General features: G+C 72.3%; 49 protein-coding genes and 3 pseudogenes. 22 read left to right on the top strand and 30 right to left on the bottom strand.

Going from position 1 to position 49,437, the window contains the following annotated elements:
- Both IEZ00_RS25845 and IEZ00_RS25840 read right to left on the bottom strand, forming a co-directional pair.
- On the bottom strand, nt 1-620 hold a 620-nt coding region (locus tag IEZ00_RS25845), incomplete at its 3' end, for a LapA family protein (protein ID WP_506347072.1).
- An 18-nt stretch (nt 621-638) separates the two neighbouring features.
- Nucleotides 639-1,286 carry a hypothetical protein gene (locus IEZ00_RS25840; protein WP_189225921.1) on the bottom strand — a complete coding sequence of 216 codons (648 nt, stop codon included), beginning with the start codon at nt 1,284-1,286 and terminating at the stop codon, nt 639-641.
- A gap of 249 nt (nt 1,287-1,535) precedes the next feature.
- Between IEZ00_RS25840 and IEZ00_RS25835 the strand changes: the two genes are divergently transcribed.
- Nucleotides 1,536-1,856, top strand: coding sequence for a DUF3140 domain-containing protein (locus IEZ00_RS25835; RefSeq protein WP_189225920.1), 321 nt, complete (start codon nt 1,536-1,538; stop codon nt 1,854-1,856).
- Between the two features lie 58 nt (nt 1,857-1,914).
- Here IEZ00_RS25835 and IEZ00_RS25830 read toward each other — a convergent pair whose 3' ends face one another.
- Nucleotides 1,915-3,222: an NAD(P)/FAD-dependent oxidoreductase gene (locus IEZ00_RS25830; RefSeq protein ID WP_189225919.1), complete on the bottom strand. Its 1,308-nt coding sequence runs from the start codon at nt 3,220-3,222 to the stop codon at nt 1,915-1,917.
- Between the two features lie 70 nt (nt 3,223-3,292).
- Here IEZ00_RS25830 and IEZ00_RS25825 point away from each other — a divergent pair, with 70 nt between their 5' ends.
- Both IEZ00_RS25825 and IEZ00_RS25820 read left to right on the top strand, forming a co-directional pair.
- On the top strand, nt 3,293-4,009 hold the full coding sequence (locus tag IEZ00_RS25825; protein ID WP_189225918.1) for a beta-phosphoglucomutase family hydrolase: 717 nt from the start codon (nt 3,293-3,295) through the stop codon (nt 4,007-4,009).
- Complete coding sequence (locus IEZ00_RS25820; protein ID WP_189225917.1) at nt 4,006-6,357, top strand: glycoside hydrolase family 65 protein; 2,352 nt, start codon at nt 4,006-4,008, stop codon at nt 6,355-6,357. The genes IEZ00_RS25825 and IEZ00_RS25820 overlap by 4 nt, the downstream gene beginning before the upstream one ends.
- A 34-nt stretch (nt 6,358-6,391) precedes the next feature.
- On the opposite strand, the gene IEZ00_RS25815 is transcribed toward IEZ00_RS25820, so the two are convergent.
- Nucleotides 6,392-7,690, bottom strand: a complete 1,299-nt coding sequence (locus IEZ00_RS25815) for an MFS transporter (protein ID WP_189225916.1) — start codon at nt 7,688-7,690, stop codon at nt 6,392-6,394.
- A gap of 367 nt (nt 7,691-8,057) precedes the next feature.
- Between IEZ00_RS25815 and IEZ00_RS25810 the strand changes: the two genes are divergently transcribed.
- Nucleotides 8,058-8,876, top strand: a complete 819-nt coding sequence (locus IEZ00_RS25810; RefSeq protein ID WP_189225915.1) for an SDR family oxidoreductase — start codon at nt 8,058-8,060, stop codon at nt 8,874-8,876.
- Nucleotides 8,877-8,888: 12 nt separating this feature from the next.
- Here the strand turns inward: IEZ00_RS25810 and IEZ00_RS25805 are convergent, their stop codons facing one another.
- The gene (locus tag IEZ00_RS25805; protein ID WP_189225914.1) at nt 8,889-9,563 is read right to left on the bottom strand and encodes a TetR/AcrR family transcriptional regulator; all 675 of its coding nucleotides are present in this window, start codon (nt 9,561-9,563) and stop codon (nt 8,889-8,891) included.
- 438 nt (nt 9,564-10,001) lie between these two features.
- On the opposite strand from IEZ00_RS25805, the gene IEZ00_RS25800 reads away from it, so the two are divergent.
- Together IEZ00_RS25800 and IEZ00_RS38385 are read left to right on the top strand one after the other, a co-directional pair.
- On the top strand, nt 10,002-11,219 hold the full coding sequence (locus tag IEZ00_RS25800) for an ABC transporter substrate-binding protein (RefSeq protein WP_189225913.1): 1,218 nt from the start codon (nt 10,002-10,004) through the stop codon (nt 11,217-11,219).
- 81 nt (nt 11,220-11,300) lie between these two features.
- Nucleotides 11,301-11,588, top strand: a pseudogene (locus tag IEZ00_RS38385) (hypothetical protein); the annotation flags it as partial.
- On the opposite strand, the gene IEZ00_RS25795 reads toward IEZ00_RS38385, so the two are convergent.
- Nucleotides 11,531-12,304: a hypothetical protein gene (locus tag IEZ00_RS25795; RefSeq protein ID WP_229796081.1), complete on the bottom strand. Its 774-nt coding sequence runs from the start codon at nt 12,302-12,304 to the stop codon at nt 11,531-11,533. The pseudogene IEZ00_RS38385 and the gene IEZ00_RS25795 overlap by 58 nt on opposite strands.
- Nucleotides 12,305-12,312: 8 nt before the next feature.
- Between IEZ00_RS25795 and IEZ00_RS38155 the strand changes: the two are divergent.
- Nucleotides 12,313-12,672: pseudogene (locus IEZ00_RS38155) on the top strand (hypothetical protein); the annotation flags it as partial.
- A gap of 71 nt (nt 12,673-12,743) precedes the next feature.
- Here IEZ00_RS38155 and IEZ00_RS25785 read toward each other — a convergent pair.
- A complete protein-coding gene (locus IEZ00_RS25785) occupies nt 12,744-13,568 on the bottom strand; it encodes an aldo/keto reductase (protein WP_189225912.1) in 825 nt (274 codons plus the stop codon).
- On the opposite strand from IEZ00_RS25785, the gene IEZ00_RS25780 reads away from it, so the two are divergent.
- From IEZ00_RS25780 to IEZ00_RS25755, 6 genes are all read left to right on the top strand, one after another.
- Nucleotides 13,567-14,151: a winged helix-turn-helix domain-containing protein gene (locus tag IEZ00_RS25780; RefSeq protein ID WP_189225911.1), complete on the top strand. Its 585-nt coding sequence runs from the start codon at nt 13,567-13,569 to the stop codon at nt 14,149-14,151. The two genes, IEZ00_RS25785 and IEZ00_RS25780, sit on opposite strands and share 2 nt — an antisense overlap.
- Before the next feature lie 61 nt (nt 14,152-14,212).
- The gene (locus IEZ00_RS25775) at nt 14,213-15,148 is read left to right on the top strand and encodes a UDP-glucuronic acid decarboxylase family protein (RefSeq protein ID WP_189225910.1); all 936 of its coding nucleotides are present in this window, start codon (nt 14,213-14,215) and stop codon (nt 15,146-15,148) included.
- Nucleotides 15,149-15,177: 29 nt separating this feature from the next.
- Nucleotides 15,178-16,788, top strand: coding sequence for a carbamoyltransferase family protein (locus IEZ00_RS25770; protein WP_189225909.1), 1,611 nt, complete (start codon nt 15,178-15,180; stop codon nt 16,786-16,788).
- On the top strand, nt 16,785-17,744 hold the full coding sequence (locus IEZ00_RS25765) for a glycosyltransferase family 2 protein (protein WP_189225908.1): 960 nt from the start codon (nt 16,785-16,787) through the stop codon (nt 17,742-17,744). The genes IEZ00_RS25770 and IEZ00_RS25765 overlap by 4 nt, the downstream gene beginning before the upstream one ends.
- A 2-nt stretch (nt 17,745-17,746) precedes the next feature.
- A complete protein-coding gene (locus IEZ00_RS25760; protein WP_189225943.1) occupies nt 17,747-18,637 on the top strand; it encodes a glycosyltransferase family 9 protein in 891 nt (296 codons plus the stop codon).
- Complete coding sequence (locus IEZ00_RS25755; protein ID WP_189225907.1) at nt 18,595-19,884, top strand: UDP-glucose dehydrogenase family protein; 1,290 nt, start codon at nt 18,595-18,597, stop codon at nt 19,882-19,884. The genes IEZ00_RS25760 and IEZ00_RS25755 overlap by 43 nt, the downstream gene beginning before the upstream one ends.
- 283 nt (nt 19,885-20,167) lie before the next feature.
- Here the strand turns inward: IEZ00_RS25755 and IEZ00_RS25750 are convergent, their stop codons facing one another.
- Both IEZ00_RS25750 and IEZ00_RS25745 read right to left on the bottom strand, forming a co-directional pair.
- Nucleotides 20,168-20,638, bottom strand: coding sequence for a methyltransferase family protein (locus IEZ00_RS25750; protein ID WP_189225906.1), 471 nt, complete (start codon nt 20,636-20,638; stop codon nt 20,168-20,170).
- A gap of 391 nt (nt 20,639-21,029) precedes the next feature.
- Nucleotides 21,030-21,887: a hypothetical protein gene (locus IEZ00_RS25745; protein WP_189225905.1), complete on the bottom strand. Its 858-nt coding sequence runs from the start codon at nt 21,885-21,887 to the stop codon at nt 21,030-21,032.
- Between the two features lie 120 nt (nt 21,888-22,007).
- On the opposite strand from IEZ00_RS25745, the gene IEZ00_RS25740 reads away from it, so the two are divergent.
- A complete protein-coding gene (locus tag IEZ00_RS25740; RefSeq protein ID WP_189225904.1) occupies nt 22,008-24,254 on the top strand; it encodes a helix-turn-helix domain-containing protein in 2,247 nt (748 codons plus the stop codon).
- Between the two features lie 118 nt (nt 24,255-24,372).
- Here IEZ00_RS25740 and IEZ00_RS25735 read toward each other — a convergent pair whose 3' ends face one another.
- On the bottom strand, nt 24,373-24,612 hold the full coding sequence (locus IEZ00_RS25735; protein ID WP_268248843.1) for an integrase core domain-containing protein: 240 nt from the start codon (nt 24,610-24,612) through the stop codon (nt 24,373-24,375).
- 62 nt (nt 24,613-24,674) lie between these two features.
- Here IEZ00_RS25735 and IEZ00_RS25730 point away from each other — a divergent pair.
- Nucleotides 24,675-26,200, top strand: a pseudogene (locus IEZ00_RS25730) (ISL3 family transposase).
- A gap of 223 nt (nt 26,201-26,423) precedes the next feature.
- Here the strand turns inward: IEZ00_RS25730 and IEZ00_RS25725 are convergent.
- Complete coding sequence (locus IEZ00_RS25725; RefSeq protein WP_189225942.1) at nt 26,424-27,779, bottom strand: aldehyde dehydrogenase family protein; 1,356 nt, start codon at nt 27,777-27,779, stop codon at nt 26,424-26,426.
- A 54-nt stretch (nt 27,780-27,833) separates the two neighbouring features.
- On the opposite strand from IEZ00_RS25725, the gene IEZ00_RS25720 reads away from it, so the two are divergent.
- Nucleotides 27,834-28,247: a ChaB family protein gene (locus tag IEZ00_RS25720; protein WP_189225902.1), complete on the top strand. Its 414-nt coding sequence runs from the start codon at nt 27,834-27,836 to the stop codon at nt 28,245-28,247.
- On the opposite strand, the gene IEZ00_RS25715 is transcribed toward IEZ00_RS25720, so the two are convergent.
- Entirely contained in the window at nt 28,219-29,046 is an 828-nt protein-coding gene (locus tag IEZ00_RS25715) for an SDR family oxidoreductase (protein WP_189225901.1), read from the bottom strand. The two genes, IEZ00_RS25720 and IEZ00_RS25715, sit on opposite strands and share 29 nt — an antisense overlap.
- Before the next feature lie 79 nt (nt 29,047-29,125).
- Between IEZ00_RS25715 and IEZ00_RS25710 the strand changes: the two genes are divergently transcribed.
- The 3 genes from IEZ00_RS25710 (at nt 29,126) to IEZ00_RS25700 (ending at nt 31,444) form a co-directional block, all read left to right on the top strand.
- Nucleotides 29,126-30,304 carry a zinc-dependent alcohol dehydrogenase gene (locus tag IEZ00_RS25710; protein WP_189225900.1) on the top strand — a complete coding sequence of 393 codons (1,179 nt, stop codon included), beginning with the start codon at nt 29,126-29,128 and terminating at the stop codon, nt 30,302-30,304.
- 17 nt (nt 30,305-30,321) lie between these two features.
- The gene (locus IEZ00_RS25705; protein WP_189225899.1) at nt 30,322-30,687 is read left to right on the top strand and encodes a hypothetical protein; all 366 of its coding nucleotides are present in this window, start codon (nt 30,322-30,324) and stop codon (nt 30,685-30,687) included.
- 82 nt (nt 30,688-30,769) lie between these two features.
- Complete coding sequence (locus IEZ00_RS25700; protein WP_189225898.1) at nt 30,770-31,444, top strand: DUF6766 family protein; 675 nt, start codon at nt 30,770-30,772, stop codon at nt 31,442-31,444.
- A gap of 430 nt (nt 31,445-31,874) precedes the next feature.
- Here IEZ00_RS25700 and IEZ00_RS25695 read toward each other — a convergent pair whose 3' ends face one another.
- From IEZ00_RS25695 to IEZ00_RS25655, 9 genes are read right to left on the bottom strand one after another with little or no spacing between them, the layout of a single operon-like run.
- A complete protein-coding gene (locus tag IEZ00_RS25695) occupies nt 31,875-32,372 on the bottom strand; it encodes a DUF6328 family protein (RefSeq protein ID WP_189225897.1) in 498 nt (165 codons plus the stop codon).
- 30 nt (nt 32,373-32,402) lie between these two features.
- Complete coding sequence (locus IEZ00_RS25690) at nt 32,403-33,569, bottom strand: cytochrome P450 (RefSeq protein ID WP_189225896.1); 1,167 nt, start codon at nt 33,567-33,569, stop codon at nt 32,403-32,405.
- Entirely contained in the window at nt 33,560-34,249 is a 690-nt protein-coding gene (locus tag IEZ00_RS25685; RefSeq protein ID WP_189225895.1) for an SDR family oxidoreductase, read from the bottom strand. Before IEZ00_RS25685 ends, IEZ00_RS25690 begins: the two co-directional genes overlap by 10 nt.
- Nucleotide 34,250: 1 nt before the next feature.
- The gene (gene rfaE2, locus IEZ00_RS25680; protein WP_189225894.1) at nt 34,251-35,558 is read right to left on the bottom strand and encodes a D-glycero-beta-D-manno-heptose 1-phosphate adenylyltransferase; all 1,308 of its coding nucleotides are present in this window, start codon (nt 35,556-35,558) and stop codon (nt 34,251-34,253) included.
- On the bottom strand, nt 35,555-36,136 hold the full coding sequence (locus tag IEZ00_RS25675; RefSeq protein WP_189225893.1) for a D-sedoheptulose-7-phosphate isomerase: 582 nt from the start codon (nt 36,134-36,136) through the stop codon (nt 35,555-35,557). Before IEZ00_RS25675 ends, rfaE2 begins: the two co-directional genes overlap by 4 nt.
- The gene (locus IEZ00_RS25670) at nt 36,133-37,356 is read right to left on the bottom strand and encodes a glycosyltransferase (protein WP_189225892.1); all 1,224 of its coding nucleotides are present in this window, start codon (nt 37,354-37,356) and stop codon (nt 36,133-36,135) included. Before IEZ00_RS25670 ends, IEZ00_RS25675 begins: the two co-directional genes overlap by 4 nt.
- Nucleotides 37,353-38,249: a glycosyltransferase gene (locus IEZ00_RS25665; protein WP_189225891.1), complete on the bottom strand. Its 897-nt coding sequence runs from the start codon at nt 38,247-38,249 to the stop codon at nt 37,353-37,355. The genes IEZ00_RS25670 and IEZ00_RS25665 overlap by 4 nt, the downstream gene beginning before the upstream one ends.
- On the bottom strand, nt 38,246-39,238 hold the full coding sequence (locus IEZ00_RS25660) for a glycosyltransferase family 9 protein (RefSeq protein ID WP_189225890.1): 993 nt from the start codon (nt 39,236-39,238) through the stop codon (nt 38,246-38,248). The genes IEZ00_RS25665 and IEZ00_RS25660 overlap by 4 nt, the downstream gene beginning before the upstream one ends.
- On the bottom strand, nt 39,235-39,759 hold the full coding sequence (locus tag IEZ00_RS25655) for a D-glycero-alpha-D-manno-heptose-1,7-bisphosphate 7-phosphatase (protein WP_209617265.1): 525 nt from the start codon (nt 39,757-39,759) through the stop codon (nt 39,235-39,237). The genes IEZ00_RS25660 and IEZ00_RS25655 overlap by 4 nt, the downstream gene beginning before the upstream one ends.
- 166 nt (nt 39,760-39,925) lie before the next feature.
- Between IEZ00_RS25655 and IEZ00_RS25650 the strand changes: the two genes are divergently transcribed.
- Nucleotides 39,926-40,444: an SRPBCC family protein gene (locus tag IEZ00_RS25650; protein WP_189225889.1), complete on the top strand. Its 519-nt coding sequence runs from the start codon at nt 39,926-39,928 to the stop codon at nt 40,442-40,444.
- A 145-nt stretch (nt 40,445-40,589) separates the two neighbouring features.
- Here IEZ00_RS25650 and IEZ00_RS25645 read toward each other — a convergent pair whose 3' ends face one another.
- The 4 genes from IEZ00_RS25645 to IEZ00_RS25630 are packed head-to-tail and all read right to left on the bottom strand — an operon-like array spanning nt 40,590 to nt 42,688.
- Nucleotides 40,590-41,120, bottom strand: a complete 531-nt coding sequence (locus IEZ00_RS25645) for a hypothetical protein (RefSeq protein ID WP_189225888.1) — start codon at nt 41,118-41,120, stop codon at nt 40,590-40,592.
- Nucleotide 41,121: 1 nt separating this feature from the next.
- Nucleotides 41,122-41,853 carry a metallophosphoesterase family protein gene (locus IEZ00_RS25640; protein ID WP_189225887.1) on the bottom strand — a complete coding sequence of 244 codons (732 nt, stop codon included), beginning with the start codon at nt 41,851-41,853 and terminating at the stop codon, nt 41,122-41,124.
- Nucleotides 41,850-42,104, bottom strand: coding sequence for a BON domain-containing protein (locus IEZ00_RS25635; protein WP_189225886.1), 255 nt, complete (start codon nt 42,102-42,104; stop codon nt 41,850-41,852). The genes IEZ00_RS25640 and IEZ00_RS25635 overlap by 4 nt, the downstream gene beginning before the upstream one ends.
- Nucleotides 42,101-42,688: a nucleotidyltransferase family protein gene (locus tag IEZ00_RS25630; protein WP_189225885.1), complete on the bottom strand. Its 588-nt coding sequence runs from the start codon at nt 42,686-42,688 to the stop codon at nt 42,101-42,103. Before IEZ00_RS25630 ends, IEZ00_RS25635 begins: the two co-directional genes overlap by 4 nt.
- A 61-nt stretch (nt 42,689-42,749) precedes the next feature.
- Here IEZ00_RS25630 and IEZ00_RS25625 point away from each other — a divergent pair, with 61 nt between their 5' ends.
- Nucleotides 42,750-42,986: a DUF6480 family protein gene (locus IEZ00_RS25625; protein ID WP_189225884.1), complete on the top strand. Its 237-nt coding sequence runs from the start codon at nt 42,750-42,752 to the stop codon at nt 42,984-42,986.
- Between the two features lie 42 nt (nt 42,987-43,028).
- On the opposite strand, the gene IEZ00_RS25620 is transcribed toward IEZ00_RS25625, so the two are convergent.
- From IEZ00_RS25620 to xylA, 5 genes are all read right to left on the bottom strand, one after another.
- The gene (locus IEZ00_RS25620; RefSeq protein ID WP_189225883.1) at nt 43,029-44,024 is read right to left on the bottom strand and encodes an NAD-dependent epimerase/dehydratase family protein; all 996 of its coding nucleotides are present in this window, start codon (nt 44,022-44,024) and stop codon (nt 43,029-43,031) included.
- A 68-nt stretch (nt 44,025-44,092) separates the two neighbouring features.
- Nucleotides 44,093-44,800 carry a DUF6333 family protein gene (locus tag IEZ00_RS25615; protein WP_189225882.1) on the bottom strand — a complete coding sequence of 236 codons (708 nt, stop codon included), beginning with the start codon at nt 44,798-44,800 and terminating at the stop codon, nt 44,093-44,095.
- Nucleotides 44,801-44,883: 83 nt separating this feature from the next.
- Entirely contained in the window at nt 44,884-45,432 is a 549-nt protein-coding gene (locus IEZ00_RS25610) for a hemerythrin domain-containing protein (protein WP_189225881.1), read from the bottom strand.
- Nucleotides 45,433-45,510: 78 nt separating this feature from the next.
- Entirely contained in the window at nt 45,511-46,893 is a 1,383-nt protein-coding gene (gene xylB, locus IEZ00_RS25605) for a xylulokinase (RefSeq protein ID WP_189225880.1), read from the bottom strand.
- The gene (xylA, locus tag IEZ00_RS25600; protein ID WP_189225879.1) at nt 46,893-48,032 is read right to left on the bottom strand and encodes a xylose isomerase; all 1,140 of its coding nucleotides are present in this window, start codon (nt 48,030-48,032) and stop codon (nt 46,893-46,895) included. The genes xylB and xylA overlap by 1 nt, the downstream gene beginning before the upstream one ends.
- 62 nt (nt 48,033-48,094) lie before the next feature.
- On the opposite strand from xylA, the gene IEZ00_RS25595 reads away from it, so the two are divergent.
- Entirely contained in the window at nt 48,095-49,267 is a 1,173-nt protein-coding gene (locus tag IEZ00_RS25595; RefSeq protein WP_189225878.1) for an ROK family transcriptional regulator, read from the top strand.
- Nucleotides 49,268-49,437: the final 170 nt, after the last annotated feature.

Here is a 49,437-nt window from a genome sequence, read left to right as displayed (position 1 = left end):
TCGGCAACAGGCTCTGCGGCGGGCTCGGGAGCGGATTCCGCCACCACGGACTCGGCGACAGCAGGCTCGGCGACAGCGGCAGGAGCGGGAGCGGACTCCACCACAGGGGTCGCCACGGCAGCGGGCTCCGACTCAGCGGGCTCCGACTCAGCGGACGCCGCCACAGGCTCGGGAGCAGGCTCGGCAACAGTGGTCTTGGCATCCCCGCCAACCACGGGTTCAGGGTCCACCGCAGGCGCGGGCACGGGTTCCGCCACCGCGGCGATCGCCGGCGCCGCGACGGGGACATCGGTTCGGGGTTCCGCATCCTCGACGGGCGCGGGGTCGATCTTCGTGGCAGGCTCGACCTCCGAACCGGCCGGAGCGCTCCGGCGCTCCAACTCGGCGCGCAGCCCGCGAATGGTGCTCCGCAGGCGGAGCCAGGTCAGCAACGCACCGACGCCGAACGCGGCGGCGCACAAGACGAACACTTGGGCGAACAACCAGAACACCCCTACTCGTTGGCTCCGCTTACCGGCGGCGAGCACGTCGGTCAGCAGCTTGGCACCGGCCGTTGCCACCGGGGCCGACGACCCCGCTTCCACCGCTCCGGGCTGGGCCCGCAGGGTGGAAAGATACATTTCACCGGAGCAGGTGAATCATGCCGCCCTGCGCACCGCCTCCACCCGGCACCCGCACCGGCTGCACACCGGGTGCTCGTTGATCGGGATCTCCGCCAGCAGCCTGCGGGAATCGTCGAAGGTCGGCACCCGCAGCCCCGGCACGAGCAGGCTGTCGAGCACCTCCTGGTAGCGCCTGCCCCGTTCGCGTGAGCGCTGCACCGGGTCGCGCAGCCGCGCCCGCACCCGCTCCTTGGACGCCTCGCGGGCCCGGTTGCCCTCCTCGCCCAGCGGGACGGCGGGGCGGGGCTGGTTGAGCCGGGCGTTGCGGCGGTTGATCCGCCACCACCGCCCTAAAGTCATGCCCTCCACAGGGGGGCGCGCTCGCCGCGCGCCCCCCTCCCACCACGACCGCAGCCGCGCGCGGAGGAAGTCGTGCGCAACCTGGTCGCGATGCCTGGGAGCCCCCTGCCTGGCTCCGTCGGGCCTGCGGTCCACGGCCATGAGCAGGGCGTCGACGCTCCACCCCTCGGCGAACCACGGCGCCGCCACCTCGCGCAGCGCACCGCGGTGGGCGTCGGCCCAGCCCGCCCGGAGGCAGAACGCCTCCACGGCCGTGTCGATCTCGTGGTCGGTTTCGGGGATGACACGGCCGGGCCACTGCCGCGGATCTAGTCGCACGCGCATCGCTTGGCTCCTTCCGAACACGTACCGAACACCCGTTCGAGATAGTGCCACTGACCACCGACAATTTCGGGATGCCAAGTTCTGCTTATATAAACCATCCCTTAAACGCGCTGGTCACAGCGATGTCGCGAAAACGCTGTTGTCACCCTGATGGCGGGTTCGCGCGCTCCGGCTGCCCACCCGGCGAGCCCTGCGGGTTCGACTCGCGGAAGGGGTGATGTCGGCGGGGCCGCGGGTACCCGTGGCCACATGACGGACACCTTGTGGGACGAGTTCCACCGAGTCGTGAACATGACCTCGCTCGAACTGGAGGAGTGGCTGCGCACCCGGTCGGCCGATGAGGACGCCGAGCAACTGCCCGACCAGGCGGGCACGCCGACCGGCCAAGAGGTGCTGCGGGTGCTGCGCAAGCGGCGCACCGACCTGACCGAGCAGGACGTCCTGGTGATGCGGAAGGTCGTCGACCGGGTGCGCGCCGAGCGGCGCGAGGACCTGGAGCCGACCGCCGGACAGGCACCGTGGCGGCACCGGCTCATGTCGATCGGGCACGACCCCCTCAAGCCCGCCTGACGCCCGTGGCGGGTTCGCGAGCGCCACCACCCGGTGGTGCTCGCGAACCCCCGGCCGCTCAGACGCGGGTCGCGGGCACCTTGTCGGCGTCGCCCAGGCGCACGCCCGCTTCCGGGATCAGGCCGAACTGCACGACCTGGCGGCGTGCCAGCAGGTCGGTCAACCAGTCCACGGCCACCCGCAGCCGGTTGCCCGGCATCGCCAGCAGGTGGTAGCCGCGGGCCACCACCTTGGCCGGGAAGCCGGTCAGCGGCACGCGCAGCGGGTCGGCGACCGCCTGCGCGCCCGCCAGGTCCACCACGAACCCCAGGTCGCGATGCCGGTAGCGGCCCACCCGCCCGTGCCCGAGCGACGCGGCGACGTTGCGGCCCGCGAGCTTGCCCTGCCGCTGGGCGTGCTGCGCGGTCATCGGGGTCGGCTTGCCACCGTTGTGCACGTCCGGGACCGCCGCCACGTCACCGGCCGCGTACACGCCCGCGCGGCCCCGCACGGCGAGCGTGTCGTCGACGACGACACGGCCCTTCTGGTCCGGCAGGCCGGACGCCTCTACCAGCGGGTCGGGCCGCACTCCCACGCACCACACCACGGTGCGGCTGGGGACCTCCGAGCCGTCGGTCAGCTTCACGCACCGCTCGGTGACCTCCTCCACGCTGGTCTCCAGCCGCACCTCCACGCCGCGCCGCTCCAGCACCCGCCGCGCCGGGGCGGACAGCCGCTCGTCCAGGCCGGGCAGCACGCGCGGGGCCAGGTCCACCAGCACCCACCGCACGTCGGCCTCGGTCAGGCCGTCGCGGTGGCGCAGCGCCTCCCTGGTCAGCCGCTGTCCCTGGGCCACCAGCTCGGTGCCCGTGTAGCCCGCGCCGACCACCACGAACGTGGCGCGGCAGGCGCGCTCGGCCGGGTCGTCGGCCTGCTCGGCCAGCTCGATCTGGCGCACGACGTGGTCGCGCAGGAACACGCTCTCCGCGATGGACTTGAACCCGAACGCGTGCTCGGCCACGCCGGGGACGGACATCAGCCGGGTGACGCTGCCCGCGGTCAGCACCAGCCGGTCCCACTCGACGGTCCGCTCGCGGCCCTCCACGTCCACCACCGCGCAGGTGCGCGCCTCGGGGTCGACCGCGGTGGCGTTGCCCAGGACCAGCCGGGTGCGGGGCAGCTTGGGGCGCAGCGGCACGGCCACCCGGCGCGGGTCCAGCGACCCACCCGCGACCTCCGGCAGCAGCGGCACGTACAGCATGTAGTCGGTGGGGTTGACCGCCACCAGCTCGGCGGCGTCCGGTGGCAGCGCCTTCTCCAGCTCGCGCAGGGCGTGGTAGCCCGCGAACCCCGTCCCGACCACGAGCACCCTCGGTTTCCGGTCCATGCCACGTCCCTTCGCGCACCGCGATCGGAGAAGCTGGGTACCCCTGGTCCGGATTGGGTAGACATGCACCATGACGCTGGGTCTGCCCAACGGGGTATCCGCCTGCTTGTTCGACTTGGACGGCGTGCTCACCAGCACCGCCGTGCTGCACCGCCAGGCGTGGCGGCGCACGTTCGACGACTTCCTGCTGCCACGCGGGGAAACGGGGTTCACCGAAGCCGATTACGTGCAGCACGTGGATGGACGGCCGCGCTACGACGGGGTGCGCACCTTCCTCGCCTCCAGGGGCATCACGCTGTCCGAGGGCTCCCCCGACGACCCGCCCGACCTGGACACCGTGCACGGTGTCGGCAACCGCAAGAACGCGCTGCTGGACGAGATCATCCGCACCGAGGGCATCTCCCCCTACCCCGGTTCGGTGCGCTACGTGCAGGCCGCGCAGCGGGAGGGGCTGGCCATCGCCGTGGTGACCTCGTCTGCCAACGCCGAGAAGGTGCTCGACGCGGCCGACTTGAGCAGGTACGTGCAGGCTCGCGTCGACGGGCTGGTGATCGTGCGGGACGGTCTGCGGGGCAAGCCCGCGCCGGACTCGTTCCTGGCGGGGGCGCGGGCGCTGGGCGTGGCCCCGGCGCGGGCGGCGGTGTTCGAGGACGCGCTGGCCGGTGTCGCGGCCGGGCGCGCGGGTGGTTTCGGGTACGTGGTGGGCGTGGACCGGGCTGGTCAGGCCGACGCGCTCAAGGCGAACGGTGCGGACGTGGTGGTCGAGGACTTGGCGGAGCTGCTGTGACGGGAACGGGGTACGACGTCGAGCCGTGGGTGCTGCGCTGGCGGGGGCTCTCGGTGGTGGACCTGCGCCGGACGGAGTCGACCTTCGCGCTGGCCAACGGGCACATCGGGATGCGCGGCACGCTGGACGAGGGCGAGCCGCGCGGTCTGCCCGGCACCTACCTCAACGGCTTCTACGAGGAGCACGAGCTGCCCTACGGCGAGGGCGGCTACGGCTACCCCGAGGAGGGCCAGACGGTCGTCAACGTCACCGACGGCAAGGTGTTCCGGCTGCTGGTGGAGGACGAGCCGCTGGACATGCGCTACGGCCGTGCGCTGGCCCACCACCGGGAGCTGGACTTCCGCTCCGGCACGCTGCGCAGGTACACCGACTGGGAGTCGCCCACCGGCAAGCGCGTGATCGTGCGCTCGGAGCGACTGGTGTCGCTGACCCAGCGGGCGGTCGCGGCGATCCGCTACGAGGTCGAGCCGCAGCAGGACGTGCAGCTGGTGGTGCAGTCGGACCTGCTGGCCAACGAACCGGTGGACAGCGAGTCCGGTGACCCCAGGGTGGCCGCGGCGCTGGACTCGCCGCTGGTGGCCGACTTCGCGCACGCGGAAGGGGCCCGCGCGGTGCTGGCTCACCACGCGCGCCGGTCCGGTCTGCGGATGGCCGCGGGCATGGACCACGAGGTGCACCTGGCCAAGGACGGCGTGCGCACCTCGATCCACGCCGAGGAGGACCTGGCCCGGTTCACCGTGGCCGCGGACGTGCCCGCCGGGCAGCGGTTGACGGTGGTCAAGTACCTGGGCTACGGCTGGTCCGGGCAGCGGTCGGTGCCCGCGTTGCGCGCGCAGGTGGAGGCCGCGCTGGAGGGCGCGCTGCAGACCGGCTGGGCGGGCCTGCTGGCCGAGCAGCGGCGGTTCCTGGACGACTACTGGGAGGTCGCCGACATCGAGGTCGACGGCGATCCCCAGCTCCAGCAGGCGGTGCGGTTCGCGCTGTTCCACATCCTGCAGGCGGCGGCCCGCGGCGAGACCCGCGCCATCCCCGGCAAGGGGCTGACCGGTCCCGGCTACGACGGCCACGCGTTCTGGGACACCGAGACCTTCGTGCTGCCGGTGCTGACCTACACCGTGCCCGACGCCACCCGCGACGCGCTGCGCTGGCGGCACTCCACGCTGGACAAGGCCAGGGAGCGCGCCGAGGTGCTCGGCCAGCGCGGCGCGGCGTTCCCGTGGCGGTCGATCAGCGGCGCGGAGTGCTCGGCGTACTGGCCTGCGGGCACCGCGGCGTTCCACGTCTCGGGCGACGTCGCGTACGCGGTGGCGCAGTACATCGACGCCACCGGCGACGAGGAGTTCGAGCAGCACTGGGGCGGCGAGATCCTGGTGGAGACCGCCCGGCTGTGGGCGTCGCTGGGCCACCACGACAAGGGCGACGTGTTCCGCATCGACGGGGTCACCGGGCCGGACGAGTACACCGCCGTGGTGGACAACAACACTTACACCAACCTGATCGCGCAGCAGAACTTCCGGTCCGCCGCGCGGGTGTGCCGCCGCCACCCGTCGGTGGCCTGCAAGCTCGGCGTGTCCGAGGAGGAGATCCAGTCCTGGGAGCGGGCCGCCGACGCGATGCTGCTGCCGTTCGACGAGGTGCTGGGGGTGCACCAGCAGTCCGAGGGGTTCACCTCGCACGCGGAGTGGGACTTCGAGGGCACCGACCCCGACGCCTACCCGTTGCTGCTGTCGCACCCGTACTTCGACCTGTACCGCAAGCAGGTGATCAAGCAGGCCGACCTGGTGCTGGCCATGCACCTGCGCGGTGACGCGTTCACCCCGGAGCAGAAGGCCCGCAACTTCGCCTACTACGAGGCCAGGACGGTGCGCGACTCGTCGCTGTCGGCGGCCACGCAGGCGGTGCTGGCCGCCGAGGTGGGGGCGTTGCAGCTGGCTTACGACTACCTGGCCGAGGCGGCTTTCACCGACCTGCACGACCTGCACCGCAACGTCCACAACGGACTGCACATGGCGTCGCTGGCGGGCGCGTGGTCGGCGCTGGTGGCGGGCTTCGGCGGGATGCGCGACCACGGCGGCGAGCTGTCGTTCGCGCCGAGGCTGCCACCGCACCTGACGCGGTTCGCGTTCCGGATGTGCTACCGGGGCACCCGGTTCGCGGTCTCCGTGGAGGACGGCTCTGCCACCTACCGGATCATCTCCGGCGGCCCGCTGCGCACTTCCCACCACGGCAAGGAGATCGTGGTGGAGCCGGGCGTCGAGCTGACCCTGGAGGTGCCCGAGCCGCCGACGCCGCCGAAGATCCGCCAGCCCGCGCACCGGATGCCGCGGCGGCGGTTGGCGGGCGGCTAGCGAGGTAGCGCCCCGCCCCCGTCGGGGCGGGGCGCTACCTGATCACCCCTGCGGCAGCCCGCGCCATGTCGCCGAGCAGGTGGCGCCTGCTGCGCAGCAGGAGCAGGCCCGCGACGACCGAGGTGGTCGGCGCGATCACCGCGATGGCGGCCTGGACGCCCCAGATCCCCTCGGCGATGCCGACGAGCACCGCCCCGCCGAGCCCGCCGACGACCGCCAGGTACAGGCTGACCACCGCGAAGGCCGTGCTGCGGAACGCCGCGGGGATCACCGCGGCGACGACGAGGCTCAACGTGACTATGCCCGCGAAGACCATGCCCTGGGTGATCATCCCGACGACGATGAACGTGGCGACGTTGGGCGAGTAGACCTGGACGGCCAGGCCGATGCCGAGCGTGGCCAGCGCCGCGCAGGCCACGTACAGCGATGCCTTGGGGCTGCGGCTGAACAAGCGGTCGCCGTAGGCGCCACCGAGCCCCGCGCCCACCAGCCCGCCCAGGGCGCTGACGGTGATGATCACGCCGCGCGCCGTGACGCCCTGGTGGAGGTGGTCTTCGAGGATGAAGCTCAGGTAGTTCGGCACCGTGATCGCGGACAGGCCGAACGCGCCGAGCGAGAGCATCGCCAAGTAGAAGGTGCGGATCTTCTTCAGCTGCCCGAAGGTGGCCAGCAGCGGCAGGGGCTTGGTCGTCGGCTCCCGGAGCGGCCCGCCCCCGTGCGCCGCCCGCCGCTCGAAGCCACCACGGGGCGGTTCGGGCAGTCGCAGCGCGGCCAGGCCCAGCAGCAGGGCGGGCAGGGCGAGGAAGCCGAACGCCCACCGCCACGGCTCGTGCTCCTCGGGGATGAGCGCCGCGAAGACCGTGGCCACGAGGGGCCCGGCGACGATGCCCACCGGCTGACCGCTGCGGTGGATGCCGAGCACACGCCCGCGTCCGGTCGCCGGGTAGGTGTCGGTCAGCAGCGCGGTCTGGATGGGGCCCTCGTTGGCCTTGCCGATGCCCGCGAGGATGCGGACGACGGTCAGCTGCCAGAGGTTCTGGGACAGGCTGAAGAAGGCCGTCGACGCGGCCCACACGAGGGTGGAGACGCCCGCGATGGTGGTGCGGCGGCGGCGGTCCGCGAGCACGCCGAGCGGCACCGCGCCGAAAGCGACCATGACACCGGCGAGCGCCGCGATGGTGGCGATGGCCGAGGAGCTGACGCCCAGCGAGTTGCGGATCTCGGGCGCGAAGACGCTGAACACCGAGCCGTCCACGCTGTCGAGCACCTGGAGGCCGAAGATCACGCCGAGCGTCATCGGTCCGCCCGCGGCCATGACCTGCTTGAACGTCATCTTCGGCGGGGGCCCGGCGTCGAGCGGGACCGCTGCTTGACGCGGGGCACCACCGCTGTCCGGCGCGGGAGGTGCGAGGGGGCGTCGACCTGCGGTCATGGCCCGGTCTTGTTCGGTCATCGATGCCCTTTCACGGCATTGCCTGGCGAAAGCCCTTGACGTGGCCTGGTTCGGCGCGCACGGGCAGCGAGCGCCCCCGAGAGCCGGTTCCGACGGTGACCCGCTGTGTTAGCCAGCATAGCGATAACAGCGCAACACAGGTGGAGCGCCCAGCGTACACACTTCTATGCTGATTGACACAGAGTTGGTCGGCCCGTACGTTCGCCGCATCGGCCCGTGTTGGGTTCCATCGAGGAAAGGCATTCCCGTGCAGGAGTGGGAGGGGTCCGTCGCCTTCGTCACCGGCGGCGGACAGGGCATCGGTCTGGGCATCGCGCGCGCACTGGCCAAGCGCGGTGTCGGTCTCGCGGTGGTCGACATCGACGAGGCGGCGCTGGCTCGCGCCAAGGACGAGCTGTCACAGGTGACCGCGGTGGAGACCTTCCGGCTGGACGTGCGGGACCGCGCGGGGTTCGCCGCGGTCGCCGACGAGGCCGAGGCGAAGCTGGGGCACGTCAACCTGCTGTTCAACAACGCGGGCATCGCGCCGTACTCGCCCGCGGCGGAGCTGCGGTACGAGAAGTGGGACCTGGCCATCGACGTCAACCTCAAGGGCGTGGTCAACGGCGTCCAGACCTTCCTGCCCCGCATGATCGAGCGCGGGCAAGGGGGCTACGTGGTGAACACCGCGTCCGGGGCGGGCCTGGTGGCCGACGGGAACGTGCTGTACGCGACCACCAAGTTCGCCGTGGTCGGGCTCTCCGAGTCGCTGCGGCAGGCGACGGCCAGGCACGGCATCGACGTCAGCGTGCTGTGCCCCGGCCCCGTCGACACCGACATCGTCCGCAACACCCGGTCGGCGAACGAGAACGCTTCCGTGGGTCTGCCGGAGAACCTCGTCGCCGACGTCGAGGCGTTCCTCAAGTCGGGCGCCGACATCGACTCCGTCGGCGAGATGGTCATCGCGGGCATGCGGGCCCGGTCGACGTGGATCCACACCGGTCAGGAGGTGCGGCCCTACCTGGAGAAGCGGATGAAGGAGTTGCTCGACTCCGTGCCCGCCCCGGCCGCCAGCGGGGCCCGCTGACCGGGAACCGGATCAGCCGGCGCTCCCCCCGGAATCCCGTCCGCCCCCACCCGCGCCGCCGCGGGTGGGGGCGGACGGGATTTCCCAGATGTCGGCGAGGTGCTCGTCGACCAGGGCTGCCAGCGACTGCAGGGCCTGGTCGAGGTCGAAGCTGTCGGGATCGATGAGCGCCTGGAGGTGGATGCCGATGAGCGCCCCGTTGAGCGCCACCGCGAAAGCGCGCTCCCGCTTGGCCGCGGCTTCGGGATCGACCCCCTTCGGGCGCTTCAGGCGCAGCACCGTCTCCAGGCCCTCGCGGCGCTGGGCGAGGAACTGCTGGTACTGGGCGTGGACCGCGCCCGTGCTGTTCATCGCTTCGGTCAGGATCATGAACAGCAGCGCCGAGTTGTCGCTGCGCACCCATGCGGCGTAGTCGTCGAACACCTCGGCGAGCGGGGGCACGACCCGGTACCGCTCGGGCCGCATCACGCGGTCGACCGCGCGTTCGACGACGGCCATCACGAGGCCAGCCTTGTTCTTGAAGTGCCACGGGATGGAGCCCCGGCTGATGCCGGAGAGCTCGGAGATGTCGACGAAGGAAGTGCGGTCGAACCCGCTCTTGGCGAGCAGCTCCTCGGCCGCGTCGAGGATGCGACGACGGCTCTCCTCGCCGATCTCGTCGATCCGACGCCGCCCTCGGGAACTCACGGTCGCCATAGTAGTGCCCGTTTCACAGCTGCTGCGGCTGGGTGAACGCGGGCATCGCACCGTCGGCGTCGCAGGAGTCCGAACGGCGGAGCGCACCGCCCACATAGGACGTTTCGGCGCGCTTCGGCGGTGGGCGGCCGACTCGGCGGCGCAAACGGGCCACCAGGACGCGAGAGCGCCCGGTCGGGGTGCCGAGGGGGGAGTAGCACCCCGACCGGGTCTCGTCAGACGGCCAGGGGGGAGGGCCGTCCAAGCTCTCGTCGCACAGTCGGATACCCCGCCGCGGCGGTTCCAACCGCTCCGGCGGATCAATTCCTGTGAAGCACGTCACTGCGCCAACACCCATGGGCGGGCCGCGACGATCCGCGATCTTGACACCGCCGCGCGCGGCGGAGTAGGACGGCGGGCGTCCGTCCACCGTCGATCTGCGGGGCGATCTTGCGACTGCGAGCACTGCTCACCACGGCGGCGTTGCTCGCCGCCTCCGCCTGCGGCGCCACCCCCGACGCGCCCGCCAAGACCACGCTGACCTGGTGGGACCACTACGACTCCGGCGCGGCCGACCAGGCGGTCACCGCGCTGATCGCGCGCTACCAGGGCGCGCACCCCGACGTCGAGGTCAAGCGCACCGCCATCCCGCCCGCCGAGTTCCGCGCCAAGCTGGACCAGGCGGCGGCCTCGGGCGCGTTCCCCGACGTGGTCGCCGTCGACTCCCCCGACCTGCCCCGGCTGGTGGCGCAGAACGCCGTCGCCGACCTCACCGACCGGTTCCAGGGCTGGGCGGTCGGTGAGGCGCTGCTGGAACCGGTGCGCGAGAGCGCGCGGCACGGTGGCCGGTTCTACGGCGTCCCGCTGCGCAGCGAGACCCTGGCCCTGGTCTACGACCGCGAGGTGCTCGCCGGGGCGGCACCGCCCCGCACGTGGGACGACCTGCGGGCCACCGCCAAGGCGCTGACCAGGGACGGTCGTGCGGGCCTGTGCTTCGCCGGACTGCCCGAGGAGGACCTGACCAGCACCTTCCTGGCCTTTCTGTGGCAGGCGGGCGGTGACCTGGACACCGTGGACGACGAGGCGGGCGTGGAGGCGCTGGCGTTCGTCGACGAGTTGGTCAACGTCGACCGCAGCGTGCCCGCCGCGGCGCTGGGCTGGGACAACGCCCAGGTCGCGCGCGAGTTCGCGGCAGGCCGGTGCGCCATGATGGTCAACGGCCCGCGCGTGGTGCAGGTGCTCAACCAGGCCGGGATGAACTGGTCGGTCACCGCGCTGCCCTCCGGCGCGGGCGGGTCCGCCTCGCCCCTGGGTGGGGAGACCTGGGTCATCGGCAAGGGCAGCAGGCACGCCGACGCCGCGTGGGAGCTGCTCAAGTCGTTGGCGGAGAACCGGGACAACATCACCGAGTTCGGCGCGGGGTTGGGCGCGCTGCCCAATCGCGGCGACACGGTGCAGGACCTGGCCTGGCAGTGGGACCCCAACGTCGCCGCGTTCGCCGCGCAGATGCCGGAAGCCAGGCCGCGCAACGGCTACGGCACGAAGTACCCGCAGGTCTCCGAAGCGGTGTGGACCATGGTGCAGCAGGTGCTCAAGGGTGATCGCGAGCCGGAGGAGGCGGCGGCGGAGGCGCGGGCGAAGATCGAACCGCTGCTGCGCGAGCGCTGAATTCGCGGGACGCGGGCGTTCGACTCGCGAGAGGTAGCCCGATCGAGGGGTGATCTAGTGCTGCCGGGTTACCCCGCACCCATGCGGAAAGGCACACCGGCGAGCCGGGGCGCCCCTCGGACCCGGCGCTACAGCCGGGCACAGGCGCTGGCGCTCGCGGTCGGTCTGCTCCAGGTCTTCTTCGCCGTGGTGCGCGTGCTGCCGCTCAGCCCCGCCAACCAGGTGCTGCACCTGTGCACGGGGGCCGCCGGGATCGCGCTGTCCTGGCGGCACGGGCACGCGCGGCTGTACGGCGTGGGACTGCTGCTGCTCTACGGCCACCTGTTCCTGGAGGACATGGACACCTCGACCGCGCTGCTCCAACTGCCGGACCTGGAGGCGCTGTCCCACGGGCGCACCGCGCTGGCGGGCGCGGTGATCGCGGTGGTGCCCGCGTTCGCCCGGCGGTAGTCCCCCGCCGTCATCACGCCGTCCGGGTGGAAGCGCAGCTTGGGCCCCGTGTCGCGGGCGATCGCCTCGAACACGGCCAGGTCGGCCATGTTCTCGGGCTGCCAGTACATGTGCGCGCCGTGCGTGACGCCCATGTCCATGCCGATCATCGCGTCCACGACCCGGTGATAGCGCCGCTCGGGCAGCGGCACCCCGGCGGAGGAGTGGATGTCGAACACGTCGTGGTCGCCGGTCAGCGGCCGCAGCGCCCCGGCTCGGTCGTAGCCGTGCACCACGCCGTCGCGGACCACGAACTGGCCGCCGCGCTCCAGCGCGTCCATCTTGTCGCGCAACGAGTCGTACTCCGCGCGGCGCTCGGTGAAGCGGCGCAGCAGGTGCTCGCCGCAGCGGCCACCGGGCAGCACGGGCCGGAAGTAGCCCACCAGGCCGCGCTGCCCGCGCCGCGCGCCCAGCCGCACGTCCAGGTCGGTGATGGTCTTGGCCTTCACCGGCTGCGGCTTGGGCAGCGCTCCCCGGCGCAGCCACGCCACCGAGTGCGGGTTGGTCGCCCGCACGTCGATCACGACGTCCTGCTGGGCGGCCACCTGCTGGAACTTGCGGGCGTTCTCGACGGGCATCCCGAAATCGGGCTCCACGGACGCCAGTGGGACGAGGCGATCAGTGCGCACGGGTACCACCGTCCGCCGGAGAGCGACGTGCACCACACCCGGCTTTCGGGTTGGCCGGCCTCGCGGCACCGGGTGCGCTCTGCGGGCTGCTCGCCGGGCCGGAACGGCCGCGGGTGGTGTTTGCGCTGGTCCTGGGTGCGCGCACGGAGGCAGAGGCCGCCGATGCGGCGGGGTTGCCCAGGCGGGAGGTCGCGCGCGAACCGCGCTCGGTCGGACTGGTGGTGGGCGAGGGCCCGCTGCTGGTGCTGCGCCAGTGGTGCGAGGGCGGCGAGGTCGACCACGTGATCTCGCGCCGCTACCCGGTCGACGAGGGCCTGCTCGACCGCGAGGGCGGCCAGTACCGGCGCGCGGGTGGGCCGGTGGGGGTCCCGGCCGGTGGAGGTCTGGCCGCCCCCGCAGCGGCCCGTCAGGCGGCGTTGAAGGTGTCCGGGTCGGGCCCGAGGCGCGTACCGGTGTCCATGGTCGCGATCCGGTCCATGTCGTCCGTGTCGAGCTCGAAGTCGAACACCGCGAAGTTCTCCGCGATCCGGCTCGGCGTGGCCGACTTGGGGATCACCACGTTGCCCAGCTGCAGGTGCCAGCGCAGCACCACCTGGGCGGGCGTGCGGCCGTGCTTGTCGGCGATCGAGGTGATCACCGGGTCGCGCAGCGGCTCGCCGCCCTGCGCCAGCGGGCTCCACGCCTCGGTGACGATGCCGTGCTCGTCGTGGAACCGGCGCAGCTCGGCCTGCTGGAGCCGGGGGTGCAGCTCGACCTGGTTGACCGCCGGGACCACGCCCGTCTCGTCGATCACCCGCCGCAGGTGGGCGGGCTGGAAGTTGGACACCCCGATCGCACGCACCCGACCGTCGGCGTGCAGCTCGCCCAACGCCCGCCAGGTGTCGACGTAGAAGCCGCGGTCCGGGGTCGGCCAGTGGATCAGGTACAGGTCCAGCCGCTCCAGACCCAGCTCGGCCATGCTCGCGTCGAACGCCCGCAACGCCTGGTCGTAGCCCTGGTCGGCGTTCCACAGCTTGGTGGTGACGAACAACTCCTGCCTCGGCAGCCCCGACGCCACCAGCGCCCTGCCCACGGCGGCCTCGTTGCGGTAGGCCGCGGCCGTGTCGACGCTGCGGTAGCCGACCCGCAGCGCTTCGGCGACCGCGCGCTCGGTGTCCCCGGCGGGCACCTGGAACACGCCGAAGCCCAGTCGCGGCATGGTGACCCCGTTGTTCAGGGTGACGTCGATCATGCTGATCCTCCTCGTCGTGCCGCTCCATGATGCTGTCAACGCCTTCCACCTGCTGGACGGCGTTGACCCCGCCGCGCGCCGCTGGTGCGATCGGCACGTGGCCGTGACGAGTGCGTTCCCCGATGTGACGAGCGTCGACGTGACGGTCGTCATCCGCCTCACGGCGCGGTCGGCCCGAGCCTCCGATGCCGCGAGCAGGCTGGCCGACGCGCTGAAGTCCGCGCTGGACCTGCCGGGCGCGGAAGTGCTGGTCGACACCGCCGATGAGCCCGCCGTGCGGGTGCTGGCCGACTCCCGGCAGGTGTTGCACCGAGGGCGGTCGGTGGAGCTGACCCGCCTGGAGTTCGACCTGCTGCTGCACCTGTGCCGCTACCCCCGCCAGGTCCACCGGCGCTCCGCGCTGATGAACGTGGTCTGGGGCACCACCAGCTTCGTGGACACCCGAACGGTGGACGTGCACGTGCGCCGCATCCGCCAGAAGCTGGGTGACGCGGCGTCGCTCATCAGCACCGTGCGCGGCGTCGGCTACCGGGTGGACGACCCGCGGCGGGTGCTGGTCGTGCACGACGGGCAAGCGCCATGAGGGTTCGACTCCGGTAGAACCGCTGCGGTTACACCCCGAATCCGGGGGTAGCTGTACTGGTATGGGCTTCCAACGAGCGGTCGTGACCGGCGGCGCGGGCTTCCTCGGCTCGCACGTCTGCGAAGCGCTGCTGCGGCGCGGCACGCGCGTGGTGTGCGTGGACGACTTCCGGACCGGATCGCCCGACAACCTGCGCGTGCTGCGCGAGGATTCCCGCTTCGGCCTGGTCAGAGCCGATGTCGCGGTGCCGCTGGACGTGCTGGGCGAGGTCGACCTGGTGCTGCACCTGGCGTGTCCGGCCTCCCCCGTGGACTACCTGCGGATGCCGGTGGAGACCCTCCGCTCGGGTGGTTTCGGCACCTACCACGCCCTGGAGCTGGCCCGCCGCAAGGGCGCGCGGGTGGTGGTGGCCTCCACCAGCGAGGTCTACGGCGACCCGCTCGAGCACCCGCAGACCGAGTCGTACTGGGGCAACGTCAACCCGATCGGCCCGCGCAGCGTCTACGACGAGGCCAAGCGCTTCGGTGAGGCGATGACCATGGCCTTCCGCCGCGAGCACGGCGTGGACGCGGCGCTGGTGCGGATCTTCAACACCTACGGACCGCGGATGCGGACCGACGACGGCAGGCTCGTGCCCACCTTCCTGCGCCAGGCCCTGGCGGGGGAACCGCTGACCGTGCACGGCGACGGGAGCCAGACCCGTTCCCTGTGCTACGTGGACGACCTGGTCCGGGGCCTGCTGGCGATGGCGCACAGCGAGCACCCCGGTCCGGTGAACCTCGGCAACCCCGAGGAGGTCACCGTGCTGGAGGTGGCCCGCAAGGTCATCGAGGTCACCGGCAGCTCCTCCGCGATCCGGCACGTCGAGGCCATGGAGGACGACCCGAAGCGCCGCAGGCCCGACATCTCCCGCGCCCGTGAGCTGCTGGGGTGGGAACCCGAGGTGCCGCTGGCCGAAGGGCTGCGCCGCTCGCTGGACCGCCGCCTCGTCGGGTAGGCGCTCACCACGGACGAAAGGGGCCGCACATGCGCGTGCTCGGCATCAACGCGATCTTCCACGACCCCGCCGCCGCCCTGGTGGTGGACGGCGAGGTGGTGGCCGCCGCGGAGGAGGAGCGCTTCTCCCGGCGCAAGCACGGCAAGCGACCGGTGCCGTTCTCGGCCTGGGAGCTGCCCGAGCAGGCCGCCCGCTGGTGCCTGGCGCACGCGGGCCTGGAACCGGGCGACCTCGACGCGGTGGCGTACTCCTACGACCCCGGCCTGGTCGAGCCGATGGACGAGCCGTGGGAGGACCTGCGCACCACCTACGCCCAGCGCGCGCCCTACTTCCTGGCCACCGCCCTGCCGGGACTGGACCCCGACATCGTGCGGTTCGTGCCGCACCACGTGGCGCACGCCGGTTCCACCGGCCTGGCCGCCCCCTACGGCGGCGATTGCGCGGTGCTGGTCTCCGACGGTCGGGGCGAGTGCGGCTCCCACCTGGCGGGCAGCTACCGGGACCACCGGCTGACCACGCACGCGGCGCAGAAGCTGCCGCACTCGCTGGGCCTGATGTACGAGGAGCTGACCGAGCACCTGGGTTTCCTGCGCTCCAGCGACGAGTACAAGGTGATGGCGCTGGCCTCCTACGCCAAGCCCAAGCACCTGGACCTGATGCGGGAGCACGTCTACGCCACCGGCGACGGCGGTTTCGTCGTCGAGCCGATCGACTGGAGCACGCTGGCCAAGCGGCTGTCCAAGGGCGACGAGATCACCCACGAGCACGCGGAGCTGGCGGCCAGCGTGCAGGTGCGGGTGGAGGAGGTGCTGCTGGACCTGGTGCGCTGGCTGCACGAGCGCACCGGCCAGAAGCGGCTGACCATGGCGGGCGGCGTGGCGCTGAACTGCGTGGCCAACACCCGGATCTTCGCCGAGGGGCCGTTCGAGCAGGTGTGGGTGCAGCCCGCCGCCGGTGACGCCGGCACCGCGCTGGGCGCGGCGCTGCACGTGGCCGCCGAAGCCGGTGAGCCCGCCGCGCCCATGCCCGGCGCGGACCTGGGCCGGTCGTGGACCGACGACGAGATCGAGGACTTCCTGCGCAAGGCCAAGATCCGCTACGAGACGCCGGAGGACGTGGCCGTCGAAGTCGCGCGGGCGTTGGCCGACAACCAGGTCGTGGCGTGGTTCCAGGGCCGCAGCGAGTACGGGCCGCGCGCGCTGGGGCGGCGCTCGCTGCTGGCCAACCCGTGCTACGCGGACAACCTGGAGCGGCTGAACAACGTCAAGGGGCGCGAGCAGTTCCGGCCGGTGGCGCCGATGGTGCTGACCGAGCGCGCGGCGGAGCTGTTCACCCGAGGCCCGATCCCCAGTCCCTACATGCTGTTCGTGCACGACGTCCGTCCGGAGTGGAAGGACCGGATTCCGGCCGTGGTGCACGTGGACGGCACCGCGCGGGTGCAGACCGTCGGACCGGACGAGCCGCTGATGTCGCGGGTGCTCCGGGAGTTCGAGTCGCTGACCGGCGTGCCGGTGGTGGTGAACACCAGCCTCAACACCGCCGGGCGGCCGATGGTGGACGACCCGCGCGACGCGCTGGAGTGCTTCGGCTCCGCGCCGGTGGACCTGCTGGCGATCGGTCGCTTCGTGGTGCGGCGATGAGCGTGGACTACGCGGTCGTCATCCCCACGATGGGGCGCGCGAGCCTGACGGTGGTGCTGGACGCGCTGCACGAGGGCTCCGGCCCGCCGCCGCGCGAGATCATCGTGGTCGACGACCGGCCCGACCCGGACGCGGCTCCGCTGCCCGCGACGCACGACGCGCGCGTGCTGCGCAGCGGCGGGCGCGGTCCGGCGGCGGCGCGCAACGCGGGCTGGCGCGCGTCGTGCTGCGAGTGGGTGGCGTTCCTGGACGACGACGTGGTGCCGCCACCGGACTGGAAGGCCCGCTTCGCCAAGGACGTGGCGGACCTCGACTTGGACGTGGGCGCCAGCCAGGGCCGGATCACGGTGCCGCTGCCCGAGGACCGCAGGCCCACCGACTGGGAGCGCGGCACCGCCGGGCTGGCCGACGCCAAGTGGATCACCGCGGACATGGCCTACCGGCGGGCGGCGCTGTGCCACGTCGGCGGGTTCGACGAGCGCTTCCCCAGGGCCTACCGCGAGGACGCCGAGCTGGCGCTGCGCGTGCGGGACGCCGGGTACCGGATCGTCGTCGGCGAGCGGGAGACCACGCACCCGGTGCGGGAAGCGGACTTCTTCGCCAGCCTGCGCCAGCAGCGCGGCAACGCCGACGACGCGCTGATGCGGCGGCTGCTGGGACCGGGCTGGCGGCAGCGCATCGGCGGGCACCCCGGCAGGCTGCGGTGGCACGTCGCCACCACGGCGGCGGGAGCCGCGTCTGTCCTGTGTGGACTGGCGGGCCGCCGTGGTGCGGCCGTGGTGGCGGGCGCGGCGTGGGCCGGGCTGACCGGGTGGTTCGCCGCGCAGCGGATCGCGCCGGGTCCGCGCACCTCCGACGAGGTCTGGCGGATGCTGGTGACCAGCGCGGCCATCCCGCCCGCCGCCTGCTTCCACCGGTTGCGCGGCGAGTGGCGGCACCGGGCGGTGCGGCCGTGAGGGTGCTGGCGCTGCGCGCGCTCGGGCTGGGTGACCTGCTGACCGGGGTGCCCGCGCTGCGGGCGCTGCGCCGGGCGTTCCCGGACGCGGAGATCACCCTGGCCGCGCCCGCCTGGCTGGCCGACGCGGTGCGCCGGATCGACGCGGTGGACCGGCACCTGCCCACCGAGGGGCTGGTGCCGGTCCGGTGCGACGAGCCCGACCTCGCGGTGAACCTGCACGGTCGCGGGCCGCAGAGCACCGAACTGCTGCGGGCCACGCGCCCGCGCGAGCTGATCGCGTTCGGGCCGCGCGTGCCGTGGCCCGACGACGTGCACGAGGTCGTGCGGTGGTGCGGTTTGCTCGAAGCGCACGGCATCGCCGCCGACCCGGACGACCTGCGGTTGCCGCCGCCCGGTGACCGGACCAGCGCCATCGTGGTGCACCCCGGCGCGAGCCACGCCGCGCGGCACTGGCCCGCGCGGCGGTTCGCCGAGGTGGCCCGCGCGCTCGGCCCCGACGTGGTGGTCACCGGCAGCGCCGCCGAGGCCGACCTGGTGCGCGCCGTCGCCGACGGGAAACCGACCGCGATCGGCCCGCTGGCCTCGCTGCTCGACCTGGTCGCCACCGCCCGGCTGGTGGTCTGCGGCGACACCGGGGTGGCGCACGTGGCCACCGCCTACGGCACGCCGTCGGTGGTGCTGTTCGGCCCGGTCTCCCCCGCGCTGTGGGGGCCCCGGTCCGGGCCGCACCGGGCGCTGTGGCACGGCACGACCGGCGACACGTTCGCCGACCGGCCCGACCCCGGCCTGCTGCGCATCTCCGCGGCCGAGGTGCTGGCCGCGTCCTACGAGGCTCTGGGAGGTGGACCGTGCGACGGATCGGCGTCATCGGCGCGGGCTATGTCGGGCTGACCACCGCGGCGTGCTTCGCCCACCTCGGGCACCGCGTGGTGTGCGCGGACGTGGACCGGCGGCGGGTGGCCCGGCTGTGCCGGGCGGAAGTCGACCTGCACGAGCCCGGACTGGCCCGCCTGGTCGCGGAGGGCTTGCGGGAAGGGCGGTTGCGCTTCGTCGTCGGCAACCGCGAAGCACTGTCCGATGTGGACTTCGTCTTCGTGTGCGTGCCGACGCCCACCGGGGAGGACGGTTCGGCGGACCTGAGCGCCGTGCGCGCCGTGCTGCGGGAAGCGCGCGAGCTGATGGCCCCGGACGCCGTGCTGGTCATCAAGTCGACGGTGCCCGCCGGGACCACCGACCGTGCGGCCGCCGAGATGGAGGGCCACCAGGTGGTGTCCAACCCGGAGTTCCTGCGGGAGGGCCACGCGGTGCAGGACTTCCTCCAGCCCCAGCGGGTCGTCGTCGGCGCGAGCGTGGAGAGCGCGGCGCTGCGGGTGCTGGACCTGTACTCCGGCACCGGCGCGCCGGTCATGGTGACCACCCCGACCAGCGCCGAGCTGGTCAAGTACGCCAGCAACTGCTTCCTGGCCATGAAGCTGTCCTACGTCAACGCGCTGGCCGAGCTGTGCGAGCAGATCGGCGCCGACATCGGCGACGTGACCGAGGGGATGAGCCTGGACGACCGGATCGGCGCCTCCTTCCTGACCCCCGGTCCCGGCTGGGGCGGGTCCTGCTTCCCCAAGGACACCAAGGCGCTGCTGTCCACCGCCGAGTCGGTGGACGTCGACTTCTCCCTGCTGCGCGCCACCATCGACACCAACGAGCACCAGCCGCAGCGGGTCGTGGAGAAGGTGCGGGAGCTGCTCGGACCGGTCGAGGGCAGGCGGATCGGCCTGCTGGGGCTGGCGTTCAAGGCGGGCACCAACGACCTGCGCGACTCCCCCGCCCTGGCGGTGGCCGAGCTGCTGGCCGAGCAGGGCGCGCGGCTGGCCGGTTACGACCCGTGCGTGGACCACGGTCCGGTGCCGGTGGTCTCCTCGGTCGAGGAGGCCGCGACGGGCGCTTCCGCGCTGCTGGTGCTGACCGAGTGGCCCGAGTTCGCCGAACTGGACTGGCCCGACCTGGCCTCGCGGATGGCGCGGCCGGTCATCGTCGACACCCGCAACCTGCTGCCGCGCGACAAGGTCACCGAAGCCGGCTTCACCCTGCTCTCCCTGGGCACGCCTGCAAGTACCACCCGCCCCACCACAGCGGGCCTGTGACTACTACCCGGCCACGGGGTCGGGTAGTAGTCACAGGCCGGGGAACGGTGGTCAGGTAGTATCGGTGGTTCGTTGACAGCGGAGTGTGTATGCGGTAGTCCGTGGCCATCCGGAGTGCCCGCTCACGCAGCTCGTCCGGGTAGTTCTTCGGTGGGGCCATCGATCCTCATCATCCAGGCTTGATGGTCTCCATCAAACCCGGTACGGAACAGAACATCGGAAACGTGCCGGTGTCGGGTTGAGCGCGCTGGCTCGTCCGGAGTCTGCGGCACACACGTCTGGTTCAAGGAACCGGTCGAAGCCCCATTAACCCGCCCAGCGGCAGCAGTCGCGGTACGCGGGCCCGGTAGGATTCGTATGCCTGGCCGAACACCTCGCACAAGAGCCGTTCCTCCCTGTGGATCTTGGCTCTCAGCGTCACCGCCGCCAACCCGAACGCGGCGAGCGCCCAGCCGTGCTGGATGATCAGCGCGGTGCACAGGAGCATGCCGAGCACCCCTGTGTAGATCGGGTGTCGGGTGATGGCGTACGGCCCGTCGGTCCGCAGTACGTGGTCGCTGCGCACCGACGGCAAGGGGGTCCACATGGCGCCCAGCGCGATCCGCGCCCAGACGGTGAACGTTGTGCAGACCGGTAGGGTGGCCGCCGCTGTGGTGGCAAGCCACTGGTGGCCAGTGAGTGGTGGCCACTGGATGGAGGGGGACAGTTCGTTGACACCCCACGCAAGCGGGATCACAACCAGGAGCAGGGGCACCAGACCGGATCGTGGCCGCACTCGTGGCCGTGATGCGTGCCGAGTGGTATGCACGGCACCGATGATCCAGGTCAGTGTCACCACTGCCCAGCATATCGCGACAATCCACCACCGCCAGGTTTCTGCCATCTTCAAGCCTTCCCCATGATTAGTGGCCGGTGCTTCCGGCGGCCTGTTCGGGCCGCCGGAAGCACCGGCAGGTCAGATCACGTCCACAAGAGCACGGCCAGACCGATCGCGAGCGCAACCAGGAACATGGCAATACCTCCCCTCAATACATTCCCGCGCGGCACGGGTCAGGAAATCGCGGCGCCGACAATCGCAGCGAAAAAGAAGGCGGCGAGCACGAACACGCCAAACCAGTCCATTTCATTCCTCCTTTCAGAATTCGTCAGAACGAGTCGATGACGGTCGGCAGCGATGCGAGCTCGCCGTTGCCGAATGTCACCATGCCGCTGCTGCGGACCGAGCGGGCGTTCAAGTTCACGCCGGAAATTGGCGTGCCGTTGGCGTAGTCACGGCAATCGATGCTGCTGGCATTCTCCACGCGACAGTCGCGGGGTGGCGGAGGTGTCCAGCAGCGGCCGGTCATGGAACCGAACGTGGGGCAGTCAGTGTTGCCAGCTTCCCCCGCCCGGCGAGGGCTGTAGTCGTTGTGCGCGGTGATCACTCGCGCGGGCCGCTCCACCCAGCGGTCGTCCTCGAAGTGCTCAACTTTGATCGACGAGCCCGCGTCGGAGCCGAAGATCCAGTAGTCGTGGACGAACGCGGTGATCGTGACCCGCCAGTAGCCGTTGGCGGAACAGCGCACGGCCTGCTTCGAGGTGTGGGTGTCGGACGGCAATGCGCCCGATGACTGGCAGGGCGGCGGGATGTTCGGTGCCACCCGAGCCGCAGCCCGCCCGTTGTCATCGAGCGCCTGCCACCGGGTCTGCGGGGTGACGCAGACGTGGTCGCCGGGCACGGCCTCTCGCCAAACCCACCCCTGACGACAGGTGTCCGGACCGAACGGGCCACCGCCGGGTTCTCGCCGTGCGGCCGCCTGGGCGTTGTCGTCCCAGCTCTGCTGCCGGGTTTGTGGGGTGACGCAGACGTGGTCGCCGGGTACGGCCTCTCGCCAGACCCACCCTTGACGACAGGTGTCCGGACCGTACTCGCCCGCCGATGCTGCGAGGGATCCCATCCACAGCATGGTTGACGTCGCGACGGCCGTGAACGCGACGAGGTGATTGACTCCGCGTGTCATCACGCCTCAACTCCTTCCTCTTCGGATCAGCACGGGCATAACCGTTGATAGCCGGGGACGCGTTCATCGGCTACCGTTCGTGAACACTCATGAACGACATGAACACGTTTCCGAGGGAGTCTCATGTCCGAGTCACCGCCGGACCCCTTCCAGGAGGCATGGGCAGATTTCGGCCGAAGACTGCGGAGACTGCGCGAAAAACGTAAAATGTCGATGGACGACGTGGTCCGCAAGTGGGGTCACCCTAAAGCGTCGCTGCACAACATCGAGAAGGGCAAAGCTTTCCCGCGAATTAGAGATTCTGTCGAAAACCTGCTGATCGTCTACTACGGGAGGGAGCCGGACGGAGAACTCAAGGAGGAATTTGAAGAGCTGCGGTCACAGTGGGAGGAAATCGTCCGCCTGTTACCCGAGCGGCGTGGCCGGGTCGCCCTGAAATCGAATGGCTATCCGGTGTTCCCCTGGCTGGCAGCGCCTCCCGCGAGTGACCTCTCCGCATTCCTGGACGCGCTGGCCGTAGATGTGGAGCGACAATGGAGGAACGAGCGCCTGATCAAAGCGATACCGATGCGCTGGACTTTCAGCTGGGATGTCGCAGATCACCGCGACGTGGTGCTGGCCGACGGCGATATCGCGTTCGAGGGCGACTTGGACGCAACGGCGGAGGTCCTGGACTGGCTGCCGCACCATCGGCTCGTGCTTCTGGGAGAGTCCGGCATGGGCAAGACCGTGGCACTGGCGCACTTGGTACTCGGTCGGATCAGGCGCCGCGAACCAGGAGGGCCGGTGCCGGTCATGCTGACGATCAGCGAATGGAATCCGTCGGCGGTGGGACTGGTCGAGTGGCTCGTCGAGCAACTGGTCGCGAGGTACCCGTCCGTACGCAGCAGCGAGCGAGCCTCCGAAATCGTCGGCTCCGGACTGGTGATTCCGGTGCTGGACGGTTTCGACGAGATACCGCAACACCTGCGTCCGGTGGCGCTGACACGGATTAACAATGCACTCCCAGGTGTCGGCGCGCTCGTGCTGTCATCACGTGGAAAGGAGTTCCGCGCGGCAGTGCGGCATCCCCGAGGCCGGGTGCTTGAGGCGACCGCCGTCGCCGAGGCCGAACGTCCTCCTGTCAATGTCGTCGCCGAATACCTACGACTGGTTGTCGACCCCCATCGCCTCGAGGGGTGGGAACCGGTCCTCGCCCGGCTCACTGAGGAGCCGGACGGGCCGCTGGCCGCGACGTTGACCACTCCATTGATGGCGTGGCTTGCCCTGGCCGACTACGGGGAAGGCACTGCCCATCCCACCGACCTGCTGGGCTTCACCGACCAACGCAAGATCGAGGACCACTTGCTCTCGCGGCTCGTGCCGACGCGCTATCACCCATTCTGGGCCAAGGACTCGGGACCAGAGCCCACAGCCGATCGGAAACCTCTCGACCGCGTACCCACCCTTGCGAATGCCCAGCGGTGGCTTGCCTTCCTCGACGACCACATGCGTCACGTCCGGTCTTCCGAACTGGCCTGGTGGCGGGTCGAATTGGCTGTGCCGAGACCCGCGATCGGGACGCTGGGCGGGCTTGTGTTCGCGCTGGTCGTCGCGGTTGCGGTGGGCCTGCCGTCCGGGTTGTTGCACGGCACGGCGATTGGACTCTGGTGGGGGTGCGTGGGCGGGGCGGTCGCGGGCCTGCTCGGCGGAACGGCGCTGTGCCTGCTGGCGGCATCACAACAGCCGCACCCTTCGGTCGTACGCCTGCGCCCGTGGCGTGCGCGTCGTCACCTGACTGACTCTCCGGGAGAACCGCTCTGGCGGCATGTGACAGAAGGTTTTGGCACCGGTGCACTCAGTGGAGCCTGTGTGGCACTGGTGGTGGCGCTCGCGATGTCAGGTGTCGGCCTCAAACAGGCCGCGATCGCCAGCGCGTCGAGCGCGGGCGTCGCGGTCATGCTCGCGATCGGAATCGCCCGCACCCTCGACTTCTGGGTCAGCGCGCCCACCGACGACACGATGTCGATCAGCCCGGTCGTCGTGTTCCGGAACGACCGCGCGGTCGCCTTGATGCAAGGACTAGTTGGTGGCCTGGCATTCGGTCTCGCGTTCGGATTGAGCAGAGGCATCATCGCAGGTGGCGCCGCAGGCGCGGCAGCGGCGGTGACGCGCTGTTTCATCGGTGGGCTTGATCAGGGCCTGAGCAAGGTTCACGTCACCGCATGGGGCCGCTTCATGATCGCCAGTCTGTGGCTCGCCGTCACACGCAGGGCACCGTTGCGCATGATGGCGTTCCTTCAGGACGCCGACTACCGCGGCCTGCTGCGCCGGGAGGGAGCTGTCTACCGGTTCCGCCATGAGCGGCTGGCGGCGGTTCTGCCACGATGACAGAGCATCGCCTCCGAGGACTTGCCCCTGAGTGTTGGACACCAGACACACTTGGATCCTGACGACCCGGGTGGACAGGTGATCCTCACCCCGTTTGGCGGAGTCGGGTCACTGGAGTTCAGGCTACTGGAGCGATCTTGGCGTGTCGGAGTTCGTACTCGATCGGTGTGAGCATTCCGAGTGCGGTGTGGCGTCGGCGGCGGTTGTGGAACATCTCGAGGTACTCGAACAGGGCGTTGGCCAACTCGAGGCGGGTGCGCCATCGTCGGCGGTCGAGCAGCTCGGTCTGGACGCGTCCCCGGAACGATTCGATCATGGCGTTGTCATAGCAGTCGCCGATCGAGGGACTGTAAAACACGAGCGGCTCTGACCCGTAGTCGGTGGTGACGCCAAGTAGCCAGCCATGATCACGATCTTGTGATGGATGTCGATTCCCTTGTAAGGACGGTGTTTTCCGGACTGTCGGCGCTGGTCGTCCAGGACGTGGCGGACGGTGGCGGCATGGTGGTGGTCACGGCCCGCACCCGGGACGCGGCCGTGTCGTGTCCGGGGTGCGGGACCGCGACGGCGCAGGTGCACGGCTACCACCATCGGACGCTCAAGGACGTGCCGGTTGACGGCCGTCAGGTCGTCGTGCACCTGCGCACCCGACGACTGGTCTGTCCTGCTCGGAGTTGCCCGCGACAGACCTTCCGGGAGCAGGTTCCCGGACTGGTGGAACGCCACCAGCGCCGTACGGTGCGGCTTGTTCGGCAGATATCCCAGGTGGCGCAGGAGTTATGTGGCCGGGCGGTCGCACGGCTGGCCGGAGTACTCGCCGTGCCGGTGTCCCGCAGCACCGCGTTGCGCCGTCTGCGACGCCTGCCACTGCCCGAGTTGACGGTTCCACGGGTGATCGGCGTGGACGATTTCGCCCTGCGCCGCCGCCACCGCTACGCCACGATCGTCATCGACGCCGAGACCGGCCGACGCGTCGCGGTCCTGCCCGGCCGCGACGCCGCCACCCTGGAATCGTGGCTGCGCGGGCATCCCGGTGTCGAAGTGGTATGCCGGGACGGCTCGGCCACCTACGCCGAGGCGATTCGCCGTGCTCTGCCCGACGCGGTGCAGGTCAGCGATCGATGGCATCTCTGGCGCAACCTCTGCGACAAGGTCCTGCTCGAAATCCGCGCGCACGCCGGATGTTGGGCCACAGTCAACCCACCCCGGCGGAGTTCACGAGCAGACCGTCCACGAACGCCGGAACAAGGTCCACGAGCTACTCGGCCGAGGCGTCGGCCTGCTCGACTGTTCACGGCGCCTCGGCATGGCCCTAAACACCGTCAAACGCTATGCCCGCATGCCCGAACCCCACGCTTTGCGCATCGCCCCCACCTACCGCCCGACGCTGGTCGACCCCTACCGCGACCACCTGCGCGCCCGCCGCGCCGCCGATCCCGCGATTCCGGTTACCCACCTGCTGGCGCAGATCCGGAAATTGGGCTACACCGGCAGCGCCAACCTGCTGGTCCGCTACCTCAACCAGGGCCGCGCCGAAAGCGACCCCCGTCACGACCTCACGTCACGCCAGTCGCATCCTGCTGACCAGACCCGAAAAACTGCGTCCGAAGGACACGGCTCTGCTGGAGAAGATCACTGCGGCCTGCCCGGAGATGACCACACTCGCCGAACTGGTGCGCGGCTTCGCCGCCCTGCTGACACCTGCCGCGGGCAACGACGCGAAACTCACCGAGTGGATCGCGACAGCCCGAGGCGTCGACCTACCGCACCTGCGCAGTCTCACCAACGGCCTCGAGACCGACCGGTCCGCAGTGGACGCCGCCGTCACGCTGCCCTACCACAACGGCCGCACCGAAGGCGTCAACACCCGTACGAAAAGGATCATGAGACAGATGCACGGACGCGCAGGATTCGACCTTATCCGCCACCGCATCCTCCTACCCTGACAGACACCCAGCGTTACCACCGACTACGGGTCAGAGCCGCTCGTTTGACAGACCCACCGCCGGAGCCGACCACGCCGACCGACCGTCGACAAGAGAGGGGGACCCACGACACAGTCCACAACAGACAGGATGGTGTCGAAACCCGCCTGGCCGCTGGCCCTACGCCAAGTCCGTGGATGGCTGGCCCCCTGGAGGTCGCTTCAGCGCTACTTGCAGGCGTGGGTCAGCCGGGCAGGCCGAGGTGCACGACCTTCGTGGTGGTCATCTCGTCCAGCAGCTCGGGCCCGTAGCCGAACCCGGTGCCGCTGGCCCGTCGGGGCTGCGCGGCACCGCCCGGAGCGCCGCCGAACACCGCGTTCACCTTCACCGTCCCCACCGGCAGCGCGCGCCACGCCTGCTGCGCGTGCGCCATCGACCCGGTGAGCACCGTGGCGGCCAGCCCGTGCTCGTCCACGCACGCCAGCGCCAGAGCTTCCTCGAACGAGGGCACCACGCACACCGGGGCGACCGGCCCGAAGGTCTCCTCGCGCATCACCCGCATCTGCGGGGTGCAGCGGGCCAGCACCGTGGCCGGGTAGTACGCGCCGTCGCCTTCGGGCACCTCACCGCCGACGAGCACCTGCGCGCCGTCGGCGACCGCCTCGGCCACGTGGGCGTGCACGCTCTCGCGGTGGCGGGTGTCGACCAGCGGCTGCGGGTCCTCGTTCCAGCGTCGCGCCCGCTCGCACAGCGCCGCCACGAACGCCTCGGCCACCGCCTCGTGGACGAAGATCCGCTCCACCGCCGTGCACAGCTGCCCCGCGTTGACGAACGCGCCCAGCGCCGCCTGGTCGGCGGCCCACTCCGGGTCCACGCCGGCGTCGACCACGAGCGGGTCGTTGCCGCCGTTCTCCAGCAGCGCCTTGGCCCCGGTCGCGGCGGTGGCGGCCAGGATCTGCCTGCCGGTGGCGGTCCCGCCGACGTGGGCCACCACGTCGACGTGCGGGTTGGCGGCCAGCAGCGCGCCCACCGCGCCGTCGCCGGTCAGGCCCTGCAGCACACCCGCCGGGAAGTGCTCGGCCAGCAGCTGGCCCAGCAGCAGGCCGGTGTGCGGGCAGCGCTCGCTGGGCTTGTGGATCACCGCGTTGCCGGTCACCAGCGCGGCGCCGAGCAGCCCGCAGGCGATCGCCACCGGGTCGTTCCACGGCGTCAGCGCGACCACCACGCCGCGCGGCTCGGGGACCATGAAGTCGGTGGCGTCGTGGCCGCCCAACAGCGTCCGGCCGCGGTGCACCGGGCCGAGCTCGGCGTACTGCTCCAGGGTGGACGCGCCCGCGAGCACGCCCTCGCGCGCGGACGCGAACGGCCTGCCTGTCTCGGTCTCCACCACGGTGGCCAGGTTGTCCGCCTGCTCGCGCAGACCCGCCGCCGCGGCGCGCAGCGCGGCCCCGCGCTCGGCCGCGGGCACCCGCGCCCACGCGGCCTGCGCTTCGCGGGCGTCGAGCACCGCCGAGGCGACGTCCTGCTCGGTCGCGGTGGGCAGCCAGCCGACCAGGCTGCCGTCGAGCGGGCTGTGGATGTCCAGTGGTGCGGCGCGCATGTCGGTCATGCGGTCCGGGTACCCCCGGCTCCCCGGCGGAACCATGGAGGAAACATGCCCGGACGCGAGGAACTGCCCAGCACCATCGCCCGCTCGTCGAAGAAGGCGCAGCGCACGTGGATCAAGGCGCACGACTCCGCGGTGGAGACCTACGGCGAGGGCCAGCGGTCGCACCGGACCGCGTTCGCCGCGCTGAAGCACTCCTTCGAGAAGGTCGGCGACCACTGGGAACCCAAGGCCGAAAAGGGGCCGTCGGACGACCAGGCCGCGCGCAGCACGCCCAAACCCGGCAAGACTCACGGCGGCGTGGACGCCAACGCCAGCAAGCAGCACCTCTACGACCTGGCCAAGGAGCTGGACGTCCCCGGTCGGTCCTCGATGACCAAGCAGCAGCTGGTGGAGGCCATCGAGAAGGCCAACCGGGGCAAGACGGCCAAGGCTAGGGAACGCGCCACTTCTCGTCGGTGAGCATGCTGCTGGCCTGCGGGCCCATCAGCAGCATCCCGCCGTCGACCACGTACGAGGCCCCGGTCACGTAGCCCGCCGCGGGCGTGGCGAGGAACGCCACCACCGCGGCCACCTCCTCCGCGTGACCGGGGCGGCCCAGCGGCACACCCGGACGCGGCTGCTGACGCGGGTCCACGTCCTCCTGGCCGGTCATCGGCGTGGAGATCTCCCCAGGGGCCACCGAGTTCACCGTGATGGCGTGCTCGGCCAGCTCCAGCGCCAGCACCTTGGTCAGCGCCCCGAGCCCGGCCTTGGCCGCGCAGTACGGGGCCGCGCCCACCTTCGGCGCGTGCTCGTGCACGCTGGTGATGTTGATGATCCGGCCGCCGCGCCCCGCCTCGATCATGTGCTTGGCGGCGCGCTGGGAGCACAGGAAAGCACCGTCCAGGTCCACCGACAGCACACCGCGCCAGGTGTCGAAGTCCATGTCCATGACCTTCTGGGCTGTGCCCGTGCCCGCGCAGTTGACCAGCACGTCGAGCCCGCCCAGCTCCTCGGCCAGCTCGTCGACCACGGCCGCGGCGGTGGGCAGGTCGGTCAGGTCCAACTGCCGCACGGCGGCACGCGCGCCGCGCTCGCGCACCTGACGGGCGGTCTCCTCGGCGCCCTCGGCATCGCGGTGGTAGGTCAGACCGACGTCCACGCCGCCGCCCGCGAAGGCCACGGCGATCGCCCGGCCGATGCCGGAGTCCGAACCGGTCACCACCGCGTACAGCGGGGCGCCCGAGCGGTCTTTCGGTAGAGGTGCGGTAGTAGCCATGGCCGAGGGCTACCCTGCGGCGGGTTTGCCACACGCCGGGAGGGGAACGCCGGGTGCAGGACCACTCGGAAGGAGACCCATGAAAGCCGTCACCTGGCACGGCAAGCGCGACGTGCGCGTGGACACCGTCCCCGACCCCGTGCTCAAGGAACCCACCGACGTCGTCATCCGGGTGACCTCCACCGGCATCTGCGGTTCCGACCTGCACCTGTACGAGCTGTTCGGGCCGTTCCTGGACGAGGGCGACATCCTCGGCCACGAGGCGATGGGCGTGGTGGAGGAGGTCGGCTCCCAGGTCACCGAGCTCAAGCCCGGCGACCGCGTGGTGGTGCCGTTCAACGTCTCCTGCGGCACCTGCTTCATGTGCGGTCAGGGGTTGCAGTCGCAGTGCGAGACCACCCAGGTGCGCGAGCACGGCTCGGGCGCCGCGCTGTTCGGCTACACCAAGCTCTACGGCCAGGTGCCCGGCGGCCAGGCCGAGTACCTGCGCGTGCCGTTCGGCAACACGCTGCCGATCAAGGTGCCCGACGGACCGCCGGACGACCGGTTCGTCTACCTCTCCGACGTGCTGCCCACGGCGTGGCAGGCGGTGCGGTACGCGGACGTGCCGGAAGGCGGCAGCCTCGTGGTGCTCGGTCTCGGGCCGATCGGCGACATGTCCACCCGCATCGCCAAACACCTGGGCGTGCAGACCGTCATCGGTGTGGACCTGGTGCAGGAGCGGCTGGAACGCGCCCACGCCAACGGGATCAGGACGATCAACGCGCGCGATCGCCAGCTGGCCGAGCACATCCGCGACCTGACCGGCGGGCGTGGCCCGGACTCGGTGATCGACGCGGTGGGCATGGAGGCGCACGGCGCCCCGGTGACCAAGCTGGCCCAGCAGGCCACCGGGCTGCTGCCCGACGCGCTGGCGGCGAAGTTCATGATGACCGCGGGGGTGGACCGGCTGGACGCCCTGCGCACGGCCATCGACGTGGTGCGGCGCGGCGGCACCATCTCGCTGTCGGGCGTGTACGGCGGCATGGCCGACCCGCTGCCCATGCTGACCATGTTCGACAAGCAGGTGCAGTTGCGGATGGGGCAGGCCAACGTGTGGCGCTGGGTGCCCGACATCCTGCCGCTGCTCACCGACGACGACCCGCTGGGCGTGGACGGCTTCGCCACGCACCGCCTGCCGCTGGACGACGCGCCCATGGCGTACGAGAAGTTCCAGAAGAAGCAGGACAACATGGTGAAGGTACTGCTGCGACCGTGACGGGCGGGTGGTCGGTCATGGTCCGCTCAGCGTGCTTATCAGCGCTGCTGGCGGTTTCGCTGGCGGTGGGCGGGTGCGCGTCGGCTTCGCGGGACCTGGCGCAGCGGGCGGCGGAGGAGTTCGAGGCCGCGGTCGCATCGGGCAGGCCGGAGCGGGTCTGCGAGCTGCTCACGGAACGTGCGCGCGAGGGCGTCGACTGCTCCTCGCTGGAACTGCCGCGGGGTGAGGTGCGCGAGGTCGTCGTCTGGGGCGACGCGGCGCGGGTCCGCACGGATGACGACACGCTGTTCCTGCGCGAGCTTTCCAGCGGTTGGCGCGTTTCGGGCGCGGGGTGCCACGCGGTCCACGACCGCCCGTACGAGTGCGAGGTGGGTGGTCCGTGACGCGGCGGGGGATGTTCTACGCCTACCTGCTGGGCGTGCTCGTGCTGCTGGTCTGCTTCGCGGTCGTCGGAGGGATGGGACTGTGAGGAGGTTCCTGCGCGACAACGGGTTGGGCCTGGCGTTCGGCTCGATCTTCCTGGTTTCCCTGGTGGGGCAGGCGTTCTCGGGCAACAGCGTGCTCAACGACCGGCGGTTGACCGACGGCGGGGACACGATCGGCCTGTGGCAGTACGTGACCTCGTCGGAGTTCGCCGTGGACGTGGCGGAGAACTGGCAGTCGGAGTACCTGCAGTTCTTCCTGTTCATCTTCGCCACGGTGTGGCTGATGCAGCGCGGTTCGCCGGAGTCCAAGCCCGCCCGGCGCCTGGGCGCGGAGTCCGACGAGGAGCAGTCGCTCGGCGCGCACGCGACAGCGGGCTCACCGCCGTGGGCGCGGGCGGGCGGGTGGCGCACCGCGCTGTACTCGAACTCGTTGGGCCTGGCGATGCTGGTGCTGTTCCTGGCCTCGTGGTTCACCCAGTCCGTGGCGGGGCGCAGCGCGTACAACAACGAGCGCCTGGTGGACTTCCAGGACCCGGTCTCGTGGGGCGAGTACGTGCTGTCCGCCGACTTCTGGAACCGCTCGCTGCAGAACTGGCAGTCGGAGTTCCTTGCCATCGGCTCGATGGCGGTGCTCAGCGTCTACCTGCGCCAGCGCGGCTCCCCCGAGTCCAAACCGGTCGGCACCCCGCACGACACCACCGACGAAGCAGGCTGACCGCCCCGCGAGTCGAACGCTCAGCACCCCCGAGTTCAACGCTCAGGACGACCACGCCCGCCCCCGGTGTCACCCGACCATGGGCGTGTCGGGCGTGTCGCCCCCGCGAGTCGAACGCCCAGACACCCTGAACTCAACATTCGCGCACCCCGACCCGCACTTTCCCGCCCTGACCGGCGCTTCCGCGCACTCCCGCCCTCGCTTCCCCGCCTCGGGTAGTAGTTACCGACTCCCGCACGCCCCTCGGGTGGTACTTGCCGACGCACCAGGGGGGCGCGCGGGGCGCGCGGAGCGGGGTGCCCGCGAGCGCCGTCCTTGGCGACCTGCCGCGCGGCGAGCGCGCTTTGCCGGATAACCCAACCCGAACGTAGAACTCAGGGGTCCTGAGCGTTCGACTCGCGGTACCTGAGTGTTCGACTCGCGGGGTGGGTCAGTCGTACTGCTCGTCGTCGTCGGTGTCCTCGGGGTCGGGGTCGCGGTCGCGTTCCCGCCATGGCATCAGGAACCACAGCGTGCCGAACAGGACCGCGGCCAGCGCGCCGAGCGTGATCGCCACCCAGCCGCCGATGATGACCTCGCCCAGCAGCAGGATGGTCCCGGTCATCGCGACGGCCAGGGCGCCCATCCCCACCACCGCGAACCGGTTGGCCACCGCGATGATGTCCTCGCGCCGCCCCCGCCGGAACAGGATGCGGTGCCAGGCGGCGGGGGCGGTCAGCAGCGCTATCGAGCAGGCCGCGAACAGGATCGTGATCAGGTGCGTCGCGCGGACGTACAGGTCGGTCGACGCGTAGCGCTCGGTGAACGCGATGGACAGCAGGAAGCCGAAGAGGATCTGCACACCCGCCTGGGCGACCCGCAACTCCTGCAGCAGTTCGCCCAGGTTGCGGGCCAACCTGCGCTGATGCGACTCCTCCGGACGGCTCACGCCGCTCAAAGTACCCCCGACCGGGGGAAATCACCCGCTGCGGTGCACCGGGAACCGCAGCCCGAAGTGGTTCAACGTCGGCGGCAGCGGCTCCCGCAGCGGTGGCCCGAACTCCAGTTGGGAGCGCAGCACCGCCAGCGCCTCCCCCGCCGTCTCCAGCACCAGGTCGCGGCCGGGGCACACGCCGGGACCGCCGCTGAACGGCACCAGCGCCGGGTCGGTGGTGCCCTCGCGCCAGACCTCCGGCGCGAACCGGTCGGCGAACGGCAGCCGGGTGGCGTCCCGGTGGAAGTACGGGGTGAACACGACGAAGGTGGTGCCCTCCGGCAGCCAGCTGCCGTGCCACCGGGTGGCGATGGTGCTCTCCCGCAGGATCACCGGGGTGGTCGGCCACAGCCGGACCGACTCCAGCACCGCCCACCGGTCCGAGCCGCCGACGGCCAGCGCCCGCATGGTGGCGATGCCCGCCGCGTCGAAGGCGAACAGCCAGTGCGGCACCTGGCCGACCATCTCCGGTGGCGCGAGGGCGTCGGCGTTGCGCTCCAGGTGCCGGGCCAGCCGCCGCTCCACGTCGCGCCGCAGCGCCTCCCGCCGGGGCCGCAGGTAGGCCCAGTTCGCCGCGGCGCGCAGCTTCGCCAGGTCGTCGGTCAGCGCCTGGTCCTGGCGCGCCGCGTCGCCGAGCACGATCCGGCGCACCGCCCGCCACCACGCCTGGGCGAACGAGTCCCAGTCCAGCACGCCGGTGCTGGCCGCGTGCCGCACGAGCAGGTCGACCTCGTCGCGCACCACGTCGACGCAGCGCCGGTCCGGGCGCAGCGCCTGCTCGTTGAACTCCCGTCGCCGTTCGCGGGCCGCGCCGCGGGAGGCCAGCACGCCGTGCGGCTGGAAGTGGCCGAGCGCGGCCCGCTTCTCCTTGGTGGCCAAGGCGAACGGCTCGGGCGACTGGTCCAGCAGGCGCTGCACGTCCGCCGGGTCGAGCAGCAGCGCGAAGCTGCGCCCGGTGACGCGCAACCGCAGCGGCTCGGGGCCGTAGCGCTCGCGCATCCTCCGCACCGTCCGCACCGCGGAGCCGTCGAGCCGCAGCTTCTCCGCCGCCGCTACGACGCCCGGTCGGCGCAGGATGACGCCCTTGGCCAGGGTTGGCAGCAGGACTCGCGCGAACACCCGAGCGGTGTCCGCGCGGGAGGCTACGGCCACGAGCCCTCCTCGGCGTGCGCGACGACCAGCTCGCGCACCTCGCACCCGGCGGGTTGGCCGATGGCGAACAGGATCGCGTCCGCCACCCGCTCCGGCGGGTTGAGCTTGCTGTCGTCGGCGGGCTTGTACTGCTCGTCGCGGTCGTCGAAGAACCGCGTCTTCATGCCGCCGGGGATCACCAGCGTCACGCCCACCCGGCCCGCCGTCTCAGCGGCCAGCGCGCGGGTGAAGCCGACCACGCCGAACTTCGAGGCGCAGTACGCGGTGGCGTCGCCGACCGCGCGCAGCCCGAGGGTGGACGCGATGGTCACCACGCGCCCGCCGTCCAGGTAGGGCAGGGCGGCCCGCACGACCGCGGCGGTGCCGAACAGGTTGACCATCACCACCCGCTCCCAGTCGGTGGCGGGGACCTTGTCCAGCGGACCGCAGGCGTCGATGCCCGCGGCGGTGACCACCGCCCGCAGGCCGCCGTTGCGCTCGGCGACGGCCCGCACGGCGCGCTCCGCGGCGCGGGTGTCGGACAGGTCGACCGATTCGAAGTCGGCCACCTCGTCCGAGGACGGCGCGGCCTTGTCCAGCACCAGCGGCACGCCGCCCCTGGCCCGCACGGCGCTGACCACCGCCGCGCCCAGCCCGGACGCGCCTCCGGTCACCAGCACCTGGCCCAGTTCCTGACCCACGTCAACCCCTCCTCGACAACGCGTCCGCCAACCTGGTCGTGGACCGACCCCGGTGGTAGGGCACGACGACGGTGCGACCGCCCCAGCGGCGCACCAGCTCCGCTTCGGGCAGCGACCCGGCCCGGTAGTCGCCGCCCTTGACCCAGATGTCCGGCCGCAGCCGGTCCAGCACCCGCTCCGGGGTGTCCTCCTCGAAGACCACGACCTCGTCCACGCAGGCCAGCGCCCGCAGCACCTCCACCCGGTCCGACTCGCGGGTGATCGGCCGGTCCGGGCCCTTGAGCCGCCGCACGGACCGGTCGGAGTTCAGGCACACCACCAGGCAGTCGCCCAGCGCTCGGGCGGCTTCCAGGGTGCGGACGTGGCCCGCGTGCAGCAGGTCGAAGCACCCCCCGGTGGCCACCACGGTCCCACCACGCGCCCGCACCGCGTCCACTGTGGACAACCGCTCGGCCGCTTCGGCGCGTGCGGCGAACCCGCCCGCGCCACCGCGCAGCAGGAACTCCGCGGCCGAGAGCACCGCGTCGGTCACCGCGTCATCGGTGGCCGCGCCCGCCATCAGCCGCGCGGCGGCGGTGACCGCGAACCGGTCCCCCGCCCCGCACGGGTCCACCACGGGGATGCGCGGCGCGGGCACCGCCGTCATCGCGCCGCCGCCCGCCAGCAGCGCCCCTTCGGCGCCGAGCGTGACCACCACCGCCCGCGCGGACCACCGCTCGCGCAGCGCCTCGGCGGCGTCGGCGGGGTGCTCGCACCCGCTCAGCCCCGTGGCCTCGGACTTGTTCGGGGTGACCAGCCGGGCCCCCGCCACCGGGGCCGGGCCGCGCGGGTGCGGATCCCACACCAGCGGCTTGTCCCGCAGCGCGGTGCGCAGCCGCCGGTCCCGCACGAGCCCGCGCCCGTAGTCGGAGACCAGCACGAAATCCGCGCCGCGCACCGCGTCGAGCATCTCGTCGGTGGCCGAGGGCGCCCCCGGCCCGCCGCCGCGGTCGACGCGGGCCAGCGAGTGGCCACCGCTGCGCAGCCGCGTCTTCACCGGGGTCGGCACGGGCGAGGGCCCGTAGACCCCCTTGACGTCCGCCAGCCGCTCCCGCAGCCGTTCCCCGTCGGCGTCCTCGGCGATGGCGCTGACCAGCGTCACCTCCAAGCCGTCGGCGTGGGCCAGCGCGGCGGCCAGCGCGGCCCCGCCGGGGCGCGCGTGCTCCGCCTCGACCTCCAGCACCGGCGCGGGGGCGTCCGGGCACAGCCGGTCCGCGTTGCCCTCCACGTCCACGTCCAGCAGCGAGTCGCCCACGACGACGAGTCTCACGACACCCTCCGGTCCGCCGCGGGCAGCGCCGCCTCGAACGCCTTGCACAGCACGTGCACGGCCACCAGCTGGGCCTCCTGCACGTTGGCCGAGCGGCCGGGCAGCACCAGCGCGTCGTCGGCGGCCTCGGCCAGCGGGTTGGGCGCGGGGCCGGTCATCGCCCACACCAGCGCGCCCGCCTGGCGACCCGCGCGGGCGGCCTCGATCAGGTTGCGGCTGCGCCCGCTGGTGGACAGCAGCACCACCACGTCACCGGGCCGGGCGTGCGCGGTGACCTGGCGGGCGAAGACGTGGTCGTAGCCGTAGTCGTTGCCGATCGCGGTGACGCTGGAGGTCTCCGCGCACAGCGCGATGGCCGAGAACGGCTGCCGGTCGTCGCGGAAGCGGCCGACCAGCTCGGCGGTCAGGTGCTGCGCCTCGGCGGCGGAGCCGCCGTTGCCCGCGGCCAGCAGCCTGCCGCCCGCGGTCAGCCGCTGCGCCAGCACGCCACCCCACCGGGTGATGCGCGGGGACTGGGAGCGCAGGCCGGTCAGCGACTCGGCCAGGCCGTCGTAGTGGTCGCGCAGCTCGGCGCTCATCGCGCGCTCCCCGCCGCCACGCCCGCCCGACGCCCCAGCTGCGCGCCCGCGCGCTGGTAGACGCGCTCGGTGTCCTCCGCGATCCGGTCCCAGGTGTAGCGGGCCTGGACGCGGTCCGCGCCCGCGACGCCGTAGGCGTCCCGGCGGGCGTCGTCGGCCAGCAGCGACCGCAGCGAGCGCGCCAGCGCGGCCGGGTCGCGCGGCGGCACCAGCAGGCCGGTCACGCCGTCCACGACGGTGTCGGTCAGCCCGCCCACCGCCGAGGCCACCACCGGGACGCCGCAGGCCATCGCCTCCAGCGGCACGATGCCGAACGGCTCGTACCAGGGCACGCACGCCACCACGTCGGCCGAGCGCAGCAGCGAGGGCACGGCGGGGCGGGCGACCTGGCCCACCAGCCGCACCCGGTCGGACAGGCCCAGCTCGGCGGCGTAGGCGCGCAGCCGCCGCGCCTCCGGATCGTCGGCGAGCCGGTCGGCGGGCGGGCCGCCCGCGATGACCAGCTCGGTGTCCGGCAGCGAGCGCAGCGCGCTGATCAGGTCCTCGAAGCCCTTGCGGCGCACGAGCCTGCCCACCGTGACGACGCGGTGCGGCAGGGTGCGGGTCTCGGCCGGACCTTCGGGCTGGAACAGCACGGGGTCGACCCCGCACGGCACCACCGAGATCCGCGCCCTCGGCAGCCCCATGCGCATCAGCTCGAACACCTCGTCCCCGCAGGTGGCGGCGATCCGGGCGACCTCGCGGCCGACCATGCGCTCGATGCCGACCCGCTCGGGCGGGCTGGTGTCCCGCTCGCCCTGGTGGCGCCGCTTGACCACGCCCAGCGCGTGGTAGGTCTGCACCACCGGCGCGCCCACTCCGCGCGCGCCCAGCACCGCGGCCAGGCCGGACATCCAGAAGTGCGCGTGCACCACGTCCGGCCGCTCCACGGCCCACTGCCGGGCCAGGAAGCGGGCGAAGTCGCCCATGTGCGGCAGCAGCTCGTCCTTGGCCACCCGCTCAGGTGGCCCGGCGGGCACGTGCACCACCTCGTAGCCCTCGTCCACGCGCACCCGCTCGGGCAGGTCCGGATCGTCGCGACGGGTGTAGACCGTCACCTCGTGGCCCAGCGCGCCCAGCCCGGCCGACAGCGCCGCCACGTGGACGTTCTGCCCACCGGAGTCGACCTCCCCCAGCGCCGCAAGGGGGCTGGCGTGCTCCGACACCATCGCGATCCTCATCCGCTCACCTCCGCCAACAACCGCTCCCAGTTCCGCAGGAACGCGTCCAGCCCGTAGTGCGCCAAGGCGAACTCCCTGGCCTGCTTGCCCTTCTGCCGCGCCAGTTCCGGGTCGGCCACCAGCTCGGCCACACCGCGCACGAGGTCCTCCACCCGCGTGGACACCACGCCCGCCTCCGGCGGCACCGCCCGCACCACCTCCGTGCACGCCAGCGCCACCACGGGCATCCCGAGGTGCATCGCCTCCAGCAGCGACAGCCCGAGCGAGGTCCACCGCACCGGGTGCAGGTAGAGCCGTCTGCGCGCGAGCTCGGCGTGCAGGGCGTCCATGCCGTGGTCGCCCCGGCCCATCTCCCCCAGCTGCTCGGTGCCCATGCCGTAGACGTCCAGCGGGGCCACCTCGGCGAAGCGCGGCAGCAGGTCGGTGCCCACCACCCGGCCGCGGCGGACCGGCTCGTTCACCACGACGGCGGCGCGGGCCAGCTCGCCGGTGTAGAGCGGGCCGGGGTCGACCACGCCGTGCTCGATCACCTCGGTCCGGGTGGTGCCGCAGTCCCACATCAGCTGGTTGAAGTGCGTGACGTGCACGATGATGCCGGGCCAGTCGGCCAGCGGGTGCCGCTGACCGGGGTGCTTGGGGGTGTTGTGCTCCAGGTAGACAGCCGGGACGCCGGGCACGCGCTCGGCCTCCTGCGGCCGTTGCAGCACCACCACGTCGGCGTCCACATCGGACAGCGAGTCCAGCGGCACCTCGCGCGCGGCGGGCCAGTTCCGCCCCGCCAGCCCCCTGCCCCAGTCGCCGCCCTCCGGTGAGGCGGGCAGCAGGTACTCGTGCCCGCCCCTGACGAACGCGTTCGTCCACGAACCGTGCACGTGCCACAACAGGACTCTCATGCCCGTACTCCCACCAGCTCGGTCACCGCGGCCACCACATCCCGTGCGCTCACCCGGTCCAGGCAGGGGTGCCCCGCCACCGGGCAGTCCCGTGCGCGGGTTCCCCGGCACGGCGCGTCCTGGTCGCCCAGCAGCACGTGCCTGCCGTGCGGCGCCCAGCGGGCGGCGGGCACGACGGGCGCGAACAGCGAGACGACGGGTGTTCCCACGGCCGCCGCGAGGTGCGCGGGGCCGGTGTTGCCGACCACCACCGCGTCGGCGCGGGCGAGCAGCCCGGCCAGCTCCGCGAAGGTGGTCCTCCCGCCGAGGTCGACGCCGTGCGCGCCCGCGACCTCTGCGGTCAGCGCGGTCTCCGAGGGGCCGCCGGTGACCAGCACGCGGTGCCCGGCCTCGGTGAGCGCCACGACCGCCTCGGCGCACCGCCGCGGCGACCAGGCCCGCGCGGGCACGGAGGCGCCGGGGTGCAGCACGACGTACGGTCCGACCTGGGCGGGCTCCGGCGGCGGCAGCACGGCCAGCCGCCCGTCGTCGCCGGGGGGCAGCTCGAACCCGGCGGCCACGGCCACCTCCAGCGCCCGCTCGGCTTCGGGCACGTCCGGGTCCTCGCGCAGCCGCACGTCCAGCAGCGAGCCGGGGTAGTCCACGGAGCGGGCGACGATCCTGGGCACGCCCGCCAGGCGCAGCAGCAGCGCCAGCGGCAGCGGGCTCTGGTGGAAGGAGGTGAGGACCAGCGCCACGTCGACCCGGAGCCCCTTGAGCAGCGCCACCAGCCCGTCGATGTCGGCTCCGCGGACGTCGGGGGCCGGGTTCGCGATCCACGGGCACGCCCACCGCACCACGCGCGTGACGCCGGGCAGCAGTTCGGCGGCTTGCGCGCCCGCTGGGCCGCACAGCAGCACCACCTCGCCCGCCGTCGCGGCGGCGCGGATCGCGGGGCCCGCCAGCAGCACGTCGCCGTCGCTGTCCAGCCGGGCCACGAGCGTCCTCACAGCACCACCGCCAGCGCCGAGCGCAGGTCCGACGCGACGTGCGGGGCGCGTCGGACCTCTTCGACCAGGGTGACCTCGGTGGGCACCAGGACGGGGAACGCCCCCGCCGAGCGCGCCGCCTCCACGTCCGCCTCGATGTCGCCGACGAGCAGGGTGCGCTCCGGGCGCACGCCCAGCGCCGCGCAGGCCGCGAGCACCAGCCCCGGCTTGGGCTTGCGGCACGGGCAGTGGTCCTCGGGCCGGTGCGGGCAGATCTGCCAGGTGTCGAAGCGACCGAGCAGCCGCTCGACGCGCGCGTTCACCGCCGCCACCCGTTCGTGTGTCAATGTCCCCCGTCCGATACCGGACTGATTGCTCACCACACCGAGGGGAACCCCCTGCGAGCGGAGCTCGTCGAGCACCTCGCGCGCCCCCGGCACGGGCTCCACCAACGCCGGGTCGCCGTTGTACGGAACGTCGCGGATGAGCGTGCCGTCCCGGTCGAACAGCACGGCGTCGGGCAGCCCTTCGATGTGGTCCACAGAGGAGAGTTAGCCCGTCAGCCGGTGGACAAACACTTCTCGGAGAAACGCTACTCACAGTCACCCGTGTGTGGGCCGCGACGGCGGGCGGCGCGACTCCGGAGGTGTGAGCGCCCGCCCGACGGGTAACCGAAGAACGCACGACAATCCGAAGGAAGGTTGCACAGTGACGACCATCGAGAAGTCCGTGGACGTGGAGGTCCCGGTCACGACGGCCTACAACCAGTGGACCCAGTTCGAGTCGTTCCCGCACTTCATGGAAGGCGTCGAGCAGATCACCCAGGTCACCGACACCAGGACCCACTGGGTCACCAAGATCGGCGGTGTGACCAGGGAGTTCGACGCGGAGATCACCGAGCAGCACCCGGACGAGCGAGTGGCGTGGCACAGCGTCGACGGCCCGCCGCAGGGCGGCGTGGTGACGTTCCACCGGCTCGACGACCGGCACACGCGGGTTCACGTGCAGATGGAGTACGACCCGCAGACGCTGACCGAGAAGGCGGGCGCCGCGCTGGGCGTGGTGGAGCACCGCGTCAAGGGCGACCTGGAGCGGTTCAAGGAGTTCATCGAGCACCGCGGCGCGGAGACCGGCGCGTGGCGCGGTGACGTCGCCCGCCCGCCGCAGGCGGGTGAGACCCGCACCGACCTGCCCGATGGCGGACTGCCGGGTGACCGGATCGTCTGACACCCATTCGAGGAAGCGGCCCCCCGGGGGCCGCTTTTTCGTGCCCATTCCCGGTGGCCTGGAACAAAGTGGCCGGGAACGAACGAAAGGGCCGCGGAGAACGTTCTCCGCGGCCCTTTCGCCGTGCGGGCTGCTCGCGAGCGGATCACCCATCGCGCAGGCGGTCGAACAATCCCCTGACGGACTGGCGCAGTGCCGACGCGGCGTCACCGAGCAGGGAACTCGACCGGTTCTCCGGCTCCATCCCCGGCACCGGCTGGGCACCGGGGTCGACGCCCGCGTCGACGCCGTGGCCCAGCAGTTCGCGCAGCACCTCCAGCACCACCTCCGGGTGCCCCAGCGGGATCGGCGCGGCGAAGGTCTGCACCGACCGGATCGTGCCGTCGTACTTGGTGGCCAGCTCGCCCACCCGCGCGCCTGCCGCCGCACCCGCGACCAGGTGCACCGGCACACCGCGCTGGGCGCAGTCGTCGAACACCCGTTCGACCTCCGACCAGGACTCGTCGGCGGCGGGCAGCCTGCACCAGGTGACGTGCAGGTGGTCGGTCAGCGGGCGCCACGTGGCGGGCAACTCGCCGTGGATGGCCACACCGGCCGGGTCGAGCACCACCACGACGGGCGCGTCGGCCGGGCCGGTGGACACCACCGACGGTCCAGCGCTGCGAGCTTCTTCCACGTCACACCACCTCCACGACTGAGGGCTCCACGCAGTACACCGTGTACGCGGACCGGATGATGGGCTGCGCGACGTTGCGCACCCGGACCCCGCCGGGGGTCATGCCGTGCTCGGTGCCGAAGTGGGCGTGCCCGTGCACCGCCAGGTGGGTGCCGGTGGCGTCGATCGCCTCGCCCAGCAGGTAGGAACCGAGGAACGGGTAGATCTCCGGCGGCTCGCCGCGCAGCGTGTCCGGCACCGGGGCGTAGTGCGTCAGCGCCACCTTGACATCGGTGTCCAGCGAGGCCAGCGCGCCCTGGAGCCGTTCGGCGATGTCGCAGGTGTGGCGGATGAACGCCTTCATCTCCGGCTCGCCGAAGGCGCTGCCGCACTTGCCCGCGAAGCCGCCGCCGAAGCCCTTGACCCCGGCCACGCCCAGCGTGCGGCCGTCCACGTCGAAGGTCGCGGTCTCGCCCTCCAGCACGCTGATGCCCGCGTCGCGCAGCAGCTTGGTGATCTCGTCGGGCTTGTCGTCGTGGTGGTCGTGGTTGCCCAGCACGGCGACCACCGGCACCGGCAGGCCGCTGAACTCGTCGGCGACCACCTGCGCCTCGTCGAGGGTGCCGTGCCGGGTCAGGTCGCCCGCGAGCAGCAGCACGTCGGCGTGCTCGTCGAGCTTCTCCAGCGCGGGCCTCATCCGCCCGCGCGCGTCCTCGCCCAGGTGCACGTCGCCCACGGCGGCGATGCGGATCATCGCAACTCCTCCCGCCCGCCGGGCTCGCCCACCGGCACGACCTGCACGTCGTCCAGCACGGTCAGCTCCGGCGCGATGTCGTGGATCACCGCTTCCAGTTCGGCCCGCCGCTCGGCGCTGGCCACGTCACCGGAGAGCAGGACGTGGTCGCCCCGCACGGTGACGCGCACCCCGAGCTCGGTGGTGCGCGGGTCCTCGGCCAGCGCCCGCCGCAGCCTGGCGGCCAGGTACTGCTCCGGGTCGGTGCTCATGACGCACTCCTCTCCGCCAGGTCCCGCGTCAGCTTCGGCTCCACCAGGTTCAGGCGCTCGACCAGCAGCAGGAACGCCTCGGCGTAGGGCGAGTCGGCGGTGGCCTCGCGCACCTTGTCCCAGTCGATCTGCTCGCGCAGGGCGCGCGCGAAGGGCAGCAGCACGCTGAAGTCGCAGCGGTGCCCGTCGAGCACGAGCAGCTTGCTGATCATCACCTCGGTCGCGGGCATCACCGGCAGCACCACCGAGCCGACCGCCAGCTCCTCGGCGCGGGCCAGCGTCTCGTCGGTCACCGGGATCTCGTTGGGCCGGTAGAGCAGGTCCACCAGCAGGTCGCCGTCGTAGACCTTGAGCAGCCAGTCCTCCGGGGGTTCGGCCGCGCGCATCCCGGCGGCCACCAGCGCCCGCACCGCGGGTTTGGCGTCCTCCTCGCGGACCAGGATGTCCGCGTCGTGAGCTGTGGCGGGCCCACCTCGCGCGTACACCGCGCACCCACCCGCCAACGCGAACGGGATGCCTTCGGCGCGCAGGGTCTTGGCCACCTTGGTCAACGTGCGCAGCAACTCGTCTTGTAGGCCGCTCATGGCGTCCTGATTACCCAAGCGGCGTGAGGTTCACACGGGTGGCGACGGGTACCCGGCGCGCATGACCGCGACCCCGCCCGACCCCGACCCCGCACGCACCCCCGGCCTCGAACCCGGTGGCGGCGTCACCCCCGGCGACACCCCGCCCGACGCGGCCCAGACCTCGGGCCTGTCCCACCCGCAGCCCATGCCGTCGCGACGCGGACCGATGATCACCCTGGTGCTGGTGGCGGTGCTGACCCTGCTGGTGCTGGCGTTCGTGGTGGCCGAGGTGATGAGCTGGAGCAAGGTCTTCTAGTCCACTCGGGACCTCGGGGCGCGGACCCTGGGGACGCGGACCTCAGGGGCGCAGCGGCGGCTGGCCGGGCACCCCGCGCCGCTCCCCCAGTCCGGTGAGCAGGTCGCGCACCACGTCGCGGGCGTCGTGGCGCGGGGTCCAGCCCAGCACCTCCCGCGCCCTGGTGGTGTCCAGCAGCGGCGTGGTCAGCGCCAGGTCCACCCAGCCCGGCGAGGTGGGCTGCAGGCGCAGCCGCCACGACACCTTCGCGGCCAGGCGCAGCGCCCTCGGCGGGATCGGCACGTGCCGCGCCCGCATGACCTCGGCCAGCGCCCGCGGCGTCAGCACCGGGTCGGCGGCCAGGTTGACCGCGCCGGGAACCCTGCCCAGCACCACCCGCGCGACCGCGTCGGCCACGTCCTCGGCGTGCACGAACTGCAGGACCAGCGACTTGGGCAGGGGCAGCAGGGGCAGCCGGGTCCGGAACAGCGCCGAGGGCACCAGGCCGCCCAGGAAGTAGCGCTTGATCTCGGCCGCCGCGTCCGGTTGCAGGATCAGCGCCGGGCGCACCCGGCTGACCAGCAGCGACGGGTTCTCCCGCGCCACCCGGTCGAGCAGCCGCTCCACGGCGGCCTTGTGCCTGCTGTAGTACGAGCTCGACACGCCGTCGGTGGGCCAGCTCTCGTCGACCGGGCGCTGCTTGGAGGCGGGCGAGTACGCGCCGACCGACGACATGTGCACCAGGTGCGGCACGCCCGCCCGCACCGCCGCGTTGAACACGCGGTCGCTGCCCGCCACGTTCGCCCGGTACAGGGCCGTCTCGTCGTGGGAGGGCTGGATGCGCCAGGCCAGGTGGACCAGCGCGTCCGCGCCGCGCAGCACCCCCTCCAGCACCTCTTCGGCGCCCTCGCGGCCGAGGTCGACCGGGGTCCAGTCGGCGGGCGGGTCCTGCGGGGTGCGGCGGGAGACGCCGTGCACCCGGACCTCGGGCTCTTGGGCGAACCTGCGCAGCAGTGCCGTGCCCACGTTGCCGCTGGCGCCGGTGACGACGATCCTCATGACCACCGGACTACCCAAAGGTGTGCCGCGCGCAACCAGCGCGCTGGGCCGAGGTGCCGGGCGTCCGACTAATCGCCGCCCAGCCAGATCTCCTCCATGTGGTACGTGGCCTTCTCGGTGTGGCGGACGCGGAAGGCGGACATCCGGAGTTCGGCGAAGCCCCACGGGTCGTGCGGATCGAGCAGTTGGCGGCCGAAGTGCTCCCAGGGAACGCCCAAGGGCTCCTCGTCGAGGTCGATGCCTGCCTCGGCGAGCGCTTCGGCGCTGAGGCCGAGTTCGCGCGCGATGGCGTGCGGGTCACCGTCGACGTAGCACTCGTCGGCGAGGGACCAGCCCTCGGTGTGCAGCGTCAGCCCGCCGGGCAGGTGGACGGCGGTCTCCTCGTGTGTCGCCCCGCGGTCGACGTGGGCCGACCCCACGACCCTGGCTTCGGGGTGGCGTTGGGCCAGGGCGCTGGTCACGTCCCACAGGATGGCGCCGTCGAGGCCGTCGTCGACGAGGGCGAAGTCGCAGACAGCGGTGACGCCGCCCCAGCACCCGACGAAGACGACGTCCAGATCGGTCCGCGTCCACGGCGACCTGGGGATGGCGTTGGTGAGCGGCAGCTCCTCCAGGACGGCTTCGACGGTCGGGAAGGACTGCGCGAAGGCTCGTGCGCGCGCCGGGTCGTGCGGGGCGAAGTTGGCGGGAGAGCTGCGCGAGCGGGGGTGGAACGGGGGGAGGACGACGGCGATGGTGGAGTTGCCGTAGCCGTTGACTTCCTGGTCATCGATCACGCCGCCACAGTAGCCAGAGCCGATGCCCCGGTCCGGGGCTGTCGCCGACCGCACTCCCCCCGCTCCCGCTTCCCCGAGCGCGGCTAGCGGTTGAGCGCGGAGCGGATGAGGTCGCGGGCCCGGTCCATCAGCGCGGTCGGCGGCCCGAGCAGGAAGTTCGCGGCCGGGGACTCCACTCCGGGGTGGGGTCGGGTCGGCGCGACGGCCTCCGCGGCCCGCACGGCCTTGGCCAGCGCGCGCAACCGGTCGCCGTCGTACTCCTGGCGCAGCCGGGGGAACTCCTCGCGCTCCTCGTGCTCGGCGTGCGCCAGCACGTCCTCGCGCAGCTGGACCAGCAGCGTGTCGAAGCCCTCCGCCTCGGGGCCGATCTTGTCCAGGGTGACCAGCAGCTCCTTGGCCCGCCGCTCCTCGGCCACGCGCGCGTCCACGACCGCGTCGCCGCCCTCGCCGCGCCGGGCGGCCGGGTGGACGATCTCCTCCTCGGCCGTCTCGTGCACCGCCAGCAGCCGGACCAGGTCGCGGAACGCCTCGTTCCGGTCCGCGCCGGAAGCCGTCTCGACCTTGGTGAACAGGTCCCGGATCTCGCCGTGCTGGCGGACCAGGAGCTCGATGACGTCTTCTTGTTCGCTCATGCGGGCCGGTTACCCAGCGGGCCCGCGGTGAATCCGCGGGGGACGGCTACCCCCGACGAGCCGCCGTCCCCCACGGGGTCAACTGGGCCGGGCGACCGTGAGCTCCCTGGCCGCCGCATAGCGCTCGCGCACGTGCGGCGTCGCCTCGGCCTCGAAGACCTCGGACGTCAGCGAGCTCCACAGCGGCGGGGCGTCGGCCCCGCTCACCGCCCACGCCGCCTGCCTGGCCGCGCCGTCGGCGACGTACTCCCCCGCCGCGGGCACGACCACCTGGCAGCCGAACACGGCGGGCGCGATCCGCCGCACCGCCTCGGATCGCGCGCCGCCGCCGATGAGCAGCACCCGGCGCAGCGGGGTGCCCGCGGCGACCAGCGCGTCGATCGCGTCGGCCAGGCTGCACAGCAGGCCTTCCACCGCCGCCCGCGCCAGGTGCGCGGGGGTGGCGGTGTCCAGCCGCAGGCCGTGCAGCGCGCCGGTCGAGTCCGGCTTGTTCGGCGTGCGCTCGCCCTCCAGGTAGGGCACCAGCGCCAGGCCGCCCGCGCCCGCCGGGGCGGACAGCGCCAACCTGGACAGCTCGGCCAGGTCCACGCCGAGCATGGCCGCGGTCGCGTCGAGCACGCGGGAGGCGTTGAGGGTGCACACCAGCGGCAGGTAGGTGCCCTCCGCGTCGGCGAACCCGTTCACGATCCCGGTGCCGTCGGCGACCGCGGACGCGGACCGGGCGAAGGCGGTGCCGGACGTGCCGACCGACACCACCACGTCACCGGGCTGGATCTGCACGCCCAGCGCCGCCGCCGCGTTGTCGCCCGCGCCCGCGCCGTAGCGGCCCGCGGTCAGCTCGGCGGGACCGACCACCCGAGGCAGCAGCGGGACCTTGCCCATCGCCAGCTCGAGCAGATCCGGGCGGTAGTCCTCTGTGGACGGGGACCAGTAGCCGGTCCCGCTGGCGTCGCTGCGGTCGGTGACCAGCGCGTCGAGCCCGCCGCCCGCCAGCTTCCAGGTGAGCCAGTCGTGCGGCAGGCACACCGCGGCCGTGCGGGCGACCGACTCCGGCTCGTTGCGCGCCAGCCACCGCAGCTTGGTCACCGTCAGCGAGGCGACCGGGACGCTGCCGATCGCCTCGGCCCACGCCTGCGGACCGCCCAGCTCGCCGATCAGCTCGGCGGCCGCGCCCGCCGAGCGCGTGTCGTTCCACAGCAGCGCGGGCCGCACCACCTCGCCGCGGTCGTCCAGGCAGACCATGCCGTGCTGTTGCGCGGCAACGGAAACCGCCTCGACGTCGGCCAACCCGCCCGCCTGCGAGACCGCCTCCTGCAAGGCGTCCCACCACGCGTCGGGGTGGACCTCGGTACCCGCCGGGTGGGGTGCACGCCCCTCCCGCACCAGCGCGCCGGTCTCGGCGTCGCGCACGACCACCTTGCACGACTGGGTGGACGAGTCGACGCCCGCGACGAGGGCCATCAGCGGGCGCCCAGCAGGTGCTCCAGGGCCAGCTGCGACAGGCGCACGAAGCCGAAGCCGCGCTCGCCCGCCTTCTGCGGGTCGAAGTCCGCGTCGGCCTTCAAGAAGTCCTCGATGGACTCGCCGGCCGAGAGGGTCGGCTGGGCCAGCTCCTCCAGACCGCTGTAGCGCAGCGCCTCCTGCACCTCCGGGTCGGCCCGGAACGCGGTCGCCCGCTCGCGCAGGATCTTGTAGGTGCGCATGTTGGCCGCCGCGCTGTCCCACACGCCGTCGATGTCCTCGGTGCGCAGCGGCTTGTAGTCGAAGTGCCGCGGGCCCTCGTAGCCGCCGTGCTCCAGCAGGTCGACCAGGAAGAAGGCGGACAGCAGGTCGCCGTGGCCGAACACCAGGTCCTGGTCGTAGCGCGGCCCCTTCTGGCCGTTGAGGTCGATGTGGAAGAGCTTGCCCTGGTACAGGGCCTGGGCGATGCCGTGCACGAAGTTCAGGCCCGCCATCTGCTCGTGGCCGACCTCGGGGTTGACGCCGAACAGCTCGTGGTGCTGCAGGGTGGAGATGAACCCGAGCGCGTGGCCGATGGTGGGCAGCAGGATGTCGCCGCGCGGCTCGTTCGGCTTGGGCTCCAGGGCGAAGCGCAGCCCGTAGCCCTGGTCCTGCGAGTACTGCGCGACGGTGTCCAGCGCCTCGCGGTAGCGCTCCAGCGCGGCCCGCACGTCCTTGCCCGCGTCGGTCTCCGAGCCTTCGCGGCCACCCCACAGCACGATGGTCTCGGCGCCCAGCTCGGCCGCCAGCTCCAGGTTGCGCAGCACCTTGCGCAGCGCGAACCGGCGAACCGAGCGGTCGTTGCTGGTGAAGCCGCCGTCCTTGAACACCGGGTGGTTGAACAGGTTCGTGGTCACCATCGGCACGACGAGGCCGGTCTCGTCCAGCGCCGCGCGGAACGCGGCCAGCCGCCGGTCCCGCTCCGCCGCGCTCGCGCCGAAGGGGATCAGGTCGTCGTCGTGGAAGGTGATGCCCCACGCGCCCAGTTCGGCGAGCTTGCGCACCGCCACGGGCGCCTCGAGCTCGGGCCGGGTCGCATCGCCGAACGGGTCGCGCCCCTGCCAACCGACGGTCCACAGACCGAAGCTGAACTTGTCCACGGTGACACCTCCAATAAGTTTGATGCCTAAACTTATCTCATCCAGCCGCTAGTATCCAGCGGGTGTCCAGACCGCAGCCCGCGAGCCAGCACACCGTGCGCAGGCACAACTCCGCCCTCGTCCTCGACGCCATCGCCGCGGGCCCCGGCTCCTCCCGCGCCGCCGTGGCCGCCCGCACCGGCCTGACCAAGGCCACCGTCTCCAGCCTGGTCGACCGGATGATCGGCGCCGGGCTGGTCGTGGAGGGCGAGGCGCAGGCCCGCCCCGGCCCCGGCAGGCGCGGCACCGCGCTGCACCTGTCCCCCTCCGGCCCGCACGGCCTCGGCGTGGAGATCGGCGTGGACTACATCGCCACCTGCCTGGTCGACCTCACCGGTCGGGTGCGCAAGCGCTGGCTGCGGCCCAGCGACAACCGGGCGTCCTCGCCCGGCCGGGTGCTGGCCAAGGTGGCCACCGCGGTGCGCACGGCGGTGCGCGAGGAGGTGCCCATCGGCGGCCTGGGGGTGGCGGTGCCCGGCCTGGTGGAGTCGGCCAGCGGGACGCTGCGGGTGGCGCCGAACCTGGGCTGGCGCGAGGTGGACGTGCGCGGGGAGCTGGACCGCCGGATCGGGCTGGACGTGCCGGTGCTGGTGGGCAACGAGGCGAACCTGGCCGCGCTGGCCGAGCTGTGGCACGGCGACGGCGCGGCGGACTTCGTGCACGTCTCCGGCGAGATCGGCATCGGCGCGGGCATCGTGGTGGACGCCCAGCTGTTCGAGGGCGTGTCCGGGTTCGGCGGCGAGATCGGCCACCTGCCGGTGGACCCGCGCGGACCGCGCTGCCCGTGCGGGTCGCGGGGGTGCCTGGAGCGGCTGGCGGGCCAGGACGAGATGGTGCGCGCGGCGGGCGTGTCGGGGCCGGAGGAGCTGCTGACCCGGCTGGCGGCGGGCGACCGCACGGCGCTGATGGCGGTGCGCTCGGCGGCGAAGTGGCTGGGGGTGGCGCTGTCCGCGGCGGTGAACCTGCTGGACCTGCCCACGGTGGTGCTGGGCGGGACGTACGCGCGGCTGGAGCCGTGGCTGCGCGAGCCGCTGGAGGCGGAGCTGGCCAACCGGGTGATGAGCGCGGAGTGGGCACCGGTGCGGGTGGTGGCCTCGTCGCTGGGGGCCGAGGCGGCGGTGCGGGGCGCGGCGGGCGGGGCGGTCCGGGCGATCCTGGCCGACCCGGACCCCTACGTGGCCTCCGTACTGGCCTGACCCCCCGCTCCACACGTCAGCAAGTACTACCCGACCGCCCAGGACAGGCCGGTAACTACCACCCGGCGCACCGAGCGCGCGGCTCGTGGTGCGCGAACGCTCGGTTGGCGGTGCTTGAACGCTCGGTTGGCGGTGTCCGAGTGCCCGGTTCGCGGAAGGCGGGGGCCGTG

This window comes from Saccharothrix coeruleofusca (assembly GCF_014648515.1).
GTDB classification, from domain to species: Bacteria; Actinomycetota; Actinomycetes; order Mycobacteriales; family Pseudonocardiaceae; genus Actinosynnema; species Actinosynnema coeruleofuscum.
This window is presented reverse-complemented; position numbering and strand designations above follow the sequence as displayed.

Coding starts and splice junctions, on each gene's coding strand:
- xylB (WP_189225880.1), bottom strand. CDS start 46,893: ATGGCCCTCGTCGCGGGCGTCGACTCGTCCACCCAGTCGTGCAAGGTG.
- IEZ00_RS25825 (WP_189225918.1), top strand. CDS start 3,293: ATGACGCTGGGTCTGCCCAACGGGGTATCCGCCTGCTTGTTCGACTTG.
- IEZ00_RS25770 (WP_189225909.1), top strand. CDS start 15,178: ATGCGCGTGCTCGGCATCAACGCGATCTTCCACGACCCCGCCGCCGCC.
- IEZ00_RS25725 (WP_189225942.1), bottom strand. CDS start 27,779: ATGCGCGCCGCACCACTGGACATCCACAGCCCGCTCGACGGCAGCCTG.
- IEZ00_RS25715 (WP_189225901.1), bottom strand. CDS start 29,046: ATGGCTACTACCGCACCTCTACCGAAAGACCGCTCGGGCGCCCCGCTG.
- IEZ00_RS25610 (WP_189225881.1), bottom strand. CDS start 45,432: ATGAGCGAACAAGAAGACGTCATCGAGCTCCTGGTCCGCCAGCACGGC.
- IEZ00_RS25840 (WP_189225921.1), bottom strand. CDS start 1,286: ATGCGCGTGCGACTAGATCCGCGGCAGTGGCCCGGCCGTGTCATCCCC.
- IEZ00_RS25775 (WP_189225910.1), top strand. CDS start 14,213: ATGGGCTTCCAACGAGCGGTCGTGACCGGCGGCGCGGGCTTCCTCGGC.
- IEZ00_RS25815 (WP_189225916.1), bottom strand. CDS start 7,690: ATGACGTTCAAGCAGGTCATGGCCGCGGGCGGACCGATGACGCTCGGC.
- IEZ00_RS25620 (WP_189225883.1), bottom strand. CDS start 44,024: ATGAGGATCGTCGTCACCGGCGCCAGCGGCAACGTGGGCACGGCACTG.
- IEZ00_RS25780 (WP_189225911.1), top strand. CDS start 13,567: ATGCTGATCCTCCTCGTCGTGCCGCTCCATGATGCTGTCAACGCCTTC.
- IEZ00_RS25630 (WP_189225885.1), bottom strand. CDS start 42,688: ATGAGCGGCCTACAAGACGAGTTGCTGCGCACGTTGACCAAGGTGGCC.
- IEZ00_RS25640 (WP_189225887.1), bottom strand. CDS start 41,853: ATGATCCGCATCGCCGCCGTGGGCGACGTGCACCTGGGCGAGGACGCG.
- IEZ00_RS25670 (WP_189225892.1), bottom strand. CDS start 37,356: ATGAGGATCGCGATGGTGTCGGAGCACGCCAGCCCCCTTGCGGCGCTG.
- IEZ00_RS25710 (WP_189225900.1), top strand. CDS start 29,126: ATGAAAGCCGTCACCTGGCACGGCAAGCGCGACGTGCGCGTGGACACC.
- IEZ00_RS25830 (WP_189225919.1), bottom strand. CDS start 3,222: ATGGACCGGAAACCGAGGGTGCTCGTGGTCGGGACGGGGTTCGCGGGC.
- IEZ00_RS25835 (WP_189225920.1), top strand. CDS start 1,536: ATGACGGACACCTTGTGGGACGAGTTCCACCGAGTCGTGAACATGACC.
- IEZ00_RS25765 (WP_189225908.1), top strand. CDS start 16,785: ATGAGCGTGGACTACGCGGTCGTCATCCCCACGATGGGGCGCGCGAGC.
- IEZ00_RS25705 (WP_189225899.1), top strand. CDS start 30,322: ATGGTCCGCTCAGCGTGCTTATCAGCGCTGCTGGCGGTTTCGCTGGCG.
- IEZ00_RS25665 (WP_189225891.1), bottom strand. CDS start 38,249: ATGAGAGTCCTGTTGTGGCACGTGCACGGTTCGTGGACGAACGCGTTC.
- IEZ00_RS25740 (WP_189225904.1), top strand. CDS start 22,008: ATGTCCGAGTCACCGCCGGACCCCTTCCAGGAGGCATGGGCAGATTTC.
- IEZ00_RS25635 (WP_189225886.1), bottom strand. CDS start 42,104: ATGAGCACCGACCCGGAGCAGTACCTGGCCGCCAGGCTGCGGCGGGCG.
- IEZ00_RS25785 (WP_189225912.1), bottom strand. CDS start 13,568: ATGATCGACGTCACCCTGAACAACGGGGTCACCATGCCGCGACTGGGC.
- IEZ00_RS25675 (WP_189225893.1), bottom strand. CDS start 36,136: ATGAGCGCCGAGCTGCGCGACCACTACGACGGCCTGGCCGAGTCGCTG.
- IEZ00_RS25625 (WP_189225884.1), top strand. CDS start 42,750: ATGACCGCGACCCCGCCCGACCCCGACCCCGCACGCACCCCCGGCCTC.
- IEZ00_RS25720 (WP_189225902.1), top strand. CDS start 27,834: ATGCCCGGACGCGAGGAACTGCCCAGCACCATCGCCCGCTCGTCGAAG.